We start from the raw sequence: 56,420 nt of genomic DNA, 5'->3' as shown, positions 1-56,420 counted from the left end.
GTCGATCTCGTGCGCGACCAGCCGGGCCATGCCGAATTCGAACGACGTGATGATCCGGCTGCCGTCCCACTGGGCGTGTTCCACGTCCAGGCGCAGCGGCCGGGGCACCAGACCCCGGTGGTCGAAGAAGGAGAGGCAGCCCTCGTACTGCTCGTCGGTCTCCGGGTCGGCGTCGACCACCCGGGGGTTGAGCAGCACGACGGGCTCCGCCGACCGGTCGGGGGGCCGCACCACGGCCGCCGCGCGGCCGATGCCGAACTGCGACGCGGCGACGCCCACTCCCTTGCTGAACGGGTGCAGCTCGTCGAGCCGGGCCAGGGCCATGGTGAGCCGGTCGACCACGTCCCGGGCGACGTCTTCCTCCCCGGGCAGGTCGAACGGGCGGGCCCGCTGGCGGAGCAGGTCGTCCCCGCGTTGCACGATGCCGAGGCCGCGCATCCGGTCGCTGGGTCGGACCCGGGCGCCGCCGGGGCCGATGTCCGGTTCGGTGTCGGGGCGGGCACGGAACCGCCACTGCATCCGGTAGCGGGCGTTCAACGGGGGGTCGTCGGTCTGCCAGTCGTAGATCACCCGGTCGCCCTCGTCGTGACGCTGCGGCGCCGTCCGCAGCGGGCCCTCCTCCGCGCTGAGCGAGGTCTCCACGCCCCAGACCTGCGGGTCGAGGGCCGCAGGCAGGTCCAGGCGTACGGCGAGCTGCCGGGTGGGCAGTCGGACGGCTCGCTGGAACCAGGGGCCCCACTTTTCGGGCCCGACGCTGTACGCGTATTCGATGGTTGCCCGGTCGCCCGGGTAGAGGGGGAAGCGTCGCTCCCCGTTCTCGAAGAGCAGCCAGATTTCCTTGAACGCGTCCCGATCGTGCTTGGCTCGCCAGTGCATCGGCTCCGGATCTCCGCCGCCGTCGTCCCGACGGGCCTGTATCTGAAGCTCGGCGAAGGTGAGGGGGTGCTCCCGATGGTGCCGGTTGGAGCGGCCGGGGTCGTTCGGATAGCGGTCGACGGCGACCCGGACGAGGTAGCGGGTGACCGGCTCGGTGCCGGCGTTGTACAGCTCACGGTGGATGACGCACCGGTAGCCGTCGTCGGCGTGGGTGAGGGTGGCCAGTTCCCGTTCCACGACCAGGCCGGTGCCGGGTGGCAGCCACTGTCCCGGCAGGTACGGCTCGCGGTGCGGCTGACCCGACCGGGCGTGCCGTAGGTCGTCGTACTCCCGGAAGCGCTGCCAGATCGCGCCGCTGGCCTCCAGGACGGCCTCCGCGCGACGGGCGAAGTCCTCGGTTGGGCGGTGCCGGCGCCCCTCGACGTGGCTCACGTAGGACGGGTCGAACCCCATCAGGACGGCCAGTTGCTTCTTGGACAGCCCGCGCCCGGTCCGTTGCCGGGCGAGTTCGGCCGCGAAGGAGTCGGCAGCCCGTTCGAGGGGGGAGGTCGTCATCGGCTTCCTCGTGGCCGGGGCTATAAGTTTTCACGTTCCGTGCGCGAGCACACACGCAAGTGGCATGTTTTCGACACACCGCTTGACAATGCACCGATGGCCATCGATTGTGCGGCGGCGTTTCCCAGCACTGACTCCGGGTAGTACGCGAAGCGCTACTCCCGTTGAACACGGGGCGACCTGGGCGTCTGGGATGTGACCAAGGTGAGGCTTCCCTTACGGGCAGGGGCTTGGTTAGGCTAGCCTTAGCTCAGGACGGCACTGGTTCGTCCGCCGGGGCGCACTCCTCGGTCACACGGACAGGGGACGACTCAGGTGACAGCGGTGATGCCACGGCGGGAGGCCACCACCACGCCGCTCGCCCCCGTCACCGCGGCGCTCCGGGCCATGTTCGGCACAGACGACCTCCCCGGCCTCGCCCGGGGCCTGCTGGTCGACGACGAGCTCGGCTGGGCGCCCGCCACCACCCTGATCGACGGCAGCCGACTGCCGGAGCTGCTGAACGGCGCCGCCGTCCGCTGGGGCGGCACCCCGCACGCCTGCGCGGCGCTGGCCTGGAAGTCCTACAGCTACTGGGCGGCACTGCCGGTAGTGCTCGGCTGGGCCTCCGCCCGGCGGGTGCCCCTGCTCGATCCGGCCGACCTGCTGATCCACTTCGAGGACCATCGGCAGCTGCTCACCATGGGCCTGCGCCGAGGCACCACCGTCGCGGTGCTGCCGAACGATCCGCTGGCGCTGGCCGGCCTGCCGGAGGTGCGGGTCGTCGCCGACGAGGCGGAGCTGCTGGCCGCACTGCGCGCGTCCCTGCTCGACGCTCACCTGGCGCCCCTCATCACGGCGATCCAGTCCGAGGTCCGGGTGGGCACCCGGACGCTGCTCGGCTCGGTCGCCTCCGGCATCGCGCACGGCATCCTGCGGGCCGCGGACGCCCTGCCCGGCTCCACGGTGCAGAGCATCGACACCCTGCTCGGCGCACTCGACCTGGCCGACCTGATCGAGCTGGTGCCGGGGCCGACCGGTGAGCCGACAGTGCAGCGCCGCACCTGCTGCCTCGCCTTCACCCTGCCCCGGCCGAAGGTCTGCCAGGGCTGCTGCGTCCGCTAGGCCGGCCGCGCTACTGCTCAGTCGGTCAGTGACCGGACGTCCCACACCCACACCCCGCCGGTGAAGACCGGTTGGATCCCGGTCAGCTCGGTCATGCCCCGGCGCAGCGCGGCCTCGTGCTCGTGTGGCCCGAGGATCACCACCCCGGCCCGCCAGTAGCGCAGGTCGTCGACCGCTCGGACCCGGCTCTGCGGGGTGATCGGCGGCACCGCCCCGGTGCGCCGGATGGTGGCGAAGAAACTGCTGGTGGGGCGGGGAGTCGCACCGAACAACGCGACCTTCGGCGGATCGGCGTTCGGGCGGGTGTCCGGGCCGAGGAAGTAGCCACGGGCCAGCGGCATGTCCAGCCGGGTCGCCGCGGACCAGCGCAGCGGCTCGGCGTAGGTCGTGTCCGGCAACGGCAGGGTCACCACACTGCGCCCACCGGTCACGTACGGCCGCCAGGCCCCACTGGTCACGAAGCTGGGGACCGGGTCGAGGCGGGCCACGGGCAGCGGGGTGGGGACGATCGGCAACAGGGCCATGGTGAGCACGGTGGCGGTGACGAAACGGACCTGCCCCCGGGCGGCCGGATGCGCTTCGGCCAACTCGCGGGCACGTTCGGCCCCGTAGGCGAGCAGCAGCCCGATGATCGGTGTGATCGCCAACGCCCAGCGTGTCGGCACCACCGAGTGCAGGATGGGCAGGTTCTCCAGCGCCGCCCAGGGGCCCGGCACACCCGTACCCCGGTTGTCGAAGCGGACCTCCCGACCCAGCGAGAGCACCGCGAAGAGCAACCCGAGCGCGGCCAGCGCGAGCACCACGATCGAGCGGCGCAGCCACCAGACCAGGGCGATCACCAGCACCACCAGCGCCCAGCCGAAGAAGCTGTTCTCCTCGGTCGGGTTCTTGGCCAGGCCCGCGGCGGTGCGCGCGCTACCGGCAAGTGACTCCCGGGAGTACGCGACGAACGAGGCCACGTCGCTGGAGTAGCCACGGATCAGACGGGACAGCCCGGAGTACGCGCCCGGTCCGAAGAACTGGACGTACAGGGGGTACGCGAGCAGGAGCAGGGCGACCCCGGCGGCGACGGCCAGCCCGGCGAGGAAGGATCGGGCCCGCGACCGTAGATCCGGGCGGCCGACGGCGAGCACGCCGACGATCACGCCGAGCCCGATCGCGGTCATCAGCAGGATCTCCAGGTTGAGGAACGCCTGCCAGACGATGACCAGCCCGAGGAGGACCCCGTTGCGCAGCCAGCGGCCCGGTTCACCGAGTCGCAGCGTGCGCCAAATGATCAACGGGACGACGAACTGCGACACGATGTTCGGGTGCCCATTGGCGTGCGACACCATGGCCGGCGCGAACGCGCAGAAGCCGGCGCCCAGCCACGCCGGCCCCCGACTGCCGATCAGGACCCGGGAGAGCAGGAAATACCAGGCCGTGGCCGTGGCAATCATCCCGGCGGTGAGAAAGACCAGAAATGACGCTCGCGGCCCGAACAGCAGGGTGATCGGCGTCATTGGCAATGAAATGGATAATACGGACGTATTGGCCATCAGATTGACGCCGTCGGGGACGTTCATCTGATTGGAATGGAACGGATACGCAAAGTGCGTGACCACTCGCGCACCGTGGGCCATCATCCATTCGAACTGCGACTGATCGGACTGGTTGTCCCGCACATCGCTGCCCGGGTCCAGCCAGAGTCGACAGGTGATCCAGAAGCCGAGCGCCACGAAGCTCAGCACAGCGGCCAGATCGGCCCACACCCCCTTGCGGGAAGGCCGAACCGCACCGGAGGCCCCCTCCGCCGACGGCGCGGCGGCCGGGCCGCCGCTGTCGCTGGGCACGTCCGATTCAGGAGTAGTCATGACAATTCATAGGGTAGTCAGCGCATGACGCCGCCGTGACATGTTTCGGGGTACTGCCGTACTATGTGCCGGGTTCGCCGACCGCCGATCACGAACCCACCCCCCGACCACAATTCGGCCACCCCGATGCCCCGATTCTTTCGCCGTCCCAGCGGATGATTCACTCTGTCGGTCCAGGCACGGGTCGAGTTCATATCGTGAGGAATCGACGCATGGCAGAAATCACTGGGGATCAGCGCGTGCAGTCCGAGGTGCTGGAAGGCCTGGCAACCGCTGTCAACCACCGTCGCTGGTTCATCGAACTGGCCGTGCCGTACCTCGGCGACGACCCGATCGAGATCGGCAGCGGTCTCGGTGACTACGCGCTGGAATGGTCCGAGCGGCTCCCGCGGTTCACCGCCACCGAGGCCGACCCGGCCCGGCTGGTGCAGCTCAAGGAGCGCCTGGCCAACCGTCCGAACGTCGACGTCCGCCAGATGCTGCTGCCGCACAACGACCGGGGCGACTACAGCGCCGCCGTCTCGTACAACGTCCTGGAGCACATCGAGGACCACGTGGGCGCGCTACAGAGCATGCGCGACCTGGTCCGACCCGGCGGCGCCGTGATCATCATCGTGCCCGCGTTCCAGTTCGCGATGGGCCCGGCCGACATCGCCACCGGGCACGTCCGCCGCTACACGAAGAAGACGCTCGGGGCGGCGATGACCGACGCCGGTCTGACCATCGAGAAGATGCACTACGCCAACGCGCTCGGGCTGATCGGCTACTTCATGGCCACCAAGGTCTTCCGGTTGATGCCGAAGGAGGGCCCGATGGTCAAGGTGTACGACACCCTCGTCCTGCCCGCCACCAAGGCCGCCGAGCAGCTCGTCCTCCCGCCGTTCGGCCAGTCCGTCTTCGCCGTGGCCCGCGTCCCAGCCTGACCGGCCCCGGCCCCGGCCCCGGCCCCGGCCCCGGCCCCGGCCCCGGCGATCTTGCACTTCCTGTCGTCCTTACGCCCTTTATGTCGAAGATGTCGGGACGGAAAGTGCAAGATCGCCGGGGTATGGATCATTCCTTGATCTGGTAGGTCGGGCGGATCACCGCTCGGGCCAGGGTGTGGAACGTCAGGTTGAAGCCGACGTAGGCGGGGCTGGCGTCCGGGGTGAGGTCCAGGCGGTCGACGTCCAGGGCGTGCACCGCGAAGACGTACCGGTGCGGGCGGTCGCCGGGCGGCGGAGCCGCCCCGCCGTAGCCCTGCTCGCCGTAGTCGTTGCGGACCGAGAACGCCCCGCCGAGGTCGGTGCCCGCCGCGCCGCCGGCCCCGGTGGGCAACTGGGTGACGTTGGCCGGCACGTTCACCAGCACCCAGTGCCAGAACCCGCTGCCGGTCGGCGCGTCCGGGTCGTAGCAGGTCACCGTGAAGCTCTTCGTCTCGGCGGGAAAATCCGACCAGGTCAGCTGCGGCGAGACGTTGTCGCCCCCGGTGCTGCCATGCGCGTGCCGGGCGTCCATCGGCTCGCCGTTCTGCACGTCGTCACTCGTCAGCGTGAACGAGGGCACCGTCGGCAGCAGCTCGTACGGGTCCGGGGCGATCGGTCGTTCCAGGGTCATGGGGACGCGTCCTTCCGATGTGCGGAGATACCAGCCCCTTCTTACCCCGCCACGGCCCTCTCGACGACCGGAAGCGCGCGCTGACCGACTGTGGTTTCGCGGAGCTACGTTTGAGTTCGGGCAACGTTCCGCAGGGGGACATCGTGGCCGGCATCTGGCGGGACTTCGTGGTAGCCGTCGTCACCGCGTTCCGCCGCCGGGACGAACGAGCCATCGCCGACGAACGCCGACGTGCGGTCGAGCGACTGGCCGAGGAGACGATCCGCCGGGAGCGGCAGGCCACCGACCCGCCGGAGTGACCGGGACGCGGGGTGCCGGACAGGCACCACCCCACCCGCGCCAGATCCACTCGACATTCAGGAAGTCGCGGCATCCGCGCGGCCGTAACACCCCGACTTCTTGGAAGTCGAGTGGATCAAGGTGGCGGAGGGTGTGGGATTCGAACCCACGAAGACATCGCTGCCTTACCGGTTTTCAAGACCAGCGCCATCGGCCACTAGGCGAACCCTCCTTGGCCGTCACCCGTGGACGTACGGCCACGCATAGTCTGCCACGGCTCGCTCCGGACGGCCCGGCGTCCCTCCCCGGTGCGCCGGCCAGCCAGTCTGCCGTGTCCACTGTGGGCTGGAGGGTGCGCCTGCGGCACCCGCTGGGATCAGGAAGACTGGGCCCATGCGAGCCATCACGATTCCCCAGCCCGGTGGACCCGACGCGCTGGTCTGGGCCGAGGTGCCCGACCCGGAGCCGGGCCCCGGCGAGGTGATCGTGGACGTGCGGGCCAGCGGGGTCAACCGCGCTGACCTGCTGCAACGGCAGGGGCACTATCCGCCGCCGCCGGGCGCGCCCGCGTACCCCGGGTTGGAATGCTCTGGGGTGATCACGGAGGTTGGCGCGGAGGTCGCCGGGTGGGCGGTCGGGCAGCAGGTCTGCGCGTTGCTTGCCGGCGGCGGGTACGCGGAACGGGTGGCGGTCCCCGCCGGGCAGTTGCTGCCGCTGCCGGCCTGCGACCCGGTCGACGCGGCGGCGCTGCCCGAGGTGGCCTGCACGGTCTGGTCGAACCTGGTCCAGGTGGCGCGGCTCGGCGCGGGCGACACGCTGCTGGTGCACGGCGGCGGCAGCGGGATCGGCACGTTCGCCGTGCAGCTCGGGGCGGCCCTCGGCGTGACCGTGCTGACCACCGCGCGGGAGGGCAAGCACGCCCGGCTGCGTGAGCTGGGCGCGGCACACCTGATCGACTACCGGGAGCAGGACTTCGTCGAGGAGGTCCGGCGGGTCACCGACGGGCGCGGCGTGGACGTCATCCTCGACATCATGGGCGGGTCCTACCTGGGGCGAAACGTCTCCGCGCTGGCCACCGGCGGTCGACTCGTGGTGATCGGGATGCAGGGTGGGCGCAAGGCCGAGTTGGATCTTGGCGCGCTGATGACCAAGCGGGCGAGCGTCACGGCGACGTCGCTACGGTCCCGTCCACTCGCCGAAAAGGCGGAGATCGTCCAGGGCGTACGGGACGAGGTGTGGCCGTTGGTCGAGGCGGGCCGGATCCGGCCGATCGTGGACCGGCGGCTGCCGATGACCGAGGCGGCGCAGGCGCACCGGCTCGTCGAGTCGAACGACCACTTCGGCAAGGTGCTGCTCACCCGCCCGCCGGGTGGCGGGGTGGCCGTCAGCTGAGCGAGCCTGCCGGGTGGCCGTCAGTTGAGCGAGCCTGCCAGCGTCGGGTCGTCCGTCGGTCGGGGCAGCACCAGCCGGGCGCCAGGGCCCTCGCCGGCGAGCGTGTCCTCCGGGTTGTTGAGCGTGCAGCGCTGCAAGGACAGGCAGCCGCAGCCGATGCAGCCGTCCAGGTCGTCGCGGAGCTTGGTGAGCAGCCGGATCCGCTCGTCCAGCCGGCTGCGCCAGCTCGCCGAGAGCCGCGCCCAGTCCTGCGGGCTCGGGGTGCGGGCCTCGGGGAGCGAGTCGAGTGCCTCCCGGATCTCGTCGAGCGAGACGCCGACCTGCTGGGAGATCCGGATGAAGGCGACCCGCCGCAGCTCGGCGCGGGCGTACCGGCGCTGGTTGCCGCCGGTGCGGTCGGCGCGGATCAGCCCGAGTCGCTCGTAGTAGCGCAGCGCCGACGGTGCCACCCCGGAGCGGGCGGACAGCTCACCGATCGTCAGTAGATCCGGCATCACCAGGTCCTTGAGTTGAAGTGCACTTCAACTCACACAGTAGTGGCATGACCACCACACTGCCCACCGACAGCAGCGCCCGACTGCCCGGGCTGATCCGACGGCTCACCGGCGACGAGAAGCACGCGCCGAGCGCCCATTCCACCGTCGACGTGCTCCAGGTGCTCTACGACCGCGTGCTGCGGGTCACCCCCGACACCGTCGACGACCCGGAGCGGGACCGGTTCCTGCTCTCCAAGGGCCACGGACCCGCCGCCTACTACGCGGTGCTCGCCGCGCACGGCTTCATCCCCGACGCCTGGCTCGACGACCTGGCCGGACCGGAGAGCCGGCTCGGCCACCACCCGGACCGACTCCTGGTGCCCGGGGTCGAGATCGGCTCCGGCTCCCTCGGGCACGGGCTCGGGCTGGCCGTCGGCACCGCGCTCGGCCTGCGCGCCCAAGGGCTGCTCAACCCCCGGGTGTACGTGCTGCTCGGCGACGCCGAACTGGACGAAGGATCCAACCACGAGGCGATCGCGTACGCGGGAGCGACCAGCCTGGACAGCCTCACCGCGGTCGTGGTCGACAACTCGTCGGCCAGCCACGGTTGGGCCGGTGGCATCGCCAGCCGGTTCACCGTCAACGGCTGGACCGCCGACACGGTCGACGGCCGGAACCACGAAGCCCTGTACGCGGCGCTGACCGGGGGCCGACCACGACACCCGCACCTGGTGGTCGCCCGCATCGAGAGCAAGGGATGACCGACATGCGTACCGCCTTCATCGACACCACCACCGCGCTCCTCGACGAGGATCCGCGTACCGCACTGGTGCTGGCCGACATCTCGGCGAGCCAGTTCGCCTCGGCCGGCCACCGCCACCCGGACCGGGTGCTCAACGTCGGGATCCGGGAGCAACTGATGATCGGTGTGGCCGGCGGGCTCGCCCTGACCGGGCTGCGTCCGATCGCGCACTCGTACGCGACGTTCCTGGTGGACCGGGCGTACGAGCAGATCAAGTTGGATCTGGACCACCAGGGCGTGGGCGCAGTCCTGGTCAGCGTCGGCGCGTCGTACGACGGGTCGGCTGAGGGCCGCACCCACCAGTCACCCGGGGACGTGGCGCTCTTCGACTCGCTCGGTGACGGCTGGACGGTTCGGGTGCCCGGCCACCCGGACGAGGTGGCGCCGCTGCTGCGCAACGCCGCGACCAGCGACGATCCGGTCTACCTGCGGCTCTCCGAGCAGCGCAACGCCGAGGCGTACCCGGACGCCACAGGGCTACGGGTGCTTCGGCGGGGCCTGACGAATGCGCCCCTCGTGGTGGCGGTCGGACCGATGCTCGACCCCACCCTGGCGGCGACCGAGGGAATGGACGTGACAGTGGCGTACACCCACACACCCCGGCCGCTCGACACGCCCGGGCTGCGGGCGCTCGCCAACACCGACGTGGTGCTGGTCGAGCCGTACCTGGCGGGAACGTCGAGCGCGCTCGTCAGCCGGGCCCTGGCGGACGTACCGCACCGGCTGCTCGCCCTCGGGGTGGGTCAGACCGACCTGCGACGGTACGGCGATCCGGCCGACCACGCCCGGTGGCATGGTCTGGACGCCGACGGCCTGCGGCGGTCGATCAGCGCGTTCCTGGGGTCAGTTGGCGGCTGAGACGGCGGGGCGGCGGCGAGCGCGCTCGCGCCCGAGGATCCAGATCGCCTCGACGCCGTCCTTCCAGGTGATCTTCTTGCCCTCTTCCCGGCCGCGCGCGCGGTAGCTGATCGGCACCTCGTACGGCCGGATCCGGCGACGCAGCAGCTTGCCGGTCACCTCGGCCTCCATGCCGAAGCCACGCGAGCGCACCTCCAGCGACCGGTAGAGCGCCACCGGCATCAGCTTGAAGCAGGTCTCCAGGTCGCCGATGTACGAGTTGAACAGCACGTTGGCCGCCATCGTGACGCCCTTGTTGCCCATCACGTACCAGAAGCTGTAGGCACTGTGGCTGCCGAAGGTGCGATTGCCGTAGACCACCGTGGCACGACCGTCGAGCACCGGGTCGAGCAGCTTGGGGATGTCCTGCGGGTCGTACTCCAGGTCGGCGTCGAGGATGACCATGTAGTCGCCCTCCGCGCTGTCGACCGCCGTCTTGATGGCGGCACCCTTGCCGGCGTTGCGCTGGTGGGTGATGACCCGCAGGCGCGCGTCGTCGGCGCGACCGAGGACCTCGCCGGTGCCGTCGCGGCTGCCGTCGTCGACGACTACCAATTCGATCTCGCAGGGATAGTCCACCGCCAATGCCTGCTTGAGGGCATCCGCGATGCGTTCTTCCTCGTTGTAGACCGGCATGAGGATCGAGAGCTTCACGGGGATCTCCACGGTGGCGGCAACACGTCGGACATAGCCTAGCCTGGTTGGTTTGTTTACCACGTATCGCTACTGCTGGGCAGTCGGCGCGGCGGCTTCAGATCAATGGTGTTTACTTCCCGCCATGTCGGCTGCCGGCTCCCTGCTCGCGGCGGTTCCTGCCGCCGCGGTGCTCCTGCTCATCGTCGCGGCGATGCCACGCGAGGCTGGCGCGGTCGCACCGCTGCGGCTCGCCGTGGTGCGCGCCGTCCTGCTCAGCGGGGCGTACGCGGTGCTCGTCGTCGAGGTGCTCGGCGCGTCGCACGCGCTGACCCGAGGCGCGTTCACAGTCGCCTGGCTGCTCTTCCTGGTCGTGGCCGCGGCGGCGGCCGGTCTGAGCTGGCGAAGGGCGGCCCGCCTCGGGGGGCCGCCCGCCGCCGCACCGGTGCCGGTCAGCGCTGCGCCGGCAGTCAGCACTGCATCGCGGCCGGTGCCGGTCGGCGCGGTGGTGTCCGGTGGCGGACCCGACGTGTCCGCCCCGGCCACCGAGAGCGGTGCGCCCGCCCCCGCGCCGACCCGGGCTGGTCGGGGGTTCGCTGAGCTTCGTGCCGCAGCGGTCGACGCGTGGCGTACGGCCCGACCGGGTGAGCGGCTCCTCGCCGGCACAGTCGGCGGGCTGGTCCTGGTGGAGTTGCTGGTCGCGCTGCTGGCCGAGCCGAACAACTTCGACTCGCAGACGTACCACCTGCCGAAGGTTGAGCACTGGGTGGCCCAGGGCGACCTGGACTTCTGGCCCACCGCCATCCACCGGCAGGTGACCATCCCGCCCGGAGCCGAGTACCTGCTGCTGCACCTGCGCCTGCTCACCGGCGGGGACCACCTGCACAACCTGGTGCAGTGGGCGGCCGGAGTGGTCTGCCTCCTGGTGGCCGCCCGGATCACCGCACAGCTCGGCGGCGGCCGGCGGGCCCAGTTGCTCACCGCGTTCGTGCTGGCGACCACGCCGATGGTGGTGCTCCAGGCGACCAGCACGCAGACCGACCTGATCTGCGCGGCGTGGGTGGCCTGCGCGGCGACCCTGGTGCTGGACGGGCTGAGTCGACGGACCGGCTGGGGCACGCTGCTCGGGCTGGGGGCCGCCACCGGGCTGACCGCGGTGACCAAGACCAGCGGCCTGATCGCGGTCGGCCCGCTGCTGGTGCTCTGGGGACTGGCCCAGTTGAGGCTGGTCCGGACCGATCAATCGACACCGGTGGGCCCGGCGACACCCGGTGGGGGCCGGCGGTCCTGGCCGGTCGGTGGGCTGGCCCGTACGGTCGGCGGTTCGGTGCTGATCCTGCTGGTCGCGGCCGTGGTGGTCGGCCCGTTCCTGGCTCGGGTGACCGCCGAGTTCGGGCACCCACTGGGGCCGCCCCGGCTGCGCGAGTCCATCCCGATGGAGCGGCACGACCCGGCGTCGATAGTGGTCAACGCGCTGCGGATCGGGCACACCGCGTTCGACACGCCGCTGGCGCCGCTGCGTCGGGCTGCGGCCGAGGTGATCATCAGCGGCGCCGAGGCGATCGGGGTCGACCCGCAGGACCGGGCGATCACCTTCGGGCGGGAGCTGTTCCCGGAGCCGGCCTGGTATCCGGACGAGGACCGGGTGGCGTTTCCGCTGGCCGGAGCGCTGGCGGTGATCGGTGCGGTGATGGCGCTCGCCCGACCACGGCGGATCGCTCCCGAGCGGGCCGGGTCACTGCGGGCGTACGCCGTGGTGGTGCTGACCGCCGTGCTGCTGCACACCGCGATGATCAAGTGGCAGCCGTGGGGCAACCGGCTGCTGCTCTACGCCGTGGTGCTCGCCGTGCCCCTCGCCGGCCTCTGGCTGGACGCTCTCCTGCGCAACCGCGCGGGTGGGCGTCGAACGGTTGCCACCGTGGCCGCCCTCACCGTGCTGGCCACCTCGGCGCTGGCCGGGGTGCTCGCACTGTCGTACGGCTTCCCGCGCCGGCTGGTCGGCACTGGCTCGGTCTTCACCGCATCGGACTGGGACACCCGGTTCCTGCGTCGCCCGCAGTGGGCCGACGAGTTCCGTTGGGCGGCGACCGCGGTCCAGGACAGCGGTGCGCGGCGGATCGGGCTGGTGCAGCAGAACGACAACTGGGAATACCCGTGGTGGCTGCTGCTGCGGCAACCCGACGGCGGCTCACCGGACCTGGTGGCGTTGCAGTCGGTACTGCCGGAACGGCCGCCGGCCGACCCCTCCTCGGTCGACGCGATCGTCTGCACCGGCAGTAAGGCGGCCTGCGCCAAACTCGTCCCGGCCGGCTGGCGGCTGGAGTTCCGCGGCTACGTCGGTTATGCCCTGCCGCCGGGCCGCTGAGCCAGAAGCCCGACCGTCCGCCGCCGGGCGCAGGGCCAATCGCCGTCGGGGTTCGCTGAGCCGCGGGCCCGGATAGTCCGATCCGGGCGGTTCTGCATCCCGCGAGCAAGGACCTGAGGCGTATTCACATCTGTTGATCCGCACGTTACCGTCTGGTAACTCAATCGACGTCCCGCGATTGAGCCGAAAGGAGTGCGTCGATGCCTGCAATCCCCGCCAGGCCCGAACGCGCGACCCGACGACGAGCCATCACCCTCGCCGTCGCCGTCGCCGCTCTCGTCCTACCGATGCTCGCCGGACCGGCCACCCCCGCCACCGCCGCCGACCGCCCGAGCGTCCAACCACTCCCCGCCAACCTCGAAGCCATCCGGGCCGCCGAGGCGACCGCCCTCTACGGCAGTTCCGCCATCCGCCCGATCGAGCAACGCCGCACCGCGCTGATCACCATGGGCGACAGTCAGATCTCCGGTGAGGGCGTCGGCAACTACGTCCCCGGCACCCACCAGGACGGCAACTGGTGCGACCGCTCGTACGACCAGGCGGTGTTCCGCACCGGCATCCCGTCGGACGCGCGCTACAACATCGCCTGCTCCGGTGCCACCCCGTGGAACCTCATCGCCGGCGGCCCCACCCAGCACAACGAGCTCAACCAGGGCGACTACCTGGGGATCAAGGCGCGCAACACGCACGTGAAGCTGATCTGGGTGGTGGTTGGCGCGAACGGCGACGGCACGATCCAGTTCGGCCCGGTCGCCACGGACTGCGCCATCAGCCGGGTCTTCCTCCAGGGCACCTGCTACGCCGACTACACCGACCAGTGGACGATCCGCACCGACGGCAGTCGCCGCGCGGTGGCCGACGCCCTCACCGACATCCGGCAAACCATGACCAAGGCCGGCTACCTGCGGTCCGACTACGAGCTGGTGCTGATGTCGTACCCCGGCCCGGCCAGCCCGGACGTCGAGGACAACCCGAACTTCCCCGGCTGGTACTCCGGCGGCTGCCTGCTCTACCTGGCCGACGCCGCGTTCGCCCGGAACAAGGCGGTGCCGCTGTTCGAGTCGGCGCTGCGGGCGGCGGCCACGCAGACCGGCACCCGTTATCTGGACGCCAGCCGGCTCTTCCACGGCCACGAGGTGTGCACCGACAACACCTCGGTTCGCGGCCTCAACATCGAGATCGGGATCTGGAACGAGAACGCCGCCCGGCAGTCGTTCCACCCCAACGCGCGCGGGCACGGCATGTTCGCCCAGTGCATCACCCAGTTCTGGAACTCCGGGCAGAACCAGGCCACCTGCGTCGACCCGGCCAGCACCGGCAGCGGCGTGCTCTATTCCGGCCTGATGCAGTTCAAGCAGTTGCGCAACCTGGCGACCAGCACCTGCGTCGACGGTAAGGGGTACGACTCCCGCAACGGCACCGCCCAACAGTCGTACGGCTGCCACGGCGGGCGCAACCAGGGATTCTGGTACGACTCGGCCAAGCGGTCGCTGCACTCGGAGCTGTCCCACGACCGTTGCCTCGATGTCGCCGGCGGATCGATGACGGCCGGCACCGCGGTCAACATCTACGACTGCAACGGCACCGGCGCGCAGCAGTTCGTCTTCGTCGGTAACCAGATCAAGCCGGCCGCCGCCACCAACCTCTGCGTGGCGTTCGACAGCCCGTCGTCGGGCGCTCCCCGGCTGCGGTTGGCCGCCTGCTCCACCAGCACCCGGCAGCAGTGGTCGTTCGAGGCCCGTACCGCCGCCAACCCGGTCGGCTACGGTCACGACGACTTCATCGGCTCCCGCGTCTACTGACACCGGGAAAGGGGGCCCTGGCGTCGGCCAGGGCCCCCTTTCGCTCACTTGGCTCGGGGGATGAGGATGAGCCGGGCCACGCCCTTGTCGCCGTCCTTCGCGCCGGCGACGCCGAGCGTCGCGCCGACCTTGACCTCGCTCGGCTGCACCGTGGCCCGCCGCTCGACCACCCGCAGGTCGTCGCCGAAGGTCCACGTCATGGTGAAGCCGTCGGTGGACTTGACGGTCATCGAGTCGCCGTCGATCGCGGTCACCTCGCCGCGCTGCACGGCGACGGTCTGCGTACCACCGTCCTTCGTCTTCACCACCGCCTCACCGTGCAGGGTGTTCTTGCGCAGCAGCACGCGGGCCTGGCGGCGCTTGCGCCACTCCTCGCCGCGCTTCTCCCGGGCCTTCTCCTTTGCGCTGGGGGACGCACCCGGCGTCGGCGTGGCCGGTGCGGCGACGGTCAGTACGTCCAGGTCGTCGGCGTCGAAGCCCATCGCGGCCAGCGCCTGACCCTCGACCCCCATGGCGGCGGCGACCTCGACGGCGACATCCCGGGCGGGCTGACTGGCCACCTCGGCGGCTCCGCAGCCGCTGACGCCGAGCGCGACCGCCGCGAGCAGTGCCGTGGTGCCGGTGGCGATACCCCAACGTGGCATGACTCTCCCTCTCTGTCAATGGAGCCCTCAGCGTTCCCCGGAACGACGAGCGGAGCGTCAGGCCGATGTTCGGGTCAGGTAAGGATCACCGGGCAGCCGGACGGTGAAGGCGGCACCGCCCTCCGGCGCGTGCCCCGCGGCGATCTCCCCGCCCAACCGGCGGACCAGCCCGGCGGCCAGCGCCAACCCCAGCCCGCTGCCCACCTTGCGCACGCCCCGGTACCGCTCGTGCAGCGCACCGCGTTCGAAGGCCACCGCCAGGTCGTCGTCGGTGAAGCCGGGCCCGCCGTCGCGAACCTCCAACACGCCGCCGTGCGCCGGGTCCGTGCCGGCCGGCCGGACCGCGAGCACCACCGGCGCCCCCGGGGGTACGACCCGCAGCGCGTTCTCCAGCAGCCCGTCCACCACCTGCCGGATCCTCCCCGGATCGGTGTACGCGGGCACCGGCTGACCGGGCGTCTCCACCCGGAACGGCACGCCCACCGCAGCACACCGGCCGGACCAGGTCGGCTCCGCGTCCACTGCCAGTTGGGTCAGGTCCACCGGCACCGGTTCGAGGAGAAAGTCGGCGGCCTCCAGCCGGGCCAGTGCCAACAGGTCGCCGATCAGCCGGTCCAAATGTTGGGCCTCGGCCAGCATCGTCCGACCGGTGTCCACCGTGTCGTCGGCACCGAGGACCCCGTCGGCGAGCGCCTCGGCGTACCCCCGGATCGCGGTCAGCGGGGTGCGCAGCTCGTGCGAGACGGAGAGCAGGAACTCCCGCTGTCGGCCCTCGCTGGTGGCCAGCGCGGCAGCCAGACCGTTCAACGCCTCGGCCAGGTCGGCGACCTCGTCCGGCGGCTCGACGGGCACCCGGACGGCGCGGTCACCCGCACGCAGTCGGGCGGCGGCGGTGGCCGCGACCCGGATCGGCCGGGCCAGCCGACGGGCCAGCAGCAGCCCGGCCGCCACACCGGCGGTCAACCCGGCCAGCAGCGGCAACCAGAGACTGAGCAGCACCCGGGCCCACAGCCCGTTGGCCAGCGGACGGGAGAGCACGACCCCGTTGCCGCCGGGCAGGGCCCGACCCTCGACCAGGGCCCGCTCACCGTTGACCGGGCGGCGGGCCGACACGTTGCGGCCCTGCCCGATCCGCTGCACCACCCGGGGTGGCAGACCCGCCCGGTCGACCGCCCCACGGCGGATCAGGTACGCGTCGATGCCCTGGTCGCGCAGTTGCTGGATGAGCCGTTCCTCGTCGGCGGTGCGACCCCGGTCGAGGCGGGTCCGCAGCACCTCGGCGGCGAGTCGGGCCTGGGCGGCGAGCGCCTCCTGCTCGCTCCGCTCCGCGCCACGGATCGCCAACGGCACCGCGACGATGGCGGTGACCAGCACCGACACCAGCGCCACCGCGCAGGTGACGAGCACCGCGCGGGCGGTCAGCGTACGGCCGAGTCGGCCTCGTCGGGGTGGGGTGGTTGGGGCGGCGCCGACCACCGGCAGGGCCATGGTCGGCGACTCGACGTGCCGGGGGTGGTCAGGCATCGACCGCGTACCCCACGCCGCGATGGGTCCGGATCACGCTCGCCGGGCCGAGCTTGGCCCGCACCTGGGCGACGTGCACGTCCACCGTCCGGGTGCCGGCGTGCGCGGCGTAACCCCAGACCCCGGCCAGCAACTCCTCCCGGGTGAAGACCCGGCCCGGCCGGGCCATCAAATGGGCCAGCAGGTCGAACTCGGTTGAAGTGAGCTGTACCGGCGACCCGGCGGCGGTGACCGTGCGGCGGGCCGGGTCGAGCGTCACCGGGCCGACGACGCGTGGCCGGTCCGCGCCCTCCGGGCCGCCGGCGGATCGGCGCAGCACCGCGCGGACCCGGGCGACCAACTCCCGGGGGCTGAACGGCTTGGTGACGTAGTCGTCGGCGCCCAACTCCAGGCCGACGATCCGGTCCACCTCGTCGTCGCGGGCGGTGAGGAAGATGACCGGGGTCCAGTCGCCGGCCTCGCGCAGCCGGCGGCAGATCTCGGTGCCGGCCAGACCCGGCAGCGCGATGTCCAGGACGCAGGCCACCGGACGCAACCGGCGGGCCGCGCTCAGACCGGCCTCGCCGTCACGTTCCAGGTGGACGCCGAACCCGTCCCGGGTCAGGTAGAGCCGGACCAGGTCGGCGATGGCCGGCTCGTCCTCCACGACGAGGACGAGCCCGCGATGCGGTGGTTCGACGGTCACCGGCCCATGATTGCCGACCGCGAAGGCTCGGCGCGATCGGTGTGTGTTCGAGTTCGGTAAAGGCCGGGCGACGCCCGGTCGGGATCAGCTCACCAGGACGGAGCGAACATCCCGGGCCGGGCGGCGGCCGGTGCGTCACCGATGCTGGCGACGACCCGCGCGCCGGGCGGCCGCAGGCGGGTCCGGAACGCCTGGTTGAGCAACGCGTCGAGCTGCCAGACCTGCTTCGGGTGACTGGTCCGGATCAGGAACCGCTCACGGATCCCGTCGATCGCGGTGGCCGCCATCTCCACCGACTGCAGCCGCGGGTCCGGGCTCCAGGTGACGTTGCTCAGCTCGCGCAACTCGGTGTTGAGGTGCAGGCGCAGTCGGTGCAGGAGGCGGGTCTGCTGGGTCACCACCAGTCGGCGGTGCGTGAGTAGCAACAGGTAGTCGCCGGTGACCGGGCGGTCGGGGCGGCTGCAACGGGTGACCAGGATGGTGGCGTCACCGGAGCCGACACAGCGCCGGAAGACCGGCATGTGCCGGCTCACCGTCTGCACGGCCAGGCCAGCCTCAGCGGCGGCCGGGAGGAACGTTCGGGAGAAGACGTCCATGACCTGCCCAACGACGTCCTCAGCAGGGTGACGTGGGTCACGCGGGTTTTTTGGAAGTTCCACGCCGCCTGTCGCACAGCCTGTCCGACTTCCGACTCCGACGGATCATGGTCAGGAGTTCGGCTGAAGTGGACTGGCGGCGAACAGCTCCTCCAACCAGCCCGGGACCGCGTCGGCGTACTGGGCACGGGACTCCTCGGGGGTGTCCAGTGCCCGACGCCAGGAGAGCGACCGGCTCACCGGCCCCAGGCCGATCGCGAGGTCGACGGCCTCCACGAGGGTCCGCCGGTCGTACCGGTCGGTCCACGCCTCCAGGTACGCGTCACGCAACCGCGCCAGCTGGGCGTCGGCGGCGGCGAGCTTCCCGGCGTGCCCGACGGAGCGCAGGGTCACCAGCAGCGTGCCGAACGGGTGCGCCACCGAGGCGTCGCCCCAGTCGAAGTACCGGTACCCGGCCGCGCCGGCGAAGACGTTGCCGTCGTGCAGGTCGTCGTGTTGCACCGTCGCCGGAATGCCGAGGTCGGCGAGCCGGCGGCACCGCTGCGCGTACGCCGGCAGTTCGGCCCGCAACCGCTCGTGCACCTCCGGACTGAGCCCGCCCTCGGCGCCGACCAGCAGCGCCTCGTGATCGTCGAGCAGCTCGGCGAAGAGACCGGCCAGCACCTCCGGACGCTGATCCGGCACGCCCAGGGCGACCAGTTCGTCGGCGCGCGACGCGCTCGCCAGTTGCAGCGCCGCGTACCCGGGCAGCGCCCGCTCCCAGTGCGCCAGGTCGGGGTCGCGCGCCAGCACGTCGCGCAGCGACTCGCCGCCATCGGGCAGCAGCGACCAGCCCTGCGCCGGGTCCACCGCGATCGGCGTCAGCACCCGGTCGGGCGCCAACTCGGCGAGCGCCGTGATCAGGACCGCCTCGTGCACCGTGCCCGGGTTGTTGGCCTTGAACCAGACCGGACCGTCGTCGGTGGGCACCCGCCACACCAACGACCAGGGCCGCAGCCTCGGCTCCACCAGCCCGGTCACCCGTCGGCCGGCCCGGCTCAGCTGCGCGTCGACCCAGGATCGGGCCCGCACCTGCCACTGCTCGCTGGACCAGTCGGGGGCGCGCTCACCGGCGATCGTCGTCACGCTGGGCACCTTAGACGGCCGTTCCGCGTCGAGGCGAGGGTTTTCCCGCCCCGCGTCAGACCAGCTCGACGATGGTGGCGTTGGCCATGCCGCCGCCCTCGCACATGGTCTGGAGGCCGTAGCGGATGCCGTTGTCCCGCATGTGCTGGAGCATGGTGGTCATGATCCGGGCACCGGAGCCGCCGAGCGGGTGGCCGAGGGCGATCGCCCCGCCGCGCGGGTTGAGCCGCTCCGGGTCCGCCTCGGTCTCCGCCAGCCAGGCCAGCGGCACCGGGGCGAACGCCTCGTTCACCTCGTACACCCCGATCTCCTCGATGCCCAGCCCCGCGCGGCGCAGCGCCTTCGCGGTGGCCGGGATGGGCGCGGTGAGCATGGCGACCGGGTCGTCGGCGGCGACCACTGCGGTGTGGATCCGGGCCAGCGGGCGCAGGCCGTGTCGGCTGGCCCAGTCGGAGGTGGTCACCGCGAGGGCCGCGGCGCCGTCGGAGATCTGGGACGCGGAACCGGCGGTCACCACGCCGTCGGCGCGGAACGGGGTCGCCAGCTCACCCAGCTTCTCCAGGGAGGTCTCCCGGCGGATGCCCTCGTCGGCGGCGAACTTGCCACCGTCGGCGAGCGGCACCGGGGTCAGCTCCGGGTCGAACGCGCCAGCGTCCTGCGCGGCGGCCGCCTTCTCGTGGCTGGCCAGCGCGAACTCGTCCAGTTGGGTACGCGAGAGGCGCCACCGTTGGGCGATCAGCTCGGCCCCGACCCCCTGGTTGAACGGCAGCGGCGCGTCGTCGGCGAAGCCCTCGACGCCCCGGTAACGGGCGCGTAGCTGGTCACTGAACGGCATGCCGCCGGCCACGCTGGAGCCCATCGGCACCCGGGTCATCGACTCGACGCCGCCGGCGACCACCAGGTCGGCCTGACCGGAGAGCACCGTCGCGGCGGCGAAGTGCAGGGCCTGTTGGCTGGAGCCGCACTGCCGGTCGAGCGTGGTGCCGGGGACCGTCTCGGGCCAGCCGGCAGCGAGCACGCCGTTGCGGGCGATGTTCCACGACTGCTCGCCGACCTGGGACACGCAGCCCCAGAAGACGTCGTCGACCTGGGCCGGGTCGAGCCCGGTGCGCTCGGCGAGGGCGCGCAGCACGTGCGCCGAGAGGTCGACCGGGTGGACGCTGGCGAGGCTGCCCTTGCGCCGCCCGACCGGGGTACGTACCGCGCCGACGATGACCGCGTCACTCATGTTTACTCCCCGGTAACTTGGGCTGCCCCGATCCTACGTCGTCCATCGACAGGTCGTCCGGCCACACCCGCACGAGGTGCCGGAGTCCGACGGCCGCTGGCATGCTGGGCGGGTGAATGAGACCTCCCCGGCACAGCAGTGGCGGGTGCCGTCGACCCTGCCGGCGGCGAAGCTGGCCGGCGCCGTCCTGCTCGTCGCGATCGGGCTGCTCTTCGCCGACGGCGACCCGGTCCGCCTGGCGGTGGCCGTCCTGGCCGCCGCCGCGCTGGCCGGCTGGGCGGTACGTGACCTGGTCGCGCCGGTCCGATTGGCGGTGGACCCGGCCGGGCTCACCGTCATCCACGGCTTCGCCGGCCGGCGGCTGCTGCCCTGGTCGACGGTCGAGGCGATCGCCGTCGACCGGCGGCCCCGGCTGGGGCTGACCAGCGAAACCCTGGAGATCGACGCGGGCAACTCGCTGCACCTGTTCGGCCGGTACGACCTGGGGGCCACCCCGGAAGAGGTGGCCGCCGCGTTGCGGGCCGCCCGCCCACTCAGGTGAGCAGTGCGGCGGTCCGGAAGAGCACCAGCGCGAGCAGGATCAGCAGGATCAGCGCCCCACCGGTGACCTGCACCAACGTGCGACGGCTGCGCGGTGCGTACGCGAGCACCAAGGCCATCAGCGCGCCGACCACCAGCCCGCCCAGGTGCCCGGGAATCGAGATGCCCGGCACGGCCAGCGTGAACACCAGGTTGATCACCAGGATCGGGATGATCCGGGAAATGTCCCGGCCCAGCTTGCGCTCGATGATGATCAGCGCGGCGAAGAGGCCGAAGACGGCGGTCGACGCGCCGACGGTGGCCGCCCGCGGGCTGCTGAACAGGTAGGCGGCCACGTTGCCGCCGAGGCCCGCGATCAGGTAGAGCGCGGCGAACCGCACCCGCCCGAGGTTGGCCTCGAGCGACCGGCCGAGCACCCACAGCGCCCACATGTTGAGCAGCAGGTGGAGCACGCCGTAGTGCAGGAACATCGCCGTGACCAGCCGGTACCACTGGCCCTCGGCGATCCCGCCGAGCGTGAAGTCGGAAAGGTAGGCCCGGCCGAGCACCGCACCCCACTCGGTCAGCGGCGTGCTGCCACCCATCAGGCCGCCGAAGCCGGAGCCGCCCACCGCCGCGTCCCCGCCCCGGGCGGAGGCGATGGAGGCGAGCAGCAACAGCACGTTCAGCGCGATCAGCGCCTTGGTGACATAGCCGTGCCGGCCGGCCGTACCGCCGCCGAAGGCGGTACGCGCCGGCCGGACACTGCGACGTCCCTCGTCGACGCACTCCGGGCACTGGTGCCCGACCGAGGCATCCCGCATGCAGTCCGGGCAGATCGGCCGGTCGCAGCGGGTGCACCGGACGTAGGTCTCCCGGCCGGGGTGCCGGTAGCAGACGGGGGTGGTCGGTGGAGACTCGCTCACCGGGCCGACCCTCCGTTCGCCACCGCGCGGTCCACCGGCCGTGCTCCGGAGCGCTCAATCATGCGAGCAAAGGTACCTCGCCAGTCGCTCAGGAAGCGGACCGCTCGATCTCGACCCGCTCGATGACGACGTCCTGGAGCGGACGGTCGCTCGGACCGGTCGGGGTGCTCGCGATCGAATCGACGACCTTCACCGACGCCTCGTCGGCGACCTGGCCGAAGATGGTGTGCCGGTTGTTGAGGTGCGGCGTCGGGGACACGGTGATGAAGAACTGCGAACCGTTGGTGCCCGGTCCGGCGTTCGCCATCGCCAGCAGGTACGGACGGTCGAACCGCAGCTCCGGGTGGAACTCGTCGGCGAACTTGTAGCCCGGTCCGCCCCGACCGGTCCCGGTCGGGTCGCCCATCTGGACCATGAAACCGCTGATCACCCGGTGCGAGATGGTGCCGTCGTAGTACGGACCACTGCCCGGCTGACCGGTGCGCGGGTCGGTGTACTCACGGTTGCCCTCGGCCAGGTCGACGAAGTTGCGGACGGTCTTCGGCGCGTGGTTGGGGAAGAGCTCCAGCCGGATCGGGCCAGCGTTGGTGTGCAGGGTGGCGTAGACAGCCTCGGCCACGGGTACTCCTCACTCGTTGGTCAGTTCCATGCGGATCCTCCCATGTGCCCGATCTGGCATCGCGGAGGCATCCGAAGGTGGAGGATGACGAAGGAACAACTCCCAGGAGGTAGGACCGTGTTTGGATTCGGGCGGCGTAAGTCCCAGGTGCAGCTGGCCAAGGCCGAGCTGAACCAGAGCATCAGCCACCTGATGCTGGCAGCCAACCACGCCGCGAAGGGCGCCGGCGCCACCGTCGGCCCGCGGGTCCAGGTGGCCCGGGGCTACGTCGCACCCACGGCCGCGAAGGTACGCGACCGCGCGTCGACCGGCTGGGGGACGACTCTCACCACGCTGGCACCACTGGCGGCGGCTGCTCGTGACGGCGCCGCGCAGGCAGGGCCGCTGACCAGGAAGGCCAAGTCGAAGACCATGCGGATCACCGGTAAGAAGAAGCAGCCGCGTCGTCGCGGCTCGATGATGACCGGCCTGTTGGCAGCGGGTGCCATCGCCGGCCTGGCCGGCGCGGTCGCGCTGCGTCGCCGCCGGGAGCAGCAGGAGTGGGCCGAGTACGACCCGACCCGCAGCACCCTGGAGCCGATGCGCGACGAGGTCGACTCGATCGAGGTGCGTACGCCGTCCACCGCTCGGGGTTCCGACGGGTCCGCCATGTCCGGCGCGGCGGGGATGACCGGCGCGGGCAGCTCGGCGGTGGCCGGCGGTTCCAGTGCCAGCACCACCGCCCCGGCCAAGCAGACCGGTGTCCGCCCGACCGACAAGGTCCCGTCGGTCGCCGAGGGCGCCACCGACGTCTCCGGTCGGCCGACCGACGACCTCACCAAGGCGCTGGGCAAGGACAAGGACACCGCCCGCACCAACGGGCGCCGCTGACCGCAGTAGTCACGGACAAGCGCCGGCGAGGCGGGGGCACCCCGCACCGCCGGCGCTTCCGTGTCGCGGGGTGTCCGATGTCACGCCCGGCCGGTCAGAGCCAGCCGTTGCGGCGGAACCAGCGGTAGAGGGACAGGGATACGCCGAGCATCAGGGCGAGTACGACGGGATAGCCGTACGTCATCTTCAGCTCGGGCATGTTCTCGAAGTTCATCCCGTATATCCCGGCGATGGCGGTCCACACGGCGGCGATGCCGGCCCAGGCGGCGATCTTGCGCATGTCGTTGTTCTGGTCGACGGTGACCTGCGCCAGTCGCGCCTGGAGGATCGAGTTCAGCAGATCGTCGTAGGAGTTGACCTGCTCGACCGTACGGCTCAGGTGGTCCTGCACGTCCCGGAAGTAGCGCCGGATCTCCTTGGGCACGTCCCGGTTGACCTGGGAGGTCAGGGTCATCATCGGGCGCTGCAACGGGATCACCGCACGCTTGAACTCCACCAACTCGCGCTTCATCTGGTAGATCCGCTGGATCCGGCCCCTGCCGTTGCGGTCGAAGACCTCGGCCTCCAGCACGTCCAGATCATCCTCAAGCTGGTCGGCGACCTCCAGGTAGAGGTCGACCACCCGGTCGGTCACCCCGTACGCCACCGCCCACGGGCCGTGCAGCAGCAACTCCTGCTTGGTCTCCAGGTCGGCGCGGATCGGGGCGAGCCGGCAGGCGTCCCCGTGCCGGACGCTGATCACGAAGTTCGGGCCGATGAAGAGCATCACCTGCCCGGTCTCCACCACCTCGGAGTTCTCGGTCAGCTCGGTGTGCTCGCAGTAGCGGGCGGTACGCAGCACCAGGAAGACGACGTCGCCGAACCGCTCCAGTTTGGGGCGCTGCTCGGCCTTGACCGCGTCCTCGACCGCCAGCTCGTGCAGGCCGTAAGTCTCCGCGATGGCGGTCATCTCGGCCAGCTCCGGCTGGTGCAGACCGATCCAGACGAAGCCGTGCTCCTCGCGGCGGGCAGCGGCCAACGCCTCCGCGTAGGTCCAGTCGCCGGGCTGCCGCCTGCCGTCGACGTAGAGCGCGCAGTCGACCACCGCGCTGCGGCCGGTGCCCGTGCCGGTCGGAGCCGAAACGGGCGGCGAGCCGTCGGCGTTGAGGATCCGGGTCATCGCCCGGACCGGGGAGGGCCACGCCCGAGGCCGCAGCACCCGACCGGTGGTCGACGGTGCCGTCCGGTCCCGCTCTGTCCGATCCGTCATCGCGTCACCTCCCGCGCTCAGCTAGCGGCTTGCAGGCTACGCCGATCGCGGTCGAGGACCGGTGTGACGGCGGTCGCGTGGGGGCGGCGCCGGGCGGGCCGGGCCGCATCGGGGGGTGTGCGGGGGACGACACGGCCCACCCGGCACCTGTGGGGGCGGGAGGTTGTGCTGCCGCGTCAACCCGGCGGGGCCGGCCCGGAGGCCGGGCGGTGAACTCCGCAGCCGGCGGGTGACGCTCGCAGCATTGTGGGCCAGCCGGCCGCCCGGGAGGGACCCCCGGGACGGCCGGCATCGTCGTTCTGTCAGGAACCCGACAGTTGAGTCAGCTGCGGACGGCCTCGACGGCTGAGGCGAGCCGCCGGACACCCTCGTCGATCCGGTCGGCGGTCACCGCCGAGAAGGCCAGTCGGAGAGCGTGCCGCCCGCCGTCCAGCACGAAGTCACTGCCCTTGACCACGGCGACCCCGCGCTCGGCCGCCGCCGGGGCGAGCCGGTCGACCAGCACGTCCTCCGGGAACTCCACCCAGAGGAAGTAGCCACCGTCGGGCTCCACGAACCGCGCCTGCGGCAGGTGCCGGCGCAACGACTCGGCGAGCACCTGGGCCCGCTCGCCGAGCGCCGCCCGGACCGTCTCGATCGAGCGGTCGATGTCACCGGAGACGCAGAACTGGTGCACGATCGCCTGGGACACCATCCCGGGGGAGATGTAGAGGCTCGTCGCGTTCTTCGCGATGGAGGCGATCAGGTCGGCCGGGCCGACCAGGTAACCGACCCGCACACCCGGGCAGACCGTCTTGGTGAAGCTCGACGCGTGCACCACCACGTTGCGGGTGTCCAGCGAGAGCATCGACGGCAGCGCCTCGCCACGGAAGCGGATGTCCGCGTACGGGTCGTCCTCGAAGATCGTGAACTCGTACTCGGCGGCCAGGTCGAGCAGCTCCCGGCGCTTCTCCAGGGACAGCGTCATGCCGGCCGGGTTCTGGTAGTTCGGGATGACGTGCGCGAGCCGGGGGCGGACCCCGGACTCCAGCAGCTTGCGCAGCTCGGCAGTGTCCAGGCCATCCGGCTGGACGGCGATGCCGTGCAGCTCACTGCCCATCCGCTGGAGATTGAGCAGCGTCCGGTCGTACGTGGGGCGTTCCACCACCACCGCGTCGCCGGGGCGGACCAGGTGGTCGAAGAGGAACGCGTCAGCCTGAAGCGACCCGTTGGTGACCAGCACCTGGTCGGCCTCGACCCCGTGCTTCTCGGCGATCCACTTTCGCAGCGGTAGGTACCCGACGGAGGTGCCGTACGCCGTCACCCCTGCGGGGTCGGCGTCGAAGGCGCGGACGGCGGCGGCCTTGAGCCCCTCGACATCGACGATGTCCAGCGAGGGAGCCCCACGGGCAAAGGAGATCAACTGCTCGGCGGTCATGGATGTTGAGCGTACGGGCGGCGGCGGGGGACGCGCGGTCGGCACGGCGATGTCCGCATCCTGAGCCACCGGGTCGGGTGACCCCACTCGACCGGTCGGCGGCAGATCAGACCGGAAGGGCGAGCGCGTCGTGCTGCGCGGCCCGGGAAAGTCCCTCCAGCCGCACGCCGAGCGCGTCGAGGAGCTGACTCCAGTCGAAGTAGGAGCGCCACGCGGTGATCCGACCCTTGCGGGCCCGGACCACGTCGGCCACCTCCCAGCTCACCAGCCGGCCGGTGGGCGCGACGGTGCCGTACGGCGAATGCAGGGTGCCGGTGTGGGTGCCGGTCAGTCGCAGCTCGACCGCGGCGCCACCGCCGGTGCGGACCGCGCCCATCGGGTCGACCCGCAGGTCTGGAAAGGCGCCGGTCCAGGTGCGCAGCAGCGCGGGCAGCTCGATCGGCCGGACCGTCACGCCCGGCATGGCGTAGAACGCCTCCGAGGCGTAGAGATCCGGCAGCCGGGCCACGTCCCGACGCAGGAGCATGTCGTACTGCTGCTCGACCAGCCGCTCCGCGTCGCGCATCGGGACCTCCCCCACGGGCCACGGCATCTCCGCGCCCGCAAGGGATGTCTACCCATCGATCCGGCCCCGCACACCACCCCGATCAGGTCGTGGCGACCGCCTGGCTCTCCGACCAGACCCGCATGATGTCCCGGACGGAGATCACACCGGCCACCTCCTGGCCGTCCAGCACCACCAGGTGCCGGAATCCGCCCCGGGCCATCGCGGCGGCGGCCTCGGCCACCGTCCACTCCGGCCCCGCGTAGACCACGTCCCAGGTCAGGTGGGCGCCGGTGCGTTCCACGTCGCAGTCCAGGCCGGCGCCGATGGCCTTCAACACGTCGCGTTCGGTCATGATCCCCACACCCTCGGAATCAGGGTCGATCACGACCGCCGACCCGACACCGCGGGCCGACATCATCCGGGCCGCCTGGCGGAGCGTGTGCTCCGGACCGACGACGAGGACCTGGCTGGACATCGCATCCCGTACCTGCATCACACATCACCCCTTTGGGACGGTGGCATTCGGTACGGACATGGTGGTCGGTGGATGTTTCCGGGACAAGAGCGGCATCGCACAAGCTGCGGACGCTGGCTACTGTCGGATGGTGTCCACCGAGCCCCTGCGCTGCGCCGGCGCGCTGATCGTCGACCATGACGGCCGCATCTTCTTTCAGCGCCGCTCACCACACAGACGCCTGTTTCCCAACTGTTGGGACATCGTCGGCGGCCACGTGGAGCCGGGCGAGGACATCGACGAGGCACTGCGCCGGGAGATCACGGAGGAGACCGGCTGGGTCCTCTCGCACGTCCTGGGCCAGGTGGGCGAGTACAGCTACGTCGGCGACGACGGGCTGGCCCGGACCGAGTACGACTTCCTGGTCCGTGTCGACGGTGACCTCGACCACCCGATGCTGGAGGCCGGCAAGCACACCGAGTACCGCTGGCTGGCCGAGCACGAGGTGACGTTGCTCGACGAGCACCGCGACGTCAACGACGGGCTGATCCGGCGGATCGCGGAGGAGGGCTTCGCCGTCCTGCGGTCGATCGGTCTGTGAACACCGTCGAGCTGGCGCCCCACCGGATCGCCGGGCTGCTCGCACCGGCAGTGGACCGGACCTTCCGCGCCGGCATCCTGGCCGGCCGGGACGGTGGTGGCGCCGAGTTGTCCCAGCGCTACGGCGGAATCACGGCGACCGGCTTCCTGGTCGACCTGCGCACCCGGCTGGCCGCACCCGGTGGCACTGTCGACGGGCCCGGGTTCGCGGCGATCACCCGCTACCACGACCCGGTCGCCTGCCGGCGGACCGTGGACAAGCAGGTGGCCCACGGGATGATCTACCGCGGCCCGGACGGAGCCCTGTCCGCCACCGAGCGGGGCGCCGCCTTCCTCGCCGAGCTGTACCAGGTGCACGCCGAGGTCACCGAGGAGTTGTGGGCCGGCCACGACGACCGGGTGGCCCGGCTGGTGGCCATGCTCGGCCGACTGCTCGCATACGCCCTGGTGCTGGCGGACGAGGAGGCGAAGCCGGTCGCCTCGGCCTTCGCCGCGCTGGCGCCCCCGTACGAGCCGGACGGCACCCCGTCGGGCGTTCTGCTGCTCAACCGGCTCAGCACGCTGCGACACCACCGGGCCGACGCGCACGCCGCCGCCTGGACCGCCGCCGGGCACACCGCGTCGAGCATCGCCGCCCTGCCGGCCGGTCCCGAGCGACTCGCCATCGAACTGGAGACCGACCGGCGGGCCGCCGGCCCGTACGCCGCGCTCAGCGCGGAGGAACGCCTGACCATGCTCGCCGACCTGGCGGCATTGCCCGGCTGACCCGGTTGGCCGGAGCGGCGCACCCAGCCGGCGCTATCCTCCACCGGTGACGGGAGCAGGACTAGGGAGGATGTCGCGATGATCGGAATGGTGCTCGCGGCCGGAGCGGGACGACGGCTGCGCCCGTACACCGACACCCTGCCCAAGGCGTTGGTGCCGGTGGACGGCGAGACGACGATCCTGGACATCGCGCTGGGCAACCTCGCCGAGGTCGAGCTCACCGACATCGTGATCGTCGTCGGTTACGCGGCGGACGCGGTCCGCGAGCGGCAGGCCGACCTGGAGAAGCGGTACGGGGTCACGCTCACCCTGGTGCACAACGACAAGGCCGAGGAGTGGAACAACGCCTACTCGCTCTGGCTCGCCCGGGAGCACTTCGCGCGCGGGGTGCTGCTGGTCAACGGGGACACCGTGCACCCGGTGAGCGTGGAGAAGACCCTGCTCGCCGAGCGTGGCCCGGGGATCCTGCTGGCCGTGGACACCCTCAAGCCGCTGGCCGAGGAGGAGATGAAGACCACCTTCGACGCCGCCGGCCAGCTCACCCGGATCACCAAGATCATGGACCCGGGCGAGGCGTACGGGGAGTACATCGGCGCGACGCTGATCGAGCCCCAGGTCGCCGACTCCCTCGCCGACGCGCTGGAGGCGACCTGGCGACGGGACCCGAACCTCTACTACGAGGACGGCTACCAGGAGTTCTCCGACCGGGGCGGGGAGGTGCGGGCGGCGCCGATCGGTGACGTCCCGTGGGTCGAGGTCGACAACCACGCCGACCTGGCCCGCGCGCGGGAGATCGCGTGCCTCTACTAGCTCGGAGCGTCCTCACCCCGCTGCACATCGATGTGCGACGCGGGGCGGTCGCCGACCTGGGCGCGATCCTGGCCGACGGGCGGATCTCCTCCGGGGGCGACGTCGCGGTGGTGGTCGGCCCGGGTCAGGGTGCCCAGATCGCGGAGCTGATCCGACCGTCGCTGCGCTCGGCGGACGTGTTCACCGTCTCCGGCGGGACGCTGGACGCCGCCGACGACCTGGGCGGCAAACTCCGCGCCCGGTCCTACGACGCGGTGGTCGGCATCGGCGGCGGCAAGACCATCGACGTGGCCAAGTACGCGGCGACCCGCCGAGGGCTGCCGATGGTGTCGGTGGCGACCAGCCTCGCCAACGACGGGATCGCCTCCCCGGTGGCCAGCCTGATCACCGACGGGATCAAGGGCTCCTACGGCGTCCACATCCCGATCGGGGTGATCGTCGACCTGGACTTCGTGGAGAGCGGCCCGGACCGACACAACCGGGCCGGCATCGGCGACGTGATCAGCAACATCAGCGCGCTGGCCGACTGGGAGCTGTCCCGGCAGGTACGCGGTGAGCCGGTCGACGGGCTGGCCGCCTCGCTCTCGCGGGCGGGCGCCGAAGCGGTGCTCAACCACCCGGGCGACATGAGCGACGACGCCTTCGTGATCGTCCTCGCCGAGGCGTTGATCTCCAGCGGTCTGGCGATGGCGGTCGACGGCACCAGCCGTCCGTGCAGCGGCGGCTGCCACGAGATCATGCACGCGGTCGACTCGCTCTTTCCGGGGACCGCCTCGCACGGCGAGTTGGCTGGGCTGGGCGCGCTGTTCTGCACCTGGCTGCGCGGAGATCTCCGCCGCTTCGGGGAGATGTCGGCCTGTCTCGCCCGGCACGGTCTGCCCCGGCTCCCCGCCGAGGTGGCGCTCACCGACGACCAGTTCATCGAGGCGGTGCAGTTCGCGCCGCGTACCCGGCCGGACCGGTACACCATCCTCGAACACCTGGCGCTGTCGCCTACCGAGACCCGGGAACGGCTGGCAGACTACGCCGGTGCAATCCGCGACCAGCTTGGCTGACCCCCGTCCCACCGTCGCCGACTTCCACCGGGTGAACCGGGGCGGCGGCCTGTTCAGCGAGTCGATCAGCCAGTGGCTGGGGGCCGTCTTCGCGCTCGTCGCCCAGCGGCTCGGGCTGCGACCGACCGCGTTGACCATCACCAACCTGGTGCTCGGGCTGGCCACCTCGGTCACCGTCGTGGCGCTTGCCGGCCCGGTCGCCGCCGGGGACGTACCGGCCTGGGTGGTCGGCCTGCTCGCCCTAGTCGGCTGGCAGGTGGCGTACTCGCTGGACTGCGCGGACGGGCAGCTGGCCCGGGTGACCGGCCAGGGCAGCGCGGCCGGCGCGCGCGTCGACGTGCTCTGCGACGTGGCCGCGCAGATCGCCCTGGTGGCAGCGCTGGCCGCCACCGCCGTGGCGCAGGAGCCGGGCACGCCGACCTGGCTCGTGGCGACCTTCGCGGGCACCTGGATGGTCAACCTGGTGACGTCGGTGATGCAGGCCGGCCCGAACGCGGCCAGCATGGTCACCTCGACCTCGCTGCCGGTGCGCCTGGTGAAGCTGGTCCGCGACTACGGCGCGGTGGTGTTCGTGGCCGCCGTGGTGCTCGCCGTGGCCCCCGCGCTGGTCCTCTGGGTGATGGTCGCCTTCACGATCGTCAACGGCGGCTTCCTGCTCGCGAGCATCGCCTTCTCGGCCCGCGCCTCCCTGCGCTGACCCCCCCGCCCCCTCCCCCCGCCGCCATGTCCTTGCCGGGGCACCACCACGCCGATCTTGCACTTTCGGTCGTCGATATGGACGGGTATGCGCCTTGTGCCGGGACAGCAAGTGCAAGATCGCGGAGGGCAGGCGGGCGGGGCGGGGCGGGGCGGGGCGGGGCGGGACCGGGTTCAGACGGGGTTGGGGGTTCGGGCCAGGCCCGCGTAGACGTCGATGAGCTGCTTGGTGACCACGTCGGGGTGGAAGATGCGCTCGTAGCGGGCGCGGGCGGCCAGGGTCAGCCCGGACGCACCGGCGCGGGCGACCGGCAGCGCGGCAGCGAGCGCGGCCGGCTCCGGGGCGACCACCCAACCGGCCTCGCCCAGACCGATCCCCGCCGGCATGGCTGACCCGCCGCCGCCGGCGACCGCGGAGGCGATCTCGGCGGGTCCGGTGCCGGCGGGCTCGTGCGGGGCGTCGGCCCCGACCAGGTACGGAATGCCGCCCAACGCCGTACCGAGCACCGGCCGGCCGCTCGCCAACGCCTCGATGATCACGGTGGGCAGCACGTCGTGCCACATCGCGGCGACGATCACCACCGCGCTCGCCTCGACTGCGGCCTGCACGCCGGCCCGGTCGAGCTGACCGAGGTAGACCACGTCGGGTCGCTCGGCGGCGGCTGCCTCCACGAGTGGGCGCAGCTCACCGTCACCGGCGATCCGCAACGTGCCCAGCGCACCCACCGGGTGCCGACGCCAGGCGTCCAGCAGCAGGTCGACGCCCTTCTCCGGGGAAAGCCGGGCCATGTAGAGGAACCCGTCACCCAGCGGCATCGGACGACCCGGATCGGGTACGGAGTTCGGCTTCACCACGATGCGTTCGTCCGGAATGCCGTACTCGCGGAGGTGATCGGCGATCGCCGAGGTGAGCGCGATGTACCGATCCACCGAGCGCCAGGTGCCCCGGTGCACGGCCAGGGTCGTCGCCATCAGCGCGCTCTGCACCGCCGAGTCGCGGTAGCAACGGTGCTTGATCGCCGGCACACCCAACGCCCGACCCTTGCAGTCCTGACAGATCACGCCGTCGCGGAAGTAGATCCCCGACGAGCAGACCTGCCGGTAGTTGTGCACCGTCTGCACCACCGGCACACCGTGCCGGTGCGCGGTCCGCACCACCCAGGGCGAGATAAGGGGGTACGGGTTGTGCAGGTGCAGAACGTCCGGTCGGTGCTCGGTGAGCAGCCGGCTCAGATCGTGCTGGGCGCGCGGCGCCCAGATCGGCGAGATCGGCAGCAGCGCCTTCGCCGCCTTCGACATCGACGGGATCTCGTCCGAACTGCGAATGAAGGGCAGCACCTCGACGCCAGCGGCGGTGAGCTGAGCGATCTCCGAGTCGACGATCGTGTTCTCACCGGAAGGCTGGGCTTCCCGGTACCGGTTGTGTGCCACCACGATTCTCACGGAGCTTGCCTTTCGTTCGCGGCTGTGCCGACTGTTGCTCGCGACTGCGGGGCTCGCAAGCTCACTCCTCGCGCTCGCGGTGGGGACTCGCAAGCTCATTCCTCACGCTCACGGGAAAGAAGGCTACCGTTGTGTCGTGCCCGAACTACCGGAGGTTGAGGCGCTCGCGGGTTACCTGCGTCAGCGCGCGGTGGGGCGGCGCGTCGATCGGCTGGAGATCGCCGCGATCAGCGCCCTGAAGACGTACGAACCGGCGCCGACCGAGGTCGCCGGCCGGGCGGTTGTCGACGCCGGTCGGCACGGCAAGTTCCTCGACGTCCTCTTCGAGGGCGACCTGCACCTGGTGGTGCATCTGGCGCGAGCAGGCTGGCTGCACTACCGGGAGGCGTTCCCCTCCACCACCCCGCTACGTCCGGGCAAGGGCCCGATCGCGGTGCGGGTACGCCTGGATGACGGGTCCGGCTTCGACCTCACCGAGGCCGGCACGCAGAAGAAGCTGGCCGCATATCTGGTCACCGACCTCGCGGCGGTCCCCGGGGTGGCCAAGCTGGGCCCGGACGCGCTCGCCGCGGATCTGCCCACCTTCGCCGAGCGGCTGCGGAGCAGGCGGGGGCAGGTCAAGGGGGTGCTGACCGACCAGTCCGTGCTGTCCGGGGTGGGCAACGCGTACTCCGACGAGATCCTGCACGCCGCGAAGCTGTCCCCGTTCGCGATCACCGATCGGCTCACCGACGCCCAGATCGCCACCCTGCACGCCGCCACCCGACAGGTCCTCGGCGACGCGGTCGAGCGGTCCCTCGGTCAGCGGGCCGCGGAGCTGAAGGGCGAGAAGCGCTCCGGGCTGAAGGTGCACGCGCGCACCGGGCTGCCCTGCCCGGTATGCGGGGACACCGTGCGCGAGGTGTCGTTCGCCGACTCCAGCCTGCAGTACTGCCCCACCTGCCAGACCGGCGGCAAGCCGCTCGCTGACCGTCGGTTGTCTCGCCTCGTACGGTGAGTAATTGCACTTCAGGACTACGGAGCGGAATCTCCCTCCGTGAGCGGAAGCTCCGGTCCGCCCTTCTCGCCACGCGCGCATCCATCGGTATAGTGGCCCGGTCCCCGGCTTCTGAAATGGTGCGGAGCCGGCCAGATCCCGCCAGCACCGTCGGTCGCCAATCTCCTTCGGGGCGACGATCGGTCGGAGGCCGCGTGGGAGACTGGGACGGTGGGCGACCCGGGCCTTCACGCCGAGTGAGCGGCCCGTGTCATGCGGGAGGACATGGGTGAGGTGACGGCAAGCCTCCAGCGCCCGGTAACCAACGAAGGCCGGAGCAGACTCGTGCGGCACGTCGACAGCTTCGAGATCCAGCCGCCGACGCCGCCGTCCCACAACGGCGTACCTCGGTCGGCATGGACCAGGGCGCGACGCCGTGTCTCCCGCTGGCACCGCCCCTACATCGCGATCCTGCTGCTGCTCGACTTCGGCGCGGCGGCGTTCGCCAGCTGGATCGCGATCCAGCTCTTCGACCAGGCTGCCTCCGGGTTCTCCGGCACCCAGCAGGACCCGACGTGGTTCCACACCGTCTCCTACCTGCTGCTCCCGCTCGGCTGGGTGATCATCCTCTGGAGCAACCGGGCGTACGACCGGCGCTACCTGGGGCTCGGCCCGGACGAGTTCAAGCGGGTGATCCGCGCCTCGGTGACGGTGGCCGCGAGTGTCTCGTTCCTCGCCTTCTCCACCGTGACCCAGCTCTCCCGGTTCACCGTGGGCACGGCGCTGGTCGGCGCGACGCTGTTGATCCTGTGGGGTCGTTTTGTCGCCCGGTGGGCGTTGCACTACATCCGCCGGCGGGCCGGCCAGGCCGCGCACCGGATGGTGCTGGTCGGCACCCTGCCCGAGTGCCTGGAGGTCTACGCGGCGGTCACCCGCAGCCCGGCCGCCGGGCTGATGCCCGTCGCCATCCACATCACCGACGGGTACGCGGCTGCCCGGGGCATGCCGACCCCGGTTCCGGTGCACGCCGGACGCGACGTCCTGGCCCTGGTCCGTGAGGTCGGTGGGGACACGATCGCCGTCTGCGGGTCGGCCAGCGCGGAGCCGGGTGAGTTGCGCCGGCTGGCCTGGCAACTGGAGGGCTCCGGCGTCGACCTGGTGGTCGCTCCGCAGCTCACCGACATCGCCGGCCCCCGGGTGCACATTCGGCCGATCGAGGGTCTGCCGCTGCTGCACGTCGAGGAGCCGACCCTCTCCGGGCCGGCGCTGCTGGCCAAGAACCTGATGGACCGGGTCGCCGCCGGTCTCGGCCTGCTGCTGCTGGTCCCGCTCTTCCTGGCCATCGCCGTGGCGATCCGGATCTCCGACCCCGGGCCGGTCTTCTTCCGCCAGCCCCGGGTGGGGCACGAGGGACGCACGTTCCGGGTGTGGAAGTTCCGGACCATGTACGTCAACGCCGAGGACCGGCTGGCCAGCCTGGTCGATCGGAACGAGACCGACGGCATGCTGTTCAAGATGAAGGAGGACCCCCGTGTCTTCCCGGTCGGTCGCTTCCTGCGGGCCACGTCGCTGGACGAGCTGCCGCAGCTGATCAACGTGCTGTGGGGCGAGATGTCGCTGGTCGGGCCCCGCCCGCTGCCGGCCGACGACGGTGACTTCCTGGGTGACGTACGCCGCCGACTGCTGGTCCGCCCCGGCATGACCGGGCTGTGGCAGGTCTCCGGCCGCTCCGACCTGTCCTGGGACGAGTCGGTCCGACTGGACCTCTACTACGTCGACAACTGGTCGCTCGCGTACGACCTGAGCATCCTGTGGCGCACCGTCGGGGTGGTGCTCGCCCGCAAGGGCGCGTACTAGAGGGTTGGCGCGCCGGCTCGCAGGGGCGAGGATCGCTGCGTGGCTGCCAACCTCTCCGCCGTGGTCGGCGTCGTCTCACTCGTCACCGCGCTGACCGCAGCCCTGCTGGCGGTGCTGCGGCTGCGAGCCCGCCGTGGCATCGCCACCGCCACCCAGCGGGCCACCTACGAGGTGCTGCACACCGCCGGCCTGGCTGCCGAGCCGCTACGAGCGGGGTTGAGCGAGGCGGGCGCGGCGAAGGCCGTACGGCATCTGCGGGCGCTGGTGGGCGCGGTCGGGCTGGCGCTCACCGACGCCGACCGGCTGCTGGCCCTCGACGGGCGCGGCACGCACCACGGAGAGCAACTGCTCGCGGCGGCCCAGCGGACGGTCGACAGCGGTCGCTCGACAGTGCTGGGTGAGCAGGAACTGCACTGTGACCGGGTCGACTGCCCGGTCCGCGGGGCGGTGGTCGCACCGTTGCTGGGGGCGGACGGCCGGGTGGTGGGCGCGCTGGTGGCGGTCGCCGACAGCCCGCCGCCTCCGGGGTTGGTGCAGGCCACCCTGGAGACGGCGCACTGGGCCGGCAACCAGCTCGCCCTGGCCGAGCTGGACTCGTCGCGGGAGCGGCTGGCCCGCGCCGAGATCCGGGCGTTGCGGGCGCAGATCAGCCCGCACTTCATCTACAACGCGCTGACCGCGATCGGCTCGTTCGTGCGCACCGACCCGGAGCGGGCCCGGGAGCTGATCCTGGAGTTCGCGGAGTTCACCCGGTACTCGTTCCGGGCGCACGGGGAGTTCACCACGCTGGCCGAGGAGCTGCGGTCGATCGACCGCTACCTGACCATCGAGCGGGCCCGGTTCGGCGACCGGTTGCAGGTGCGGTTGCAGATCGCCCCGGAGGTGCTGCCGGTGACGCTGCCGTTCCTCTGCCTCCAGCCGCTGGTGGAGAACGCGGTTCGCCACGGGTTGTCCCGCAAGCCGGGCACGGGCATGGTGAGCATCGAGGCCCGGGACGCGGGAGCCGAATGCCACATCACGGTGGAGGACGACGGAGTGGGAATGGATCCGACCACGCTGACCGCCGGCATCGCCGAGCTGGCCCACGGCACCGGCGACCCCGGTGACGACACGGGCCAGCACGTCGGCCTCTCCAACGTCGACGAGCGGTTGCGCTCGGTCTTCGGGGACCGGTTCGGCCTGGTCGTGGAGACCGGGTTGGGCTCGGGCACGAAGGTGAGCATGCGGGTGCCGAAGTTCCACCCGGGCGTACGGGCAGGGTCGTGAGCGAGCGGACCGGGACGGGGGCGGTGAACGCGACCGGTTTCCTGCGCGTCCTCGCCGTGGACGACGAGCCGCCCGCGCTCGACGAGCTGGCGTACCACCTGCGGGCCGACCCCCGGGTAGCCCGCCTGCACACGGCCGGGGATGCCACCGAGGCGCTGCGGTTGCTGCGCGACGGTGACGTGGACGTGGTCTTCCTGGACATCCGGATGCCCGGCCTGGACGGGATGGAGCTGGCCCGGGTGCTGCGCCGGTTCGCCCGGCCACCGGCGATCGTGTTCGTCACCGCGTACGACGACGGCGCGGTGGACGCCTTCGATCTGGGCGCCACCGACTACGTGCGGAAACCGGTACGCGCCGATCGGCTGGCCGAGTCACTGCGCCGGGTGATCGGCTCACGGGTGGTGCCGTCGCACCCGGCGGCGCTGGCCCGCGCGGAGGAGGACCCGACCATCCCCATCGAGCTGGCCGGCACCACCCGGATGCTGCCCCGCTCGGCGGTGCGCTGGGTGGAGGCGCAGGGTGACTACGCCCGGTTGCACACCGCTGAGGGGTCGCACCTGGTGCGGGTCTCGCTGGCCACGCTCGCGGAACGCTGGGCCGATGCCGGCTTCGTGCGGGTGCACCGGTCGTACCTGGTGCAGTTGAAGTTGATCGCGGAGTTGCGGTTGGTCAACTCCGGCTACGTGGTGGTGATCGACTCGACCGAGCTGCCGGTGAGCCGGCGGCACACCCGGGAGCTGAAGGACAAGCTGGTCAGGGCCGCGAAGCAGGATTGGAGTCGCTGAGCCGGGAATGGAAGCAGCCCTACCGTACGTTGTACGCTAGTCCGTACGACTCCCGGGAGGCCTGCCGTGACCGAGACCCCGTTCGACGCCCAATCCGAGTTCGACAGCCAACTCGACCGACTGGTGCAGCTCGGCTACCCCGCCCTCGCCGGGCTGACCAAGAGCGCCTTCCGCGACCTGGTCGCGCCACTGCGGGCCAGCGCGGTCGAGGGCACCGCCGGGCTGCCCGCCCCCACCGACGCCCGGGTGCCGTTCCTGCTGGTCATCACCCGGGACCTGATCGGTGTGCCGGAACGGGTGGAGCTGACCACCCTGGCCGGCAAGAGCAAGCCCGGCGTCATCGACCGGAACTACGCCGAGGACGACCTGCCCCGCTTCGACCCGATCAAGGAACTGGAGGTGCCGGCCGGGCCGGCGTACCTGCTCTTCGACGTCGACCGGGGCGAGGAGTACCGCAACCTGGCACCCGCCACGGCCATGGAGGGGATCACCGCCCAGGGTCGACTGCCGCTCAGCATCGACGAAGGGCTCGCCTTCATCACGCTGCACCCGGCCGCGTTGGCGAGCAACCGGTGCTTCTCGCTGGTCGGCTCCCGCTGCGGCGACAAGCGGGTGCCGGCGCTGTGGATCAGCCAGGGCGCACCCAAGCTGGGCTGGTGCTGGTACGGCAACCCGCACACCTGGCTCGGCTCCGCCTCGGCCCGGCCGGAGCGCATCGGCCTGGAGTGACCGTCGGACGCCGAGGGTTCCGGAAAGTCGGGCCATCCCACCGGCCCGGATGGCCCGACTTTCAGCACCTCGACTGGATCAAGCCCTGGGGTCAGAAGATGTCGGCCAGCGGCAGGGCGAGGGGGAACGGCTGCTCGGTGCGCCGCCGCTGTCCAGTGCGCTCTCACCGGTGACGAAGAAATCGGGCACGAAGTACGACGAGCGTTTCGCACTCACCCCGATGTCCTGACCGACGAGCACAGCGGCGGGGGCCTGGCGGTCGAGGATCCGGCGGAGGCGGTTGGCGACCGCGCCGTGGAAGACGTCCGCATGGGGGGACACGACCAGGCTCCCGTCGAAGATCTCGTAGACCTGGTCGTCCTCGGGGAGGCTCTGGAGGTCGTCCACCGTCCAGGCATCGCCCCAGCCGGGCCGGGCAGGGTTGGTCACCGTCACACCTCCTCTCTACCGGATCACCCTGACAGCTCAGTCGGTTGTCCACAACGAGCCTCCGGAGTTCCCACACGCCAGCCGGCATGATCCCCGAGTTATCCACAGCCGTGAGCGGTTCTCCACAGGTTATTCACAACGCAAACCACTGATCTCCACGGCCGCTCCCTACAGTCAGGACCCATGAACGAACGCCGGGTACTGGTGGTCGAGGACGAACGGACCATCGCCGAGTCCATCGCCGCCCGACTACGGGCCGAGGGTTTCACTGTGGAGATCGCGGCGGACGGGCCCAGCGCGGTCGCGCAGTTCCACGCCGGACAGCCGGATCTCGTCGTCCTCGACGTGATGCTGCCGGGCTTCGACGGCCTGGAGGTGTGCCGCCGGATCCAGGCCGACCGACCGGTGCCGGTGCTGATGCTCACCGCCCGCGACGACGAGACCGATCTGCTCGTGGGGCTGGCGGTCGGCGCGGACGACTACCTCACCAAGCCGTTCTCGATGCGGGAACTCACCGCCCGGGTGCATGTCCTGCTGCGTCGGATGGAGCGGGCCGCCGCCACTCCCGCGCCGCCGGCCATCCGCCTCGGCGACATCGAGATCAACCAGGCCGAGCGACGCGTCCGCCGGGCCGGCGCGGACGTGCACCTCACCCCTACCGAGTTCGACCTGCTGGTCCACCTCGCGGGACGACCCCGCACGGTGCTCCCCCGGGAACGGCTGCTCGCCGACGTCTGGGGATGGGTCGACGGGAGCGGCACCCGCACCGTGGACAGCCACATCAAGGCTCTGCGCCGCAAGCTCGGCGCCGACCTGATCCGGACCGTCCACGGCGTCGGGTACGCCCTGGAGATGCCCGCATGATCGACCGCGCGTTCAACTGGCTGGAACGGGTGCTACCGCGTCCACTGGATCCCGTCCGCTCGATCAAGATGAAACTCGGCGTCCTGCTGGTCGCGTCCTGGGCCGTGGCCATCGGTTACTTCTGGTACGGCATCGGTTGGCTCCCGCCCGGCACGGCGGTTACCAGCATCTGCATCGCGCTGGTGACCTCGCAGGTGCTCGCCCACGGGATGACTTCGCCGCTGCGCGAGATGACGGCGGCCGCCGGGGCGATGGCCCGCGGCGACTACACCCGACGGGTACGCGCCACCTCCCGCGACGAGGTCGGCGAGCTGGCCCAGGCGTTCAACAAGATGGCCGAGGATCTGCACGCCGCCGACCAGCGTCGACGCGAGCTGATCGCCAACGTCTCGCACGAGCTGCGTACGCCGATCACCGCGTTGCAGGGCGTGCTGGAGAACATGGTGGACGGGGTCGCCGACCCCGAACCCGCGGCGCTGCGTTCGGCGTTGGCCCAGACCGAACGGCTCGGGCACCTCGTCGCCGACCTGCTCGACCTGTCCCGACTCGACGCCGGGGTGGTGCCGCTGCGGCGCGTACGCATGGATGTGGGGGACTTCCTCGACGAGGCGGTGGAGCACGCCACGGCCAGCGCGTCCGGCGCCGGTCTGGACGTGCGCTTCCAGCTCCGTGACCTGCCGGCACCGCTGACGGTTCACGCGGACCCGTGGCGGATGCACCAGGTCTTCGCGAACCTGCTCGACAACGCGGCGCGACACAGCCCACCGGGCGGCACGGTGCGGGTGAGCGCCGAGAAAGCCGGGGACCAGCTCCGCTTCGAGGTGAGCGACGAGGGCCAGGGCATTCCGCCGGCCGAGCGTTCCCGGGTGTTCGAGCGGTTCACCCGAGGCGACCGGTCGGTCGGAGGCGGAACCGGGCTCGGCCTGGCCATCGCCCGGTGGGTCGTCGAACTGCACGGCGGTCGGATCGGTGTCCTCGATCCGAGCGGACCACACCGGGGCGACCGGCCCGGCTGCCGCATCCAGGTCACCATCCCGTGCGACGGGCCACACCGAGAAGAGGCCGCATGACCAGCCCTGGCAGCACCCCACTCCCGGCCAACGGGCCGACCGGACCGCAGGTCTCCCCGGTCGTCGGCCCCGGCCCGGCTGCCACACCGGTCGCCGGCCGACCTCAGGCGTGGCCTGTCGCACCCGCCCCGCCCAGGCCCCCGTCGCTGATCCAGCGCCGCTGGCCGGGGCCGTCCGGACCTGCCCGTCCGCTCGTGCTGGGGGCGCTGACGGCTGCGGCGGTCATCGGGGCGTCGATCCTGACGACGGTTCGTCCCGGCCTCGGCTGGCTGGTGGCAGCGCTGGCCGTCACCGCTGCCCTCGGCACCGCCGGCGTCGTCCGTTCCGGGAGGCCGTCCCCGACGGCGAGCGCCATCACACCGACTGGCGCGGCGGCACCGACGGCTCCGCCGGGACCAACCGCCGCGCCGGAGCGGACTGTCCAGGCGGATCCGACCGCCGCGCCCGAGCCGACCGTCCAGGCGGTCACCGCCCGTCCCGGTGCCACGGGGGCACCGGGGCGGGCGGAACAGGCCCTCTGGGCCGCCGCGACGGTCGCGTTGGTCGCCGTCGGCACGGTCCGGGCAGCCGGCTGGCTCTTCGCTCTCTGCCTGCTCGCGGCGGCGGTGACCGGGACTCTCGCGGTGACCGGCGGGCGAAGCCCGCTCGGCATGCTGGTCGCCGTGACGCTGCCGCCCGCCGCGACGGTTCGGGCGCTCCCGTGGGCGGTACGCGGAGTACGCGACACCCGCCCGGCAGGGTCCGGGGTCGGCTTCGGACGGATCCTCACCAGCCTGACCATCTCCGCCGTCCTGCTGACGCTGTTCGGGCTGCTCTTCTCCTCCGCCGACGCGGTCTTCGCCGAACTGGTCACCGGCCTGCTGCCCGACATCTCGCTACCCGGTGTGATCGGCTGGACGTTCCGCCTGGTGGTGATCGGCGGTGGTCTGCTCGGCGGCGCGTACCTGGTCACCCGCCCACCCGACCTGGAGGGTCTGCGACCGAGGCCGTCACGACCGGTCCACCGACTGGAGTGGACCCTCCCGCTGGTATTGCTCGACGCCCTGTTCGCCGCGTTCGTGCTGGTCCAGCTGACGGTGTTGTTCGGCGGCGCGGGGCACGTGCTGCGTACGGCCGGGCTCACCTACGCCCAGTACGCCCGTGGCGGGTTCTGGCAACTGCTCGCCGTCACCGCACTCACCCTGCTGGTGATCGCGGTCGCCGCCCGCCGGGCGCCGAAGGCCACCCGCGCGGACCGGCTGCTGGTCCGCGTACTGCTCGGCACGCTCACCGCGCTCAGTCTGGTGATCGTCGCCTCGGCGCTCTACCGGATGCAGGTCTACGCCGACGCGTACGGGGCGACCCGGCTGCGGCTTGTCGTGGCGACCATGGAGCTGTGGCTCGGGCTGCTCTTCTTCCTGGTCGGGGTCGCCGTGGTGCGGCTGCGGGCCGAGTGGCTGCCCCGGTTGGTGATCGGCACGGCAGTGCTGGCGCTGCTCGGGTTGGCGCTTGTCAATCCCGACCGGTTGATCGCCGACCGGAACGTCGACAGGTATCTGGAGACCGGCCGGTTGGACGTCGACTACGTGTCCGGGTTGTCCGCCGATGCGGTACCCGCGTTGGCCCGACTGCCCGATCCGATGCGCATCTGCGCACTGACGCAGATCGCCGCCGAGCAGCCCCGGGACGGCCTCTGGGCGACGAACCTCGGCCGGCTGCGGGCCCGAGCGGAACTCGACACGATTCCGCTGAGCGGCACCCTTACCTACTGCCTCGAACTGGGACGCTGGTGAGCGTGAACGCTTGACAATCGCGTACGGCGGGCGAGACTGCCGGGGTGTCCAAGCAACTCCCCGACGTGGGGTCGAGCGGTGCGGTACCGCCGCCCCGGCGGTCCCGGATCGTGCTTGCCGAGATCACCAGGCAGGACACCCGCGCCGAGCGGACCCGCGCCGAGCTGGCCCAGCAGACCCAGGTCGGCGAGGCGCTGGTCCGCGGCCTGGTCCGGGCCCAACTCGCGCTGGCGTTGCGGCTGTCCCTGGTGGTGGCCATCGGGTTGGGCGGGCTGCCCTGGCTGTTCGCGATCGCGCCCTCGCTCGGCCGGACCACCGTCGGCGGCGTCAACCTGCCGTGGCTGCTGCTCGGGGTGGCCTCCTTCCCGTTCCTGATCGGCGTGGGCTGGGCGTACGTGCGGCTGGCCGAGCGCAACGAGCAGGACTTCACCGACCTGGTGCAACGGCCGGAGCGCTGAGTGGGCAACGACTTCGTGGTCCCGGCCATCGTCGCGGTCACCCTGGTCACCGTCGGGATCGGCTTCTACGGGCTGCGGTTGGCCCGGACCACGTCCGACTTCCTGGTGGCGTCCAGGGCGATCAGCCCGACCTGGAACGCCGCCGCCATCGGCGGGGAGTACCTGTCGGCGGCGAGCTTCCTCGGCATCGCGGGGCTGGTCCTCAAGTACGGCGTGGACGTGCTCTGGTACCCGGTCGGGTTCGCCGCCGGCTACCTGGCCCTGCTGCTCTTCGTGGCCGCGCCGCTGCGCCGCTCCGGGGCGTTCACACTGCCCGACTTCTGTGAGCTGCGGCTGGGGTCGCGTCGACTCCGCATCCTGGCCACCGCCTTCGTGATCTTCATCGGTTGGTTGTACCTGGTGCCGCAGCTCCAGGGCGCCGGGCTGACCCTGGCCACGGTCGCCGGCTCCCCGTACCCCCTCGGGGCCCTGCTGGTGGCGGCCGTGGTCACCGCGAACGTGGCGCTGGGCGGCATGCGCGCCATCACCTTCGTGCAGGCGTTCCAGTACTGGCTCAAGCTGACCGCTCTCGCCGTACCCGTGATCTTCCTGGCCCTGCAGTGGCAGGCCGACGGCCGCCCGGCGGTGACCCCGCCCGACGGGCCGACGTTCCGGGCCGCGACCACCGTCGTGGTCGAGCACCGCGCGACCCTCACCCTGCCCGACGGTGACATCCGAGAGGTACGCCCCGGCGACGAGTTGACCTTCGCCGCCGGTGATCCGGTGCCGGACGTGTCCGGGGTGGCCACCGATGCCAACGACTGGTTGCTGCCCAGCGCCGCCGGTGACGACGACCGGGGCCTGTTCGCCACGTACTCGCTGATCCTGGCCACCTTCCTGGGCACCATGGGCCTGCCGCACGTGCTGGTGCGCTTCTACACCAATCCGGACGGCGCGGCGGCCCGCCGGACCACCCTGGTCGTGCTGGCGTTGGTCGGCGCGTTCTACCTGCTGCCCACCCTGTACGGGGTCCTCGGCCGCATCTACACCCCGCAGTTGCTGCTCAGCGGCCAGACCGACGCGGTGGTGGTGCTGCTACCCGAAGCGGCCCTGGGCGACGGCCTGGCCGGGCGGCTCCTCGCCGCGCTGGTCGCCGCGGGGGCCTTCGCGGCGTTCCTCTCCACCTCGTCCGGCCTGCTGACCAGCGTCGCCGGGGTGATCTCGACGGACGTGCTCGGCCGGGGCTCGGTACGCGGGTTCCGGCTGGCCACCGTCATCGCCGGTGGTGTGCCCGCGGTGCTGTCGCTGCACGTCTCCGGGCTGGACGTCTCGCAGGTCGTCGGGCTGGCCTTCGCGGTCGCCGCGTCGAGCTTCTGCCCGCTGCTGGTGCTCGGCATCTGGTGGCGTGGGCTGACCGACGTGGGCGCCACCGCCGGCGTGGTGGCCGGCGGCGGCGCGGCGATCGGCGCGGTGCTGGTCACCGTGCTCGGCCCACCGCTGTCCGGCTGGCGGGCCACGCTCATCGCGCAGCCGGCCGCCTGGACGGTGCCGTTGGCCTTCACCGTGATGGTCGCCGTGTCGATGGCGACCCGTAGGCGGGCCCCGGCCGACATCGCCGCCACCATGCTCCGCCTACACACCCCGGAAGCCCTCCGCATGCAGTGAGCGCAAGGCCGCGCCGATCTTGCGCCAAAACCGGCGCCGATCTTGCACTTTCGGTTGTCGATATAAGGGTTTATGCACCTTGTGTCGGTGCAGAAAGTGCAAGATCGCGGGGAGGTACGACTCCAGGGGGATACCTGGTCCGTCTGGTGCCGGACGGCGTAACTGGCGGTGGGCGGATAGCGTCGGCGCATGACTGTTGAGCACCCCGCGCTCGCACTGCGTGGCCTGGCCAAGCGGTTCGACGGCACGATCGCGGTGGCCGGCGTCGACCTGGACGTCCCCGCCGGTTCCTTCTACGGCCTGCTCGGCCCGAACGGCGCCGGCAAGACGACCACCCTGTCGATGGCGGTCGGGCTGTTGCGACCGGACGCCGGCTCGGCCTGGGTGCTCGGGCACGACGTCTGGCAGGACCCGGTCACCGCGAAGCGGCTGCTCGGCGTGATGCCCGACGGGGTCCGGTTGTTCGACCGGCTGACCGGGGCGGAGCTGCTGGCGTACAACGGGTTGTTGCGCGGGATGGACCCGGCGGTGGTCGACCAGCGGGCCGCCGAGCTGCTGGACGTGCTGGCGCTCGGCGACGCCGGTCGGACCCTGGTGGTGGACTACTCGGCGGGCATGAAGAAGAAGATCGGCCTGGCCTGCGCGCTGCTGCACGGCCCTCGGGTGCTGGTGTTGGACGAGCCGTTCGAGGCGGTCGACCCGGTCTCTGCCGCGCTGATCCGGGACATCCTCACCCGATATGCGGCCGGTGGCGGCACCGTGGTGTTCTCCAGTCATGTGATGGAGGTCGTCGAGCGGCTCTGCTCGCACGTGGCGATCCTGGCCCAGGGGGTCATCAAGCGGGTCGGGACGATCGACGAGGTCCGTGGCGGTCGCTCCCTGGAGCAGGTCTTCGTCGAGGTGGTCGGCGGGCGCACCGCGACCGGCGAGGAGTTGTCGTGGCTCTCCCGGTGAGCGCGGACGCCACCCCCGCCGCCCCCGTACGCTCGGTCTCCGCTCGCCACTTCGTGCGGCTCAAGCTGCGGGTGATGGGCAACAACTTTCGAGGCCAGGGCTGGCGGATCGCCCTGTTCATCGGCGGCGCGTTGCTCGGGCTCTGGTTCGCCGCCAGCGGTTTCTTCCTCTTCGCCGCGCCGGGCCTGACCGGCAACGGCGAGTACGCGGTGCTGGTCGCGGCGGCGGGTGGCGGGCTGTTGGTACTCGGTTGGCTGCTGCTGCCACTGGTCTTCTTCGGTGTGGACGAGACACTCGACCCGGCCCGGTTCGCGCTGCTGCCGCTGCCCCGGCGCACGTTGGTGACCGGCCTGTTCGTGGCGGCCCTGATCAGCGTGCCGGTGCTGGCGGTGCTCATCGCGTCGTCCGGGCTGGTGCTGACCGCCTGGTCGTTGGGTGGCTGGTCGGCGGGGTTGGTCTCCGCCGTCGGTGTGCTTGCCGGGTTGCTGCTCTGCGTGGCCGCCAGCCGGGCGGTGACCAGCGCCTTCGCCACCATGTTGCGGTCCCGACGGGTCCGCGACCTGGCGGCCGTGCTGCTGGCGGTGACGGCCGCGCTGCTCGGCCCGTTGCAGATCTTCGGCCTCGCCGCGCTGCGCGAGGCGGACTGGGACCGGCTGGCCGGCGTGGCGACCGTGATCGGTTGGACGCCGTTGGGCGCCCCGTGGACCGCCGGCATCGACGTGGCCCAGGGGCGGGTGTGGGCGGCACCGGTCAAGTTGCTGATCACGGTGGCGGCGCTGGGCGCCCTGCTGGCCTGGTGGTCCCGGTCGCTCGAGTCGGCGATGGTGGGTGCGGCGAGCGCCGGTAAGGCTCCGGTGCGACGCGGAGTTGCCGGTGGCGCGGTCGCCCAACTGTTTCCCCGGGTCGCCGGCTGGGCCCGCCGGGACCAGTTCGGTGCCCTGGTCGCCCGGGAGGCCCGGTACTGGTGGCGGGACGCGCGCCGCCGGGCCAACCTGATCACGATCGCGGTGGTCGGCATCTTCGTGCCGGTGATGATCAACGTTACCGGCGGGGACTTCGCGGCCATGGGCGAGGAGGGGTTCACGACGGCTGCCAACGACAGCTCACCGGTGCTGGTCACCATCTCCATGCTCTTCGTGGGCGTGCTCGCCGCCGTCACGCTGGCCAACCAGTTCGGCTTCGACGGCAGCGCGTACGCCGCGAACGTGGTGGCCGGGGTGTCCGGCCGGGTCGAGCTGCGGGCCCGGATGACGGCCTTCTCGCTGTACGTGCTGCCGATGCTGGCGGTCGTCGGGGTGGTGCTGTCGGTGCTGATCGGTCACCCGGGGTGGATCGGGCTCACGATCGGCAGCCTGGTCGCCACCTACGGCGCCGGGCTGGCGGTGAACAGCCTGGTCTCGGTGCTCGGGGCGTACTCGCTGCCGGAGACGAGCAACCCGTTCGCGATGAACAGCGGTGCGGGCCTGACGAAGGGGCTGCTCACCCTGCTGGCCATGCTCGCCTCGGCGGTCGCCGCGGTGCCGATGGTGGTGGCCGCCGCGCTGCTCGGTGACGTGTGGCTCTGGCTGGCCCTGCCGGTCGGCGCCGCGTACGGGCTGGGCGCGGCGCTGCTCGGCGCGTACCTGGCCGGTGACGTGCTGGACCGACGTCAACCGGAGCTGCTGGCCACGGTCACACCGCGCCGCTAGCCGACGCGTCGGCCAGGGGCCTGGGCGGCGTCGGCCACGAAGCCGCGCCAGGCGGCCGGGGCGAAGGTGAGGACGGGGCCCGAGCGGTCCTTGCTGTCCCGGACCAGGATGACATCGGGCACGTTGTCCGCCACCTCGACGCAGGCGCCGCCAGTGTCGCCGGATTTGGTCGACGTCCGCCAGCGGGGTTGAGCAACGGTCATGGCGTCACCTTCAGCTTCCGGATCAGATCCAGCGAGGCGCTTGTGGAAAGCGCTTCGCCGAGCAGGCTATCCCATTTCCGACCAATCAGACGGACGACGTCCGGGTCGTCGATGACGTGTCCACGAGCAACGTCCTCGACATAGGTGACCCGTTCCCCGTCGGGCATCTCAGCGAGCAGAAAGCCGCCGGTCAATCCGACGTGGGCTCCGGCATCGAGCGGCACGACGTGCAGCCTGACGCTCGACATGACGGCGAGTTCCATCAGCCGACCGAGCTGAGCGTCCAATACCGCAGGCCCGCCGACCGGGCGGCGTAGAGCTGTCTCGTCCAGGACGAAGACGCATTGCGGCGACTCTGCCCGCTGCCACAACTGCTGCCGTTCCATCCGGACCGTGACCAGCTCGTCCACCAACTTGGTGGGATTCAGGCCGCCAGCGGAAATGACTGCGCGGGCATAGTCCTCGGTTTGCAGGAGGCCCGGAATCAGGCACGGTTCGAATTCACAGAGCCTGATCGCCTGCTCCTCATGGTTGCGCCATGGAACGAACCACGTCGGCAGCCGCTGCCGATCGGCAGCCCGCAACAGTTCGGCGAGGAGGCCGCCGGTTGCCAGGGCCTGGTCGGCGGCGACCGCGAATTCCATTGTGGGCCGACGCCGGCCGGTCTCGATGGCGGCCACGGTGGATGGGCTCCACTTGGTCAGCGTGGCCAGAGTCTCCTGGGACACCTCGGCACCGGCTCGGGCGGCCTTCAACGCCCGTACCCACATCTCGACGTTCATCCTTACCTCTCCGGTAAGTACGTGATCGCGCTGTGTAGTAAGCCCTGGCATCCTCCCCTGTCTGCGCCTTTCCGTCCAGGGTGGAGAGCACGCGGCCCGGCCGGTGGAGGCGACGTCCCGGCGACTGGGTCCTGCGTTCGGGCCGCCCCGGTCATCCCCCCGATCGGGGCGGCCCTCGTCGACCGGGAGGAGATCAGCCATGTTCGGATTCATCCGGGGCCGGAACGGGGCACGTTGGTCGTACCGGAAGAAGGTTGTGGCACCGGCGGCCGTGCCGGGCGCGACCGGATCGGAGCGGTCGGCGGGCCTGCCGAATCGACCACCGGCGTGGGCGCACGGGCCGACGGTGGCCCTGCCGGCGCATCGCGCCAGGGACCGGCGTGTCACCGCGAGCATGATGACTGAGAGGCATCAATATGACTCAGAGGCATCACGGCCATTCGGGCATCGCCTTCCGCCGATCGGAGTGCGCCGCAGCCGGGTCAGTTCACTGACCCGGACGGCCGGAGAGCCACGGTGAGCCGCCCGCACCTGCCGATGCGGCCGCTCTGGCGGTGCCGTGGCTGTGGCACGCTCTGGCCGTGCCAGCCGGCGCGGCTGGCACTGCTCGCCGAGTACCGGGACGACCGGGTGGGGCTACTGGTCTACCTCGGTGCCCTCATGGCGGAGGCCGGCGACCAGCTCGCCCGGCTCAACGGGCGGCCCGCCGACCTGCACGAGCGCTTCCTTGGTTGGGCGAGGGCCAGGGGCGGCACAATGTTTCACGTGAATCATGAGCCGGGTGCCGAGATCCACCACACCGATCCGTTCGCGGTGCCGACCGGGCAACGGTCGCCGGTACGCCGGCTGCGTGGTCGCCTCGCCGCACCGGTGACCCTCTGGACGGCGCCCGGTCCGGCCGGGCTGACCGTCTCGTCCACCCTGGTGGCCGAGGGGGAACCGGACCGGCTGCTCGGGCTGATCGACCCGGAGTCCGACCTCTGGGCGGCCGTCGAGGAGTCGGGTCGGTTCGCCGTCACGCCGCTCGGCCCGCCACACCGGCAACTCGCCGACCGGTTCGCCGGCCTCTTCCCCGCCCCGGGCGGGCTCTTCGCGACCGGCGCGTGGAACGAGACGCCGTACGGGCCGGTTCCGGCGGACGCCGGCGGCTGGGCCGGGTGCCGGCTGGACACCGCCCGGGAGTACGGCTGGGGACTGCTGGTCGAGGCCACGATCGAGGCGGTCGACCTGGCCGAGGTGGCCACCCCGCTGCTGCACTACCGCGGTCGTTACCACGAGCTGCCGGCCTGAACGGGCGCCTCGCCAGGGGCGACCGATCACCGCAGTGACCTGAGTCACTTGGCGCAGCCAGGCAACCGCTCGGCGCACTCGCCGACCGGCGTCGATCTCAGCCTTCCCTGCCGGGGAGTGCGCTCTTTACGGTGCGCGAAACTCCTCTGACGCCTGTGAAGGTGGTGATCCACAGATGTCCACGGACACACCCGCTCCGGCTGCTTCCCAGTCGGACAAGTACCTGGCCGTACAACGGTCGGACGAGTTCGCCGGGCTGCGGCGTGCGCTGCGCGGCTTCGTCTTCCCAATGACCGTCGCGTTCTTCCTGTGGTATGCGCTCTACGTCATTCTCTCCGCGTACGCCCGGGACTTCATGGGCACGAAGCTGTTCGGCAGCAACATCAACGTCGCACTGGTCTTCGGCCTGCTCCAGTTCGTCTCCACGTTCCTGATCGCCTGGCTCTACTCCCGGTACGCGGACCGGAAGATCGACCCCATCGCGGACCGGATCCGCGCCGAGATCGGGGAGGTGACCCATGAGCAAGGTCCTCGCGGTTGAGACGTTCCTCGCGGCTGAGGCGGGCGATCACACCGCCCGCAACCTGACCATCACGCTCTTCCTGGTCTTCGTCGCGGTGACCCTGGGCATCACCATCTGGGCCAGCCGGCAGACCAAGACGGCGACCGACTTCTACGCGGGCGGCCGGTCCTTCTCCGGCTTCCAGAACGGCATGGCGATCGGCGGCGACTACATGTCGGCCGCTTCGTTCCTCGGCATCGCCGGCATCATCGCGTTGTACGGCTACGACGGCTTCCTCTACTCGATCGGCTTCCTGGTCGCCTGGCTGGTGGCCCTGCTGCTGGTCGCGGAGCTGCTGCGGAACTCGGGCCGGTACACGATGGCGGACGTGCTGGCCTTCCGGATGCGTCAGCGTCCGGTGCGTACGGCGGCGGCGGTCTCCACCATCACGGTGTCGATCTTCTACCTGCTCGCCCAGATGGTCGGCGCCGGCGCGCTGGTCGCGCTGCTGCTCGGCATCCGGCCGGGGACGACCTTCCTCGGCATGGACGCGGACACCGCGAAGGTGGCCACCATCATCATGGTCGGCACGCTGATGATCATCTACGTGACCGTGGGTGGCATGAAGGGCACCACCTACGTGCAGATCGTCAAGGCGTTCCTGCTCATGGGCGGTGCGCTGTTGATGACCATCCTGGTGCTGGCGAAGTTCAACTTCAACCTGTCGGAGCTACTCGGCCAGGCGGCCGCCGCCTCCGGCAAGGGCAGCGCGTTCCTCGAACCCGGGCTCCGGTACGGCGTCGAGGTCGCCGGCAACTCGACACAGACCTTCTACAACAAGGTGGATCTGCTGTCCCTGGGCATCGCCCTGGTGCTCGGCACCGCCGGTCTGCCGCACATCCTGATCCGCTTCTACACGGTGCCGACCGCGAAGGCGGCCCGCAAGAGCGTGCTCTGGGCGATCGGCATCATCGGCACCTTCTACCTGCTCACCCTGGCGCTCGGCTTCGGTGCGGCGGCGCTGGTGGGCAGCCAGGCGATCACGGCACAGGACAAGGCCGGCAACACCGCCGCGCCGCAGTTGGCCGAAGCGCTCGGCATCGACTTCTTCGGCGGTGAACTGGGTGGGGCAGCCCTGCTGGCGATCATCGCAGCGGTCGCCTTCGCCACCATCCTCGCGGTGGTCGCCGGGTTGACGCTGGCCTCGTCGTCCAGCCTGGCGCACGACTTCTACGCGAACGTGCTGAAGAAGGGTGAGGCGTCGGAGCGGCAGGAGGTGCGGGTCGCCCGGATCTCCGCCCTGGGTATCGGCGCGGTGTCGATCGCCCTGTCGATCTACGCGCAGAACCTCAACGTGGCGTTCCTGGTGGCGTTGGCCTTCGCGGTCGCCGCCTCGGGCAACCTGCCGGCGATCCTCTACAGCCTCTTCTGGCGGCGGTTCAACACCTCCGGCGCGGTGTGGGCGATCTACGGCGGGCTGCTCTCGGCCGTGCTGCTGGTGTTCTTCTCGCCGGTGGTCTCCGGTGCGGCGACCTCGATGTTCCCGGACCACGACTGGCAGTGGTTCCCGCTGTCCAACCCGGGCATCCTCTCCATCCCGTTCGGTTTCCTCTGCGGGTGGATCGGCACTGTCATCTCCAAGGAGCACGACGAGGACAAGTACGCGGAGCTGGAGGTGCGCGCCCTCACCGGCGCTGGCGCCCACTGATCACGGCACCTGTCGAGGGGTCCCCTGTTGACGTGCGACGTCAACAGGGGACCCCTTCCGCGAATTCGGCGGTCGGTAGGCTGAGCGCATGAAGGTTGCTGAGCGCTTTGGTCCCGATCACCGCGTCCTCGTCACCGGCGGAGCTGGCTTCGTCCCGTCACACCTGGTGGACGCCCTGATCGCCCGAGGCTGCACGGTGGTGGCGCTGGACAACTTCGTGACCGGCTCCAAGGAGAACGTCGCCCACCTGCTGGATCGGCCGACCTTCACCCTCGTCGAAGCGGACATCTCCGAAGGTCTGCCGACCCACCACCCGGCGCTGGCCGAGCGGTTCGACGCGATCCTGCACATGGCCTCTCCGGCCAGCCCCACCGACTTCGCCCAGTTGCCTGTGGAGATCCTCCGGGTCGGCTCGGTCGGCACCCTGCACCTGCTGGAGCGCGCGGCCGCCGACGGCGCCCGGTTCCTGATGGCCTCCACCTCCGAGGCGTACGGAGACCCCAAGGAGCACCCGCAGCGGGAAACCTACTGGGGCAACGTCAACCCGATCGGGGTCCGCAGCGTCTACGACGAGGCCAAGCGCTTCTCCGAGGCCGCGACGATGGCGTACCACCGCTACCGCGGCCTCGACGCGGCGATCGTCCGGATCTTCAACACGTACGGCCCGCGGATGCGCCCGGACGACGGCCGCGCCATCCCCACCTTCATCTCCCAGGCGCTGCGCGGCGAGCCGATCACCGTGCACGGCACGGGTAACCAGACCAGGTCCATCTGCTTCGTCGAGGATCTGGTGCGCGGCATCCTGCTGCTGCTCGACTCGACCGAGACGGGCCCGGTCAACTGCGGCACCGAGCACGAGCTGACCATGCGGCAACTCGCCGAGTTGATCGTGTCGCTCTCCGACAGCACCTCGAAGGTGACCTATGTCACCCGCAGCTCGGATGACCCGGAGATGCGCCGACCGGATCTCACGCTCGCTCGTGAACTGCTCGGATACGAGCCGTCGGTCGCGCCCGAAGATGGCCTGCGACGCACGATCGAGTACTTCCGGTCGCGGCTAGGGTAACCAGATTTTCGCGTACCGCCTGCCGCTGAGTGTCGCCTGAAGGCGGCAGTGGCTCCCGCTACGTACCCTGAGTTACATGTCCGCGACCTCGTCTGCCGGCGTTCCGCATCCGTACCTGCACCGCAGCGCCGGGCGCGCGTCGGTGCCCGGCCCCGATCGGGGCGCCTCCGGGCGTGCCCGTCCCACCGAGGCGCGTTTCTACCCGTCGTACGACGAGGAGCAGCCTCGGTCCGGCGGCCCGGCGGGGCCCAGCGGGCCGGGTGGCACCGGCGGGTCGGGGCGGCGCGGCCCGCGACCGCGCTGGGGTCGGATCGCCCTGGTGGTTGGGGCCGCGGTGCTGGTGCTGGCGCTGCTCGGCAGCGTCGGCGCCTGGTTGTACGCCCGCAACCTCAACAGTGACCTGGCCCGCACCGACCCGTTCGCGGAGATCACCGGTGGTCGGCCCGCCAAGACCGTCGATGGCGCGCTGAACATCCTGCTGGTCGGCAGCGACTCGCGGGACCCGGACGCGCCGGTCGACAGCAAGAGTCAGTGGCGCGCCGACACGATCATCATCATGCACATTCCGGCCGACCACCAGGAGGCCTATCTGGTCTCCATCCCCCGAGACCTGTACGTGCCGATCCCGGAGAGCGCCGGCGCGGACTGCGGCTCCGGTTCGCGAGCGAAGATCAACGCAGCGTTCGCGTTCGGTGGGCTGCCGCTGGCGGTACGCACCGTGGAGTGCTTCACCGACGTTCGGATCGACCACGTGATGGCGATCGACTTCGGCGGTTTCAAGGAGGTCACCGACGCCCTCGGCGGGGTGGACCTGAAAGTGGAGCGCACCATCACCTCGATCCACAAGCCGTACCGGACCTTCACCAAGGGCACCAACCACATGGACGGCGCGGAGGCGCTGGACTGGATCCGGCAGCGCAAGCAGTTCCCGGACGGGGACTTCGCCCGGATGCGGCACCAGCAGGAGTTCCTTCGGGCGCTGATGGACAAGGCGGCCAGCACCGGCACGCTGGCGAACCCGAAGAAGCTCAACGATTTCCTCAAGTCGGTGACCGCGGCCGTAACCGTCGACCAGACTTTCTCGGTTACAGACATGGCGCTGCAGTTCCGTAACCTGCGCGGCCAGAACCTCACCTTTGTGACCAGCCCGAACTCGGGCAGCGACACCATCAACGGCGAGTCGGTGGTGGTGTCGGACCGGGAGAAGGCGCTCGCGATGTACCAGGCCATGTCCGCGGACACGATGGCCGACTGGGTCAAGGCGAACCCGCCGAAGAGCAACGACGGCGGCTGACCGCGGCCCGACTGGCACCAGCCGTTCGGGTCATCGAGCAGAGACGATCGAATGAGTCTGCGAAATTCGACGTCCGGATTGACCCGGGATGAACTCGCCAGATCGATTTGATGTACGTACAGTGGTGCCGCCCCCTCCTGATCACGAGCTGGAGCACGCATGCCGGTTCAGGCCAGTCGTCGCCCTTCTTCCTCCGGGTCCGCCGCCCCCAGCGGTCGAGTCGCTGCGGCCATACCCGCGCAGGCACGCCCCTCGGGAGGCGGGCCGGGCTCGCGTCCGCCGGGTAGCGGCGGTGGCGGCGGTGGCGGCGACCGCCCGGGTGGCGGTGGGTCGAAGAAGCGGGCCAAGCGCAAGGACCCGCTCTGGGCCAGGCTGACCGTTGTCTTCGGTGCCGTGCTGATGCTGAGCAGCGGGGTGGCCATCGTCGGCAGCAAGGCGTTGATCGGGCAGGCGACCGGCGGCATCGCGAAGGGCAACCTGCTGGGTGATGCCGGCAAGTCCGACGCCGAGGGCGGTGCGAGCCTGGACGGCCCGATCGACATGCTGCTGCTCGGTGTGGACGCGCGGGAGCGCTGGGCCGCCGACGACGTCCGTTCGGACAGCATCATCGTCCTGCACATTCCGGCCACGCACGACCAGGCGTACCTGATCTCGATCCCCCGGGACACCGAGGCGCAGATCCCGGCGTTCAAGAAAAGCGGCTACGGCGGCGGCTCTGGAAAGATCAACGCCGCGTTCCAGGCCGGTGCCGCCAACGGTGGCGGCTGGGAGGGTGGCGCCCAGCTGATGGCCCAGACGATCAAGCGGCTCACCGGGATCAGCTTCGACGGCGCGGCGATCATCAACTTCGGTGGCTTCAAGAACGTCATCGACACCCTGGGCACGGTGCGGATCTGTGTCAGCCAGGAGGTCAAGTCGCTGCACATGTCGTACGTCGACGGCAAGCCGATGTGGAACGCGGACGCCAAGAAGACCGGCAAAGAGCGGACCCCGGTGGTGCACAAGAAGGGCTGCCAGGAGATGGAGGGTTGGGCCGCGCTCGACTACTCCCGCCAGCGCAAGACCCTCAAGAACGGCGACTACGACCGGCAGGCCAACCAGCAGCAGCTGATCAAGGCGATGGCGAAGAAGGCCACCGAGGGCGGGATGTTGTCCAACCCGGCCAAGATGAACAACCTGATCAAGGCGGCGGGCAAGGCGTTCGTGCTGGACACCGGCGGCGTGCCGATCGAGGACTTCATCTTCACCATGCGCGGGGTCACCGGCAACGAGCTGACCATGCTCAAGACCAACAACGGCACCTTCAACGCCAACGACAACAACACCGAGGGCTTGAGCGAAGAGACGATGGCGATGTTCCAGGCGGTCAAGCAGGACAAACTCGCCGAGTTCGTCTTCACCCACCCCGAGGTGATCTCCACCCGCAAGTGAGGCCGGGAGTCGCGGAAAGCCAGCGACGGCCCCGTCACCGCCCGTAGCCTGACGTGAGCAGGTTTCACGTATCGGCTGCGGGGAGGCGGTCACGTCCAGGTGGGGACGGAACGCAGCGGACCGGGCCGAAGCGGCCCCGTCCGCCCGGTCGCCTGACGCCCGTTGGCCGCGGATCCTGCTCGGCATCGGCCTGGCTCTCGTCCTGCTGGCGGGGCTCGCCGTGGCCGGGCTCAAGACGCTCAGCCACCGCTACGACCGCACGGTGACCAAGGAACAACTACTCGACGCCGACGCCCGCACCGAGCGCACCGACCTGGACGGGCCGCTCAACTATCTCCTGGTCGGCTCCGACCGGCGCCCGGGCGACAGCGGCGCGGACCAACGCTCGGACACCATCCTCATCGTGCACGTCCCCGCCGGGCAGCGGGAGGCGTACCTGGTTTCCATCCCGCGTGACCTGCTGGTCGCCATCCCGCCCGCGAACGGCTTCGGCGGTGGTCAAGACAAGATCAACGCAGCGTACGAGCACGGCGGTGGCGGGCAGGCCGGCGCCCAACTGCTCTCCGCCACCCTGCACCGGCTCACCGGAATCCAGTTCGACGGCGCCGCGCTGATCGACTTCTCCGGCTTCCGGAAGGTCATCGACCTGCTCGGCGGGGTGGAGATGTGCGTGGACACCGAGGTCCGTTCGATCCACACCAACCGGGTCTTCACCACCGGCTGCCACCAGATGGACGGGACGCAGGCGCTGGACTACGTCCGACAGCGTTACGACCTGCCCGGCGGTGACTACGACCGGCAGCACCACCAGCAGCAGTTGCTCCGGGCGATGCTGGACAGCGCCGGCAGGGCGGACCTGCGGAGCAACCCCGTCAAACTGGATCAGGTGCTCCGGGCGGTCGGCGGCTCGTTGACCGTCGACACCAACGGCGTACCCCTGGAGGACCTGCTCCTCGCGCTGCGCGCGCTGCCGCCCGACGGGATGCGCGGCGTCCAGGTGCCCTCCTCGCCGCAGACCATCGACGAGGTCTCGTACGTGGTGCTGGACAACGGCGGCAACGGGCTCTTCGAGGCGGTTCGCGGCACCCGGGTGCCGGCCTGGGCGCAGGCCAACCCGCGCTGGGTGACCCGGTTGTGACGGTGCCGACGGCCCGGTCGGTGCCGAACCGGGCCACGAGGATCTAGTGTTGCTTCCTGTGTTCGGACCCCAGGTTCCCACCGTGCCCGTGACCGAGATCGCCGACGAGACCTAC

Annotated in this window: 56 protein-coding genes and 1 tRNA gene (2 of these 57 running past the window's edge); 35 read left to right on the top strand and 22 right to left on the bottom strand. The window is 71.1% G+C overall.

Features of this window, described 5'->3' with window-relative positions; translation table 11 throughout:
• On the bottom strand, positions 1–1,431 hold the 5' portion of the coding sequence (locus ACFYP0_RS26890; RefSeq protein WP_124854446.1) for a peptide deformylase. The gene continues 99 nt to the left of window position 1, outside the view; the window shows 1,431 of its 1,530 coding nt (coding positions 1–1,431); the start codon lies at positions 1,429–1,431; its stop codon lies beyond the left edge, outside the window.
• Between the two features lie 327 nt (positions 1,432–1,758).
• On the opposite strand from ACFYP0_RS26890, the gene ACFYP0_RS26885 reads away from it, so the two are divergent.
• Positions 1,759–2,535 carry an IucA/IucC family C-terminal-domain containing protein gene (locus ACFYP0_RS26885; RefSeq protein ID WP_124854447.1) on the top strand — a complete coding sequence of 259 codons (777 nt, stop codon included), beginning with the start codon at positions 1,759–1,761 and terminating at the stop codon, positions 2,533–2,535.
• Positions 2,536–2,552: 17 nt separating this feature from the next.
• Here ACFYP0_RS26885 and ACFYP0_RS26880 read toward each other — a convergent pair whose 3' ends face one another.
• Positions 2,553–4,388: a hypothetical protein gene (locus ACFYP0_RS26880; protein ID WP_124854448.1), complete on the bottom strand. Its 1,836-nt coding sequence runs from the start codon at positions 4,386–4,388 to the stop codon at positions 2,553–2,555.
• A 212-nt stretch (positions 4,389–4,600) separates the two neighbouring features.
• Between ACFYP0_RS26880 and ACFYP0_RS26875 the strand changes: the two genes are divergently transcribed.
• Entirely contained in the window at positions 4,601–5,311 is a 711-nt protein-coding gene (locus ACFYP0_RS26875) for a class I SAM-dependent methyltransferase (protein ID WP_357005997.1), read from the top strand.
• A 127-nt stretch (positions 5,312–5,438) separates the two neighbouring features.
• Here the strand turns inward: ACFYP0_RS26875 and ACFYP0_RS26870 are convergent, their stop codons facing one another.
• Complete coding sequence (locus ACFYP0_RS26870) at positions 5,439–5,981, bottom strand: YbhB/YbcL family Raf kinase inhibitor-like protein (protein ID WP_355495657.1); 543 nt, start codon at positions 5,979–5,981, stop codon at positions 5,439–5,441.
• 110 nt (positions 5,982–6,091) lie between these two features.
• On the opposite strand from ACFYP0_RS26870, the gene ACFYP0_RS26865 reads away from it, so the two are divergent.
• Positions 6,092–6,280: a hypothetical protein gene (locus ACFYP0_RS26865; protein ID WP_356975418.1), complete on the top strand. Its 189-nt coding sequence runs from the start codon at positions 6,092–6,094 to the stop codon at positions 6,278–6,280.
• Positions 6,281–6,402: 122 nt separating this feature from the next.
• On the opposite strand, the gene ACFYP0_RS26860 is transcribed toward ACFYP0_RS26865, so the two are convergent.
• A tRNA-Ser gene (locus tag ACFYP0_RS26860) sits at positions 6,403–6,492 on the bottom strand.
• 161 nt (positions 6,493–6,653) lie between these two features.
• On the opposite strand from ACFYP0_RS26860, the gene ACFYP0_RS26855 reads away from it, so the two are divergent.
• Positions 6,654–7,652 (top strand): NAD(P)H-quinone oxidoreductase, encoded by a 999-nt coding sequence (locus tag ACFYP0_RS26855; protein WP_356975420.1) that lies wholly within the window; start codon positions 6,654–6,656, stop codon positions 7,650–7,652.
• Positions 7,653–7,672: 20 nt separating this feature from the next.
• Here ACFYP0_RS26855 and soxR read toward each other — a convergent pair whose 3' ends face one another.
• Entirely contained in the window at positions 7,673–8,146 is a 474-nt protein-coding gene (soxR, locus tag ACFYP0_RS26850; RefSeq protein ID WP_112583829.1) for a redox-sensitive transcriptional activator SoxR, read from the bottom strand.
• Between the two features lie 47 nt (positions 8,147–8,193).
• Here soxR and ACFYP0_RS26845 point away from each other — a divergent pair, with 47 nt between their 5' ends.
• Together ACFYP0_RS26845 and ACFYP0_RS26840 are read left to right on the top strand one after the other, a co-directional pair.
• Entirely contained in the window at positions 8,194–8,889 is a 696-nt protein-coding gene (locus tag ACFYP0_RS26845) for a transketolase (RefSeq protein WP_356975423.1), read from the top strand.
• A 5-nt stretch (positions 8,890–8,894) separates the two neighbouring features.
• A complete protein-coding gene (locus ACFYP0_RS26840; RefSeq protein ID WP_356975425.1) occupies positions 8,895–9,788 on the top strand; it encodes a transketolase family protein in 894 nt (297 codons plus the stop codon).
• On the opposite strand, the gene ACFYP0_RS26835 is transcribed toward ACFYP0_RS26840, so the two are convergent.
• Positions 9,774–10,481, bottom strand: coding sequence for a glycosyltransferase family 2 protein (locus tag ACFYP0_RS26835; protein ID WP_030487790.1), 708 nt, complete (start codon positions 10,479–10,481; stop codon positions 9,774–9,776). The two genes, ACFYP0_RS26840 and ACFYP0_RS26835, sit on opposite strands and share 15 nt — an antisense overlap.
• A 124-nt stretch (positions 10,482–10,605) precedes the next feature.
• On the opposite strand from ACFYP0_RS26835, the gene ACFYP0_RS26830 reads away from it, so the two are divergent.
• Together ACFYP0_RS26830 and ACFYP0_RS26825 are read left to right on the top strand one after the other, a co-directional pair.
• Entirely contained in the window at positions 10,606–12,825 is a 2,220-nt protein-coding gene (locus tag ACFYP0_RS26830) for a glycosyltransferase family 39 protein (protein WP_356975428.1), read from the top strand.
• A gap of 200 nt (positions 12,826–13,025) precedes the next feature.
• On the top strand, positions 13,026–14,627 hold the full coding sequence (locus ACFYP0_RS26825; RefSeq protein WP_356975430.1) for a ricin-type beta-trefoil lectin domain protein: 1,602 nt from the start codon (positions 13,026–13,028) through the stop codon (positions 14,625–14,627).
• 44 nt (positions 14,628–14,671) lie between these two features.
• Here ACFYP0_RS26825 and ACFYP0_RS26820 read toward each other — a convergent pair whose 3' ends face one another.
• The 6 genes from ACFYP0_RS26820 to ACFYP0_RS26795 form a co-directional block, all read right to left on the bottom strand.
• A complete protein-coding gene (locus ACFYP0_RS26820; protein ID WP_356975432.1) occupies positions 14,672–15,271 on the bottom strand; it encodes a hypothetical protein in 600 nt (199 codons plus the stop codon).
• Positions 15,272–15,328: 57 nt separating this feature from the next.
• Positions 15,329–16,759, bottom strand: a complete 1,431-nt coding sequence (locus tag ACFYP0_RS26815) for a sensor histidine kinase (protein ID WP_386998004.1) — start codon at positions 16,757–16,759, stop codon at positions 15,329–15,331.
• 28 nt (positions 16,760–16,787) lie between these two features.
• Positions 16,788–17,480 carry a response regulator transcription factor gene (locus ACFYP0_RS26810; RefSeq protein ID WP_355495635.1) on the bottom strand — a complete coding sequence of 231 codons (693 nt, stop codon included), beginning with the start codon at positions 17,478–17,480 and terminating at the stop codon, positions 16,788–16,790.
• Between the two features lie 89 nt (positions 17,481–17,569).
• Positions 17,570–18,076 carry a hypothetical protein gene (locus ACFYP0_RS26805; RefSeq protein ID WP_112675276.1) on the bottom strand — a complete coding sequence of 169 codons (507 nt, stop codon included), beginning with the start codon at positions 18,074–18,076 and terminating at the stop codon, positions 17,570–17,572.
• 111 nt (positions 18,077–18,187) lie between these two features.
• Positions 18,188–19,201, bottom strand: a complete 1,014-nt coding sequence (locus ACFYP0_RS26800) for an aminoglycoside phosphotransferase family protein (RefSeq protein WP_386997975.1) — start codon at positions 19,199–19,201, stop codon at positions 18,188–18,190.
• A gap of 55 nt (positions 19,202–19,256) precedes the next feature.
• Positions 19,257–20,429: a thiolase family protein gene (locus tag ACFYP0_RS26795; protein ID WP_328651710.1), complete on the bottom strand. Its 1,173-nt coding sequence runs from the start codon at positions 20,427–20,429 to the stop codon at positions 19,257–19,259.
• 112 nt (positions 20,430–20,541) lie between these two features.
• On the opposite strand from ACFYP0_RS26795, the gene ACFYP0_RS26790 reads away from it, so the two are divergent.
• The gene (locus ACFYP0_RS26790) at positions 20,542–20,970 is read left to right on the top strand and encodes a PH domain-containing protein (protein WP_356975442.1); all 429 of its coding nucleotides are present in this window, start codon (positions 20,542–20,544) and stop codon (positions 20,968–20,970) included.
• Here the strand turns inward: ACFYP0_RS26790 and ACFYP0_RS26785 are convergent.
• Both ACFYP0_RS26785 and ACFYP0_RS26780 read right to left on the bottom strand, forming a co-directional pair.
• Entirely contained in the window at positions 20,963–21,874 is a 912-nt protein-coding gene (locus ACFYP0_RS26785) for a rhomboid family intramembrane serine protease (protein WP_355495626.1), read from the bottom strand. The genes ACFYP0_RS26790 and ACFYP0_RS26785 overlap by 8 nt on opposite strands.
• An 88-nt stretch (positions 21,875–21,962) precedes the next feature.
• On the bottom strand, positions 21,963–22,493 hold the full coding sequence (locus ACFYP0_RS26780) for a peptidylprolyl isomerase (RefSeq protein ID WP_356975445.1): 531 nt from the start codon (positions 22,491–22,493) through the stop codon (positions 21,963–21,965).
• A gap of 84 nt (positions 22,494–22,577) precedes the next feature.
• Between ACFYP0_RS26780 and ACFYP0_RS26775 the strand changes: the two genes are divergently transcribed.
• On the top strand, positions 22,578–23,363 hold the full coding sequence (locus ACFYP0_RS26775) for a hypothetical protein (RefSeq protein ID WP_355583695.1): 786 nt from the start codon (positions 22,578–22,580) through the stop codon (positions 23,361–23,363).
• Positions 23,364–23,457: 94 nt separating this feature from the next.
• Here the strand turns inward: ACFYP0_RS26775 and corA are convergent, their stop codons facing one another.
• The 4 genes from corA to ACFYP0_RS26755 all read right to left on the bottom strand — a co-directional run bounded on the left by corA (position 23,458) and on the right by ACFYP0_RS26755 (position 27,069).
• On the bottom strand, positions 23,458–24,612 hold the full coding sequence (gene corA / locus ACFYP0_RS26770; protein ID WP_124859780.1) for a magnesium/cobalt transporter CorA: 1,155 nt from the start codon (positions 24,610–24,612) through the stop codon (positions 23,458–23,460).
• 322 nt (positions 24,613–24,934) lie between these two features.
• Complete coding sequence (locus ACFYP0_RS26765) at positions 24,935–26,029, bottom strand: aminotransferase-like domain-containing protein (RefSeq protein ID WP_124854043.1); 1,095 nt, start codon at positions 26,027–26,029, stop codon at positions 24,935–24,937.
• Positions 26,030–26,135: 106 nt separating this feature from the next.
• Entirely contained in the window at positions 26,136–26,594 is a 459-nt protein-coding gene (locus ACFYP0_RS26760; RefSeq protein WP_356975447.1) for an ester cyclase, read from the bottom strand.
• An 82-nt stretch (positions 26,595–26,676) separates the two neighbouring features.
• Positions 26,677–27,069, bottom strand: a complete 393-nt coding sequence (locus tag ACFYP0_RS26755; RefSeq protein WP_091396882.1) for a CBS domain-containing protein — start codon at positions 27,067–27,069, stop codon at positions 26,677–26,679.
• A gap of 109 nt (positions 27,070–27,178) precedes the next feature.
• Between ACFYP0_RS26755 and ACFYP0_RS26750 the strand changes: the two genes are divergently transcribed.
• The 5 genes from ACFYP0_RS26750 (at position 27,179) to ACFYP0_RS26730 (ending at position 30,957) form a co-directional block, all read left to right on the top strand.
• On the top strand, positions 27,179–27,631 hold the full coding sequence (locus ACFYP0_RS26750) for an NUDIX domain-containing protein (protein WP_208740852.1): 453 nt from the start codon (positions 27,179–27,181) through the stop codon (positions 27,629–27,631).
• A complete protein-coding gene (locus tag ACFYP0_RS26745; protein WP_356975450.1) occupies positions 27,628–28,395 on the top strand; it encodes a hypothetical protein in 768 nt (255 codons plus the stop codon). The genes ACFYP0_RS26750 and ACFYP0_RS26745 overlap by 4 nt, the downstream gene beginning before the upstream one ends.
• Before the next feature lie 78 nt (positions 28,396–28,473).
• Positions 28,474–29,205: a phosphocholine cytidylyltransferase family protein gene (locus ACFYP0_RS26740; RefSeq protein ID WP_356975452.1), complete on the top strand. Its 732-nt coding sequence runs from the start codon at positions 28,474–28,476 to the stop codon at positions 29,203–29,205.
• The gene (locus ACFYP0_RS26735) at positions 29,193–30,260 is read left to right on the top strand and encodes an iron-containing alcohol dehydrogenase family protein (protein WP_179781433.1); all 1,068 of its coding nucleotides are present in this window, start codon (positions 29,193–29,195) and stop codon (positions 30,258–30,260) included. Before ACFYP0_RS26740 ends, ACFYP0_RS26735 begins: the two co-directional genes overlap by 13 nt.
• The gene (locus ACFYP0_RS26730) at positions 30,235–30,957 is read left to right on the top strand and encodes a CDP-alcohol phosphatidyltransferase family protein (RefSeq protein ID WP_091396866.1); all 723 of its coding nucleotides are present in this window, start codon (positions 30,235–30,237) and stop codon (positions 30,955–30,957) included. Before ACFYP0_RS26735 ends, ACFYP0_RS26730 begins: the two co-directional genes overlap by 26 nt.
• 173 nt (positions 30,958–31,130) lie before the next feature.
• Here the strand turns inward: ACFYP0_RS26730 and ACFYP0_RS26725 are convergent, their stop codons facing one another.
• Entirely contained in the window at positions 31,131–32,399 is a 1,269-nt protein-coding gene (locus tag ACFYP0_RS26725; RefSeq protein WP_356975455.1) for a glycosyltransferase, read from the bottom strand.
• Positions 32,400–32,535: 136 nt separating this feature from the next.
• On the opposite strand from ACFYP0_RS26725, the gene ACFYP0_RS26720 reads away from it, so the two are divergent.
• The 5 genes from ACFYP0_RS26720 to ACFYP0_RS26700 all read left to right on the top strand — a co-directional run bounded on the left by ACFYP0_RS26720 (position 32,536) and on the right by ACFYP0_RS26700 (position 38,012).
• Complete coding sequence (locus ACFYP0_RS26720; RefSeq protein WP_124861923.1) at positions 32,536–33,396, top strand: Fpg/Nei family DNA glycosylase; 861 nt, start codon at positions 32,536–32,538, stop codon at positions 33,394–33,396.
• A 264-nt stretch (positions 33,397–33,660) separates the two neighbouring features.
• The gene (locus ACFYP0_RS26715) at positions 33,661–35,232 is read left to right on the top strand and encodes a sugar transferase (protein WP_355495703.1); all 1,572 of its coding nucleotides are present in this window, start codon (positions 33,661–33,663) and stop codon (positions 35,230–35,232) included.
• A 39-nt stretch (positions 35,233–35,271) separates the two neighbouring features.
• Entirely contained in the window at positions 35,272–36,498 is a 1,227-nt protein-coding gene (locus tag ACFYP0_RS26710) for a sensor histidine kinase (RefSeq protein WP_356975457.1), read from the top strand.
• Positions 36,499–36,521: 23 nt separating this feature from the next.
• Positions 36,522–37,283 (top strand): LytR/AlgR family response regulator transcription factor, encoded by a 762-nt coding sequence (locus ACFYP0_RS26705; RefSeq protein ID WP_355005152.1) that lies wholly within the window; start codon positions 36,522–36,524, stop codon positions 37,281–37,283.
• 66 nt (positions 37,284–37,349) lie between these two features.
• Positions 37,350–38,012: a DUF5701 family protein gene (locus ACFYP0_RS26700; protein ID WP_356975459.1), complete on the top strand. Its 663-nt coding sequence runs from the start codon at positions 37,350–37,352 to the stop codon at positions 38,010–38,012.
• 78 nt (positions 38,013–38,090) lie between these two features.
• Here ACFYP0_RS26700 and ACFYP0_RS26695 read toward each other — a convergent pair whose 3' ends face one another.
• Positions 38,091–38,441, bottom strand: a complete 351-nt coding sequence (locus tag ACFYP0_RS26695; RefSeq protein WP_356975461.1) for a Uma2 family endonuclease — start codon at positions 38,439–38,441, stop codon at positions 38,091–38,093.
• Positions 38,442–38,624: 183 nt separating this feature from the next.
• Between ACFYP0_RS26695 and ACFYP0_RS26690 the strand changes: the two genes are divergently transcribed.
• From ACFYP0_RS26690 to ACFYP0_RS26660, 7 genes are all read left to right on the top strand, one after another.
• Positions 38,625–39,305 carry a response regulator transcription factor gene (locus ACFYP0_RS26690; RefSeq protein WP_124861938.1) on the top strand — a complete coding sequence of 227 codons (681 nt, stop codon included), beginning with the start codon at positions 38,625–38,627 and terminating at the stop codon, positions 39,303–39,305.
• Positions 39,302–40,375, top strand: coding sequence for a sensor histidine kinase (locus tag ACFYP0_RS26685; protein ID WP_355495595.1), 1,074 nt, complete (start codon positions 39,302–39,304; stop codon positions 40,373–40,375). The genes ACFYP0_RS26690 and ACFYP0_RS26685 overlap by 4 nt, the downstream gene beginning before the upstream one ends.
• Positions 40,372–42,147, top strand: coding sequence for a DUF4153 domain-containing protein (locus ACFYP0_RS26680; RefSeq protein WP_355495593.1), 1,776 nt, complete (start codon positions 40,372–40,374; stop codon positions 42,145–42,147). Before ACFYP0_RS26685 ends, ACFYP0_RS26680 begins: the two co-directional genes overlap by 4 nt.
• A gap of 44 nt (positions 42,148–42,191) precedes the next feature.
• Positions 42,192–42,605, top strand: coding sequence for a hypothetical protein (locus tag ACFYP0_RS26675; protein WP_244219204.1), 414 nt, complete (start codon positions 42,192–42,194; stop codon positions 42,603–42,605).
• A complete protein-coding gene (locus tag ACFYP0_RS26670; protein WP_386997965.1) occupies positions 42,606–44,249 on the top strand; it encodes a sodium/solute symporter in 1,644 nt (547 codons plus the stop codon).
• Between the two features lie 189 nt (positions 44,250–44,438).
• Entirely contained in the window at positions 44,439–45,203 is a 765-nt protein-coding gene (locus tag ACFYP0_RS26665) for an ABC transporter ATP-binding protein (RefSeq protein WP_124853901.1), read from the top strand.
• The gene (locus ACFYP0_RS26660; RefSeq protein WP_386997962.1) at positions 45,188–46,891 is read left to right on the top strand and encodes an ABC transporter permease; all 1,704 of its coding nucleotides are present in this window, start codon (positions 45,188–45,190) and stop codon (positions 46,889–46,891) included. Before ACFYP0_RS26665 ends, ACFYP0_RS26660 begins: the two co-directional genes overlap by 16 nt.
• On the opposite strand, the gene ACFYP0_RS26655 is transcribed toward ACFYP0_RS26660, so the two are convergent.
• Together ACFYP0_RS26655 and ACFYP0_RS26650 are read right to left on the bottom strand one after the other, a co-directional pair.
• On the bottom strand, positions 46,888–47,094 hold the full coding sequence (locus ACFYP0_RS26655; RefSeq protein ID WP_355495587.1) for a DUF397 domain-containing protein: 207 nt from the start codon (positions 47,092–47,094) through the stop codon (positions 46,888–46,890). The two genes, ACFYP0_RS26660 and ACFYP0_RS26655, sit on opposite strands and share 4 nt — an antisense overlap.
• Positions 47,091–47,876: a helix-turn-helix domain-containing protein gene (locus ACFYP0_RS26650; protein WP_356975470.1), complete on the bottom strand. Its 786-nt coding sequence runs from the start codon at positions 47,874–47,876 to the stop codon at positions 47,091–47,093. The genes ACFYP0_RS26655 and ACFYP0_RS26650 overlap by 4 nt, the downstream gene beginning before the upstream one ends.
• A gap of 537 nt (positions 47,877–48,413) precedes the next feature.
• Here ACFYP0_RS26650 and ACFYP0_RS26645 point away from each other — a divergent pair.
• The 8 genes from ACFYP0_RS26645 to ACFYP0_RS26610 form a co-directional block, all read left to right on the top strand.
• Positions 48,414–49,166 carry a flavin reductase family protein gene (locus ACFYP0_RS26645; protein ID WP_355495698.1) on the top strand — a complete coding sequence of 251 codons (753 nt, stop codon included), beginning with the start codon at positions 48,414–48,416 and terminating at the stop codon, positions 49,164–49,166.
• 175 nt (positions 49,167–49,341) lie between these two features.
• Complete coding sequence (locus ACFYP0_RS26640) at positions 49,342–49,707, top strand: DUF485 domain-containing protein (RefSeq protein ID WP_124853905.1); 366 nt, start codon at positions 49,342–49,344, stop codon at positions 49,705–49,707.
• Entirely contained in the window at positions 49,685–51,376 is a 1,692-nt protein-coding gene (locus tag ACFYP0_RS26635; RefSeq protein ID WP_124853906.1) for a solute symporter family protein, read from the top strand. The genes ACFYP0_RS26640 and ACFYP0_RS26635 overlap by 23 nt, the downstream gene beginning before the upstream one ends.
• Positions 51,377–51,464: 88 nt before the next feature.
• Positions 51,465–52,442: an NAD-dependent epimerase/dehydratase family protein gene (locus ACFYP0_RS26630; RefSeq protein ID WP_124853907.1), complete on the top strand. Its 978-nt coding sequence runs from the start codon at positions 51,465–51,467 to the stop codon at positions 52,440–52,442.
• Positions 52,443–52,518: 76 nt separating this feature from the next.
• Positions 52,519–53,736 carry an LCP family protein gene (locus ACFYP0_RS26625; protein ID WP_355495581.1) on the top strand — a complete coding sequence of 406 codons (1,218 nt, stop codon included), beginning with the start codon at positions 52,519–52,521 and terminating at the stop codon, positions 53,734–53,736.
• Between the two features lie 159 nt (positions 53,737–53,895).
• Complete coding sequence (locus ACFYP0_RS26620) at positions 53,896–55,167, top strand: LCP family protein (RefSeq protein ID WP_124858496.1); 1,272 nt, start codon at positions 53,896–53,898, stop codon at positions 55,165–55,167.
• Positions 55,168–55,387: 220 nt separating this feature from the next.
• Positions 55,388–56,305, top strand: a complete 918-nt coding sequence (locus ACFYP0_RS26615; protein ID WP_355495578.1) for an LCP family protein — start codon at positions 55,388–55,390, stop codon at positions 56,303–56,305.
• 58 nt (positions 56,306–56,363) lie between these two features.
• Positions 56,364–56,420: the beginning of a rhodanese-like domain-containing protein gene (locus ACFYP0_RS26610; protein WP_030487745.1), read on the top strand. The gene runs 279 nt beyond the window's last position; 57 of the gene's 336 nt are visible here — the first part of the coding sequence; it begins with the start codon at positions 56,364–56,366; its stop codon lies off the right edge, out of view.

Origin of the sequence: Micromonospora arida, from assembly GCF_042873195.1 — a bacterium.
GTDB classification, from domain to species: Bacteria; Actinomycetota; Actinomycetes; order Mycobacteriales; family Micromonosporaceae; genus Micromonospora; species Micromonospora arida.
This window is presented reverse-complemented; position numbering and strand designations above follow the sequence as displayed.

Coding starts and splice junctions, on each gene's coding strand:
- ACFYP0_RS26840 (WP_356975425.1), top strand. CDS start 8,895: ATGCGTACCGCCTTCATCGACACCACCACCGCGCTCCTCGACGAGGAT.
- ACFYP0_RS26640 (WP_124853905.1), top strand. CDS start 49,342: ATGTCCACGGACACACCCGCTCCGGCTGCTTCCCAGTCGGACAAGTAC.
- ACFYP0_RS26665 (WP_124853901.1), top strand. CDS start 44,439: ATGACTGTTGAGCACCCCGCGCTCGCACTGCGTGGCCTGGCCAAGCGG.
- ACFYP0_RS26620 (WP_124858496.1), top strand. CDS start 53,896: ATGCCGGTTCAGGCCAGTCGTCGCCCTTCTTCCTCCGGGTCCGCCGCC.
- corA (WP_124859780.1), bottom strand. CDS start 24,612: ATGACGGATCGGACAGAGCGGGACCGGACGGCACCGTCGACCACCGGT.
- ACFYP0_RS26765 (WP_124854043.1), bottom strand. CDS start 26,029: ATGACCGCCGAGCAGTTGATCTCCTTTGCCCGTGGGGCTCCCTCGCTG.
- ACFYP0_RS26645 (WP_355495698.1), top strand. CDS start 48,414: ATGCGGCCGCTCTGGCGGTGCCGTGGCTGTGGCACGCTCTGGCCGTGC.
- ACFYP0_RS26685 (WP_355495595.1), top strand. CDS start 39,302: ATGATCGACCGCGCGTTCAACTGGCTGGAACGGGTGCTACCGCGTCCA.
- ACFYP0_RS26625 (WP_355495581.1), top strand. CDS start 52,519: ATGTCCGCGACCTCGTCTGCCGGCGTTCCGCATCCGTACCTGCACCGC.
- ACFYP0_RS26875 (WP_357005997.1), top strand. CDS start 4,601: ATGGCAGAAATCACTGGGGATCAGCGCGTGCAGTCCGAGGTGCTGGAA.
- ACFYP0_RS26775 (WP_355583695.1), top strand. CDS start 22,578: ATGACGAAGGAACAACTCCCAGGAGGTAGGACCGTGTTTGGATTCGGG.
- ACFYP0_RS26760 (WP_356975447.1), bottom strand. CDS start 26,594: ATGCGCGACGCGGAGCGGCTGGTCGAGCAGCAGTACGACATGCTCCTG.
- soxR (WP_112583829.1), bottom strand. CDS start 8,146: ATGCCGGATCTACTGACGATCGGTGAGCTGTCCGCCCGCTCCGGGGTG.
- ACFYP0_RS26650 (WP_356975470.1), bottom strand. CDS start 47,876: ATGAACGTCGAGATGTGGGTACGGGCGTTGAAGGCCGCCCGAGCCGGT.
- ACFYP0_RS26830 (WP_356975428.1), top strand. CDS start 10,606: ATGTCGGCTGCCGGCTCCCTGCTCGCGGCGGTTCCTGCCGCCGCGGTG.
- ACFYP0_RS26820 (WP_356975432.1), bottom strand. CDS start 15,271: ATGCCACGTTGGGGTATCGCCACCGGCACCACGGCACTGCTCGCGGCG.
- ACFYP0_RS26845 (WP_356975423.1), top strand. CDS start 8,194: ATGACCACCACACTGCCCACCGACAGCAGCGCCCGACTGCCCGGGCTG.
- ACFYP0_RS26795 (WP_328651710.1), bottom strand. CDS start 20,429: ATGAGTGACGCGGTCATCGTCGGCGCGGTACGTACCCCGGTCGGGCGG.
- ACFYP0_RS26855 (WP_356975420.1), top strand. CDS start 6,654: ATGCGAGCCATCACGATTCCCCAGCCCGGTGGACCCGACGCGCTGGTC.
- ACFYP0_RS26635 (WP_124853906.1), top strand. CDS start 49,685: ATGAGCAAGGTCCTCGCGGTTGAGACGTTCCTCGCGGCTGAGGCGGGC.
- ACFYP0_RS26755 (WP_091396882.1), bottom strand. CDS start 27,069: ATGCAGGTACGGGATGCGATGTCCAGCCAGGTCCTCGTCGTCGGTCCG.
- ACFYP0_RS26740 (WP_356975452.1), top strand. CDS start 28,474: ATGATCGGAATGGTGCTCGCGGCCGGAGCGGGACGACGGCTGCGCCCG.
- ACFYP0_RS26815 (WP_386998004.1), bottom strand. CDS start 16,759: ATGGCCCTGCCGGTGGTCGGCGCCGCCCCAACCACCCCACCCCGACGA.
- ACFYP0_RS26655 (WP_355495587.1), bottom strand. CDS start 47,094: ATGACCGTTGCTCAACCCCGCTGGCGGACGTCGACCAAATCCGGCGAC.
- ACFYP0_RS26630 (WP_124853907.1), top strand. CDS start 51,465: ATGAAGGTTGCTGAGCGCTTTGGTCCCGATCACCGCGTCCTCGTCACC.
- ACFYP0_RS26715 (WP_355495703.1), top strand. CDS start 33,661: ATGGGTGAGGTGACGGCAAGCCTCCAGCGCCCGGTAACCAACGAAGGC.
- ACFYP0_RS26885 (WP_124854447.1), top strand. CDS start 1,759: ATGCCACGGCGGGAGGCCACCACCACGCCGCTCGCCCCCGTCACCGCG.
- ACFYP0_RS26805 (WP_112675276.1), bottom strand. CDS start 18,076: ATGGACGTCTTCTCCCGAACGTTCCTCCCGGCCGCCGCTGAGGCTGGC.
- ACFYP0_RS26825 (WP_356975430.1), top strand. CDS start 13,026: ATGCCTGCAATCCCCGCCAGGCCCGAACGCGCGACCCGACGACGAGCC.
- ACFYP0_RS26690 (WP_124861938.1), top strand. CDS start 38,625: ATGAACGAACGCCGGGTACTGGTGGTCGAGGACGAACGGACCATCGCC.
- ACFYP0_RS26880 (WP_124854448.1), bottom strand. CDS start 4,388: ATGACTACTCCTGAATCGGACGTGCCCAGCGACAGCGGCGGCCCGGCC.
- ACFYP0_RS26750 (WP_208740852.1), top strand. CDS start 27,179: ATGGTGTCCACCGAGCCCCTGCGCTGCGCCGGCGCGCTGATCGTCGAC.
- ACFYP0_RS26870 (WP_355495657.1), bottom strand. CDS start 5,981: ATGACCCTGGAACGACCGATCGCCCCGGACCCGTACGAGCTGCTGCCG.
- ACFYP0_RS26680 (WP_355495593.1), top strand. CDS start 40,372: ATGACCAGCCCTGGCAGCACCCCACTCCCGGCCAACGGGCCGACCGGA.